This is a genomic window from Sodalis sp. (in: enterobacteria), assembly GCF_047607725.1.
GTDB lineage: Bacteria > Pseudomonadota > Gammaproteobacteria > Enterobacterales > Enterobacteriaceae > JBLKSS01.
Genome location: NZ_JBLKSS010000006.1, coordinates 1 through 52253, shown reverse-complemented (window position 1 = coordinate 52253; position 52253 = coordinate 1). Strand labels below are relative to the sequence as shown.

General features: G+C 57.6%; 47 protein-coding genes, 20 pseudogenes and 1 riboswitch. Of the genes and pseudogenes, 27 read left to right on the top strand and 40 right to left on the bottom strand.

The window, feature by feature from the left end:
• Positions 1 to 236: 236 nt before the first annotated feature.
• The 16 genes and pseudogenes from ACMX3H_RS00390 to ACMX3H_RS00315 form a co-directional block, all read right to left on the bottom strand.
• Positions 237 to 694 (bottom strand): annotated as a pseudogene (locus tag ACMX3H_RS00390) (phage tail protein); the annotation flags it as partial.
• The gene (locus tag ACMX3H_RS00385) at positions 691 to 1308 is read right to left on the bottom strand and encodes a phage tail protein I (RefSeq protein WP_415209364.1); all 618 of its coding nucleotides are present in this window, start codon (positions 1306 to 1308) and stop codon (positions 691 to 693) included. The gene ACMX3H_RS00385 and the pseudogene ACMX3H_RS00390, both read right to left, overlap by 4 nt.
• A complete protein-coding gene (locus tag ACMX3H_RS00380; protein WP_415209363.1) occupies positions 1301 to 2209 on the bottom strand; it encodes a baseplate J/gp47 family protein in 909 nt (302 codons plus the stop codon). Before ACMX3H_RS00380 ends, ACMX3H_RS00385 begins: the two co-directional genes overlap by 8 nt.
• A gap of 2 nt (positions 2210 to 2211) precedes the next feature.
• Positions 2212 to 2556 (bottom strand): GPW/gp25 family protein, encoded by a 345-nt coding sequence (locus ACMX3H_RS00375; protein WP_415209362.1) that lies wholly within the window; start codon positions 2554 to 2556, stop codon positions 2212 to 2214.
• Positions 2553 to 3191, bottom strand: a complete 639-nt coding sequence (locus ACMX3H_RS00370) for a phage baseplate assembly protein V (RefSeq protein ID WP_415209361.1) — start codon at positions 3189 to 3191, stop codon at positions 2553 to 2555. The genes ACMX3H_RS00375 and ACMX3H_RS00370 overlap by 4 nt, the downstream gene beginning before the upstream one ends.
• Positions 3192 to 3261: 70 nt before the next feature.
• Positions 3262 to 3718: pseudogene (locus tag ACMX3H_RS00365) on the bottom strand (phage virion morphogenesis protein).
• Entirely contained in the window at positions 3706 to 4173 is a 468-nt protein-coding gene (locus ACMX3H_RS00360; RefSeq protein ID WP_415209360.1) for a phage tail protein, read from the bottom strand. Before ACMX3H_RS00360 ends, ACMX3H_RS00365 begins: the two are co-directional and overlap by 13 nt.
• Positions 4160 to 4351, bottom strand: coding sequence for a hypothetical protein (locus tag ACMX3H_RS00355; protein WP_415209359.1), 192 nt, complete (start codon positions 4349 to 4351; stop codon positions 4160 to 4162). Before ACMX3H_RS00355 ends, ACMX3H_RS00360 begins: the two co-directional genes overlap by 14 nt.
• A gap of 11 nt (positions 4352 to 4362) precedes the next feature.
• Positions 4363 to 4788, bottom strand: a complete 426-nt coding sequence (locus ACMX3H_RS00350) for a lysis protein (protein WP_415209358.1) — start codon at positions 4786 to 4788, stop codon at positions 4363 to 4365.
• Positions 4789 to 4839: 51 nt separating this feature from the next.
• A complete protein-coding gene (locus ACMX3H_RS00345) occupies positions 4840 to 5370 on the bottom strand; it encodes a lysozyme (protein ID WP_415209357.1) in 531 nt (176 codons plus the stop codon).
• On the bottom strand, positions 5360 to 5542 hold the full coding sequence (locus ACMX3H_RS00340) for a phage holin family protein (protein WP_345996737.1): 183 nt from the start codon (positions 5540 to 5542) through the stop codon (positions 5360 to 5362). The genes ACMX3H_RS00345 and ACMX3H_RS00340 overlap by 11 nt, the downstream gene beginning before the upstream one ends.
• Before the next feature lie 5 nt (positions 5543 to 5547).
• Positions 5548 to 5751 (bottom strand): annotated as a pseudogene (locus ACMX3H_RS00335) (tail protein X).
• Positions 5751 to 6215, bottom strand: a complete 465-nt coding sequence (locus tag ACMX3H_RS00330) for a head completion/stabilization protein (protein WP_415209356.1) — start codon at positions 6213 to 6215, stop codon at positions 5751 to 5753. The pseudogene ACMX3H_RS00335 and the gene ACMX3H_RS00330 overlap by 1 nt, the downstream one beginning before the upstream one ends.
• A gap of 112 nt (positions 6216 to 6327) precedes the next feature.
• Positions 6328 to 6984, bottom strand: coding sequence for a phage terminase small subunit (gene gpM / locus ACMX3H_RS00325; protein ID WP_415209355.1), 657 nt, complete (start codon positions 6982 to 6984; stop codon positions 6328 to 6330).
• A gap of 6 nt (positions 6985 to 6990) precedes the next feature.
• A pseudogene (locus ACMX3H_RS00320) lies at positions 6991 to 8056 on the bottom strand (phage major capsid protein, P2 family).
• A gap of 32 nt (positions 8057 to 8088) precedes the next feature.
• Positions 8089 to 8859: pseudogene (locus ACMX3H_RS00315) on the bottom strand (GPO family capsid scaffolding protein); the annotation flags it as partial.
• 211 nt (positions 8860 to 9070) lie between these two features.
• Here ACMX3H_RS00315 and ACMX3H_RS00310 point away from each other — a divergent pair.
• A pseudogene (locus ACMX3H_RS00310) lies at positions 9071 to 9679 on the top strand (terminase gpP N-terminus-related DNA-binding protein); the annotation flags it as partial.
• Between the two features lie 355 nt (positions 9680 to 10034).
• Here ACMX3H_RS00310 and ACMX3H_RS00305 read toward each other — a convergent pair.
• The 8 genes and pseudogenes from ACMX3H_RS00305 to ACMX3H_RS00270 form a co-directional block, all read right to left on the bottom strand.
• Entirely contained in the window at positions 10035 to 10895 is an 861-nt protein-coding gene (locus ACMX3H_RS00305) for an ABC transporter permease (RefSeq protein WP_415209354.1), read from the bottom strand.
• Positions 10896 to 11972 (bottom strand): ABC transporter ATP-binding protein, encoded by a 1077-nt coding sequence (locus ACMX3H_RS00300; protein ID WP_415209353.1) that lies wholly within the window; start codon positions 11970 to 11972, stop codon positions 10896 to 10898. It lies immediately after the preceding gene.
• Positions 11973 to 12065: 93 nt separating this feature from the next.
• Positions 12066 to 13088, bottom strand: a complete 1023-nt coding sequence (locus ACMX3H_RS00295; protein WP_415209352.1) for an extracellular solute-binding protein — start codon at positions 13086 to 13088, stop codon at positions 12066 to 12068.
• Positions 13089 to 13189: 101 nt separating this feature from the next.
• On the bottom strand, positions 13190 to 13825 hold the full coding sequence (locus ACMX3H_RS00290; protein ID WP_415209351.1) for a thiamine pyrophosphate-dependent enzyme: 636 nt from the start codon (positions 13823 to 13825) through the stop codon (positions 13190 to 13192).
• Positions 13782 to 14426 (bottom strand): hypothetical protein, encoded by a 645-nt coding sequence (locus ACMX3H_RS00285; protein WP_415209367.1) that lies wholly within the window; start codon positions 14424 to 14426, stop codon positions 13782 to 13784. The genes ACMX3H_RS00290 and ACMX3H_RS00285 overlap by 44 nt, the downstream gene beginning before the upstream one ends.
• A 114-nt stretch (positions 14427 to 14540) precedes the next feature.
• Positions 14541 to 14876 (bottom strand): annotated as a pseudogene (locus tag ACMX3H_RS00280) (thiamine pyrophosphate-binding protein); the annotation flags it as partial.
• 15 nt (positions 14877 to 14891) lie between these two features.
• Positions 14892 to 15773, bottom strand: a complete 882-nt coding sequence (locus ACMX3H_RS00275; protein WP_415209350.1) for an aldehyde dehydrogenase family protein — start codon at positions 15771 to 15773, stop codon at positions 14892 to 14894.
• A pseudogene (locus ACMX3H_RS00270) lies at positions 15766 to 16353 on the bottom strand (aldehyde dehydrogenase family protein). The gene ACMX3H_RS00275 and the pseudogene ACMX3H_RS00270 overlap by 8 nt, the downstream one beginning before the upstream one ends.
• Before the next feature lie 291 nt (positions 16354 to 16644).
• On the opposite strand from ACMX3H_RS00270, the gene ACMX3H_RS00265 reads away from it, so the two are divergent.
• The 5 genes from ACMX3H_RS00265 to ACMX3H_RS00245 all read left to right on the top strand — a co-directional run bounded on the left by ACMX3H_RS00265 (position 16645) and on the right by ACMX3H_RS00245 (position 18891).
• Entirely contained in the window at positions 16645 to 17208 is a 564-nt protein-coding gene (locus ACMX3H_RS00265; protein WP_415209349.1) for a GntR family transcriptional regulator, read from the top strand.
• A complete protein-coding gene (locus ACMX3H_RS00260) occupies positions 17165 to 17314 on the top strand; it encodes a hypothetical protein (RefSeq protein ID WP_415209348.1) in 150 nt (49 codons plus the stop codon). The genes ACMX3H_RS00265 and ACMX3H_RS00260 overlap by 44 nt, the downstream gene beginning before the upstream one ends.
• Before the next feature lie 10 nt (positions 17315 to 17324).
• A complete protein-coding gene (locus tag ACMX3H_RS00255; RefSeq protein ID WP_415209347.1) occupies positions 17325 to 17552 on the top strand; it encodes a hypothetical protein in 228 nt (75 codons plus the stop codon).
• 36 nt (positions 17553 to 17588) lie between these two features.
• Positions 17589 to 18008 carry an FAD-dependent oxidoreductase gene (locus tag ACMX3H_RS00250; RefSeq protein WP_415209346.1) on the top strand — a complete coding sequence of 140 codons (420 nt, stop codon included), beginning with the start codon at positions 17589 to 17591 and terminating at the stop codon, positions 18006 to 18008.
• Between the two features lie 148 nt (positions 18009 to 18156).
• Positions 18157 to 18891 (top strand): (2Fe-2S)-binding protein, encoded by a 735-nt coding sequence (locus ACMX3H_RS00245; RefSeq protein WP_415209345.1) that lies wholly within the window; start codon positions 18157 to 18159, stop codon positions 18889 to 18891.
• A gap of 15 nt (positions 18892 to 18906) precedes the next feature.
• Here the strand turns inward: ACMX3H_RS00245 and ACMX3H_RS00240 are convergent.
• The 4 genes and pseudogenes from ACMX3H_RS00240 to ACMX3H_RS00225 all read right to left on the bottom strand — a co-directional run bounded on the left by ACMX3H_RS00240 (position 18907) and on the right by ACMX3H_RS00225 (position 21682).
• Positions 18907 to 19929 (bottom strand): annotated as a pseudogene (locus ACMX3H_RS00240) (LLM class flavin-dependent oxidoreductase).
• A 339-nt stretch (positions 19930 to 20268) separates the two neighbouring features.
• Positions 20269 to 20598 carry a hypothetical protein gene (locus tag ACMX3H_RS00235; RefSeq protein WP_415209344.1) on the bottom strand — a complete coding sequence of 110 codons (330 nt, stop codon included), beginning with the start codon at positions 20596 to 20598 and terminating at the stop codon, positions 20269 to 20271.
• Between the two features lie 234 nt (positions 20599 to 20832).
• On the bottom strand, positions 20833 to 21441 hold the full coding sequence (locus ACMX3H_RS00230; protein ID WP_415209343.1) for a hypothetical protein: 609 nt from the start codon (positions 21439 to 21441) through the stop codon (positions 20833 to 20835).
• 103 nt (positions 21442 to 21544) lie between these two features.
• Complete coding sequence (locus tag ACMX3H_RS00225; RefSeq protein WP_415209342.1) at positions 21545 to 21682, bottom strand: hypothetical protein; 138 nt, start codon at positions 21680 to 21682, stop codon at positions 21545 to 21547.
• Between the two features lie 331 nt (positions 21683 to 22013).
• Between ACMX3H_RS00225 and ACMX3H_RS00220 the strand changes: the two are divergent.
• The 3 pseudogenes from ACMX3H_RS00220 to ACMX3H_RS00210 form a co-directional block, all read left to right on the top strand.
• Positions 22014 to 23291, top strand: a pseudogene (locus tag ACMX3H_RS00220) (N-acyl-D-amino-acid deacylase family protein); the annotation flags it as partial.
• Positions 23292 to 23384: pseudogene (locus ACMX3H_RS00215) on the top strand (RidA family protein); the annotation flags it as partial.
• A gap of 347 nt (positions 23385 to 23731) precedes the next feature.
• Positions 23732 to 25194: pseudogene (locus tag ACMX3H_RS00210) on the top strand (sodium:solute symporter family protein).
• Between the two features lie 58 nt (positions 25195 to 25252).
• Here the strand turns inward: ACMX3H_RS00210 and ACMX3H_RS00205 are convergent.
• The gene (locus ACMX3H_RS00205) at positions 25253 to 26116 is read right to left on the bottom strand and encodes a MurR/RpiR family transcriptional regulator (RefSeq protein WP_415209341.1); all 864 of its coding nucleotides are present in this window, start codon (positions 26114 to 26116) and stop codon (positions 25253 to 25255) included.
• Positions 26117 to 26400: 284 nt separating this feature from the next.
• Here ACMX3H_RS00205 and ACMX3H_RS00200 point away from each other — a divergent pair.
• Positions 26401 to 27262: pseudogene (locus tag ACMX3H_RS00200) on the top strand (MFS transporter).
• Complete coding sequence (locus ACMX3H_RS00195; protein ID WP_415209340.1) at positions 27235 to 27849, top strand: MFS transporter; 615 nt, start codon at positions 27235 to 27237, stop codon at positions 27847 to 27849. Before ACMX3H_RS00200 ends, ACMX3H_RS00195 begins: the two are co-directional and overlap by 28 nt.
• Positions 27850 to 28203: 354 nt before the next feature.
• Here ACMX3H_RS00195 and ACMX3H_RS00190 read toward each other — a convergent pair whose 3' ends face one another.
• Both ACMX3H_RS00190 and ACMX3H_RS00185 read right to left on the bottom strand, forming a co-directional pair.
• Positions 28204 to 28467: a hypothetical protein gene (locus tag ACMX3H_RS00190; protein WP_415209339.1), complete on the bottom strand. Its 264-nt coding sequence runs from the start codon at positions 28465 to 28467 to the stop codon at positions 28204 to 28206.
• On the bottom strand, positions 28467 to 29096 hold the full coding sequence (locus ACMX3H_RS00185) for an AAA family ATPase (RefSeq protein WP_415209338.1): 630 nt from the start codon (positions 29094 to 29096) through the stop codon (positions 28467 to 28469). Before ACMX3H_RS00185 ends, ACMX3H_RS00190 begins: the two co-directional genes overlap by 1 nt.
• A gap of 450 nt (positions 29097 to 29546) precedes the next feature.
• On the opposite strand from ACMX3H_RS00185, the gene ACMX3H_RS00180 reads away from it, so the two are divergent.
• The 3 genes and pseudogenes from ACMX3H_RS00180 (at position 29547) to ACMX3H_RS00170 (ending at position 31314) form a co-directional block, all read left to right on the top strand.
• Positions 29547 to 29777 carry a hypothetical protein gene (locus ACMX3H_RS00180; protein ID WP_415209337.1) on the top strand — a complete coding sequence of 77 codons (231 nt, stop codon included), beginning with the start codon at positions 29547 to 29549 and terminating at the stop codon, positions 29775 to 29777.
• Positions 29746 to 30819: pseudogene (locus tag ACMX3H_RS00175) on the top strand (succinylglutamate desuccinylase/aspartoacylase family protein). The gene ACMX3H_RS00180 and the pseudogene ACMX3H_RS00175 overlap by 32 nt, the downstream one beginning before the upstream one ends.
• A 345-nt stretch (positions 30820 to 31164) precedes the next feature.
• Positions 31165 to 31314, top strand: a complete 150-nt coding sequence (locus ACMX3H_RS00170) for a hypothetical protein (protein ID WP_415209336.1) — start codon at positions 31165 to 31167, stop codon at positions 31312 to 31314.
• A gap of 303 nt (positions 31315 to 31617) precedes the next feature.
• On the opposite strand, the gene ACMX3H_RS00165 is transcribed toward ACMX3H_RS00170, so the two are convergent.
• Both ACMX3H_RS00165 and ACMX3H_RS00160 read right to left on the bottom strand, forming a co-directional pair.
• Positions 31618 to 32400, bottom strand: coding sequence for an SDR family oxidoreductase (locus ACMX3H_RS00165; protein ID WP_415209335.1), 783 nt, complete (start codon positions 32398 to 32400; stop codon positions 31618 to 31620).
• Between the two features lie 62 nt (positions 32401 to 32462).
• Positions 32463 to 32981: pseudogene (locus tag ACMX3H_RS00160) on the bottom strand (GntR family transcriptional regulator); the annotation flags it as partial.
• 65 nt (positions 32982 to 33046) lie between these two features.
• Here ACMX3H_RS00160 and ACMX3H_RS00155 point away from each other — a divergent pair.
• The gene (locus ACMX3H_RS00155; RefSeq protein WP_415209366.1) at positions 33047 to 33820 is read left to right on the top strand and encodes an ABC transporter substrate-binding protein; all 774 of its coding nucleotides are present in this window, start codon (positions 33047 to 33049) and stop codon (positions 33818 to 33820) included.
• 81 nt (positions 33821 to 33901) lie between these two features.
• Positions 33902 to 34513: pseudogene (locus ACMX3H_RS00150) on the top strand (amino acid ABC transporter permease); the annotation flags it as partial.
• 365 nt (positions 34514 to 34878) lie between these two features.
• Here ACMX3H_RS00150 and ACMX3H_RS00145 read toward each other — a convergent pair.
• The gene (locus ACMX3H_RS00145; RefSeq protein ID WP_415209334.1) at positions 34879 to 35139 is read right to left on the bottom strand and encodes a YcgL domain-containing protein; all 261 of its coding nucleotides are present in this window, start codon (positions 35137 to 35139) and stop codon (positions 34879 to 34881) included.
• A gap of 135 nt (positions 35140 to 35274) precedes the next feature.
• Here ACMX3H_RS00145 and minC point away from each other — a divergent pair, with 135 nt between their 5' ends.
• From minC to minE, 3 genes are read left to right on the top strand one after another with little or no spacing between them, the layout of a single operon-like run.
• Positions 35275 to 35952 carry a septum site-determining protein MinC gene (gene minC / locus ACMX3H_RS00140; RefSeq protein WP_415209333.1) on the top strand — a complete coding sequence of 226 codons (678 nt, stop codon included), beginning with the start codon at positions 35275 to 35277 and terminating at the stop codon, positions 35950 to 35952.
• A 21-nt stretch (positions 35953 to 35973) separates the two neighbouring features.
• On the top strand, positions 35974 to 36786 hold the full coding sequence (gene minD, locus ACMX3H_RS00135; protein ID WP_415209332.1) for a septum site-determining protein MinD: 813 nt from the start codon (positions 35974 to 35976) through the stop codon (positions 36784 to 36786).
• A gap of 3 nt (positions 36787 to 36789) precedes the next feature.
• Complete coding sequence (gene minE / locus ACMX3H_RS00130) at positions 36790 to 37059, top strand: cell division topological specificity factor MinE (protein WP_025245067.1); 270 nt, start codon at positions 36790 to 36792, stop codon at positions 37057 to 37059.
• Positions 37060 to 37144: 85 nt separating this feature from the next.
• On the opposite strand, the pseudogene rnd reads toward minE, so the two are convergent.
• The 4 genes and pseudogenes from rnd to ACMX3H_RS00110 all read right to left on the bottom strand — a co-directional run bounded on the left by rnd (position 37145) and on the right by ACMX3H_RS00110 (position 41601).
• Positions 37145 to 38284, bottom strand: a pseudogene (rnd, locus tag ACMX3H_RS00125) (ribonuclease D).
• 37 nt (positions 38285 to 38321) lie between these two features.
• Complete coding sequence (locus tag ACMX3H_RS00120; protein WP_415209331.1) at positions 38322 to 39023, bottom strand: Slp family lipoprotein; 702 nt, start codon at positions 39021 to 39023, stop codon at positions 38322 to 38324.
• A complete protein-coding gene (gene tsaB, locus ACMX3H_RS00115) occupies positions 38996 to 39697 on the bottom strand; it encodes a tRNA (adenosine(37)-N6)-threonylcarbamoyltransferase complex dimerization subunit type 1 TsaB (RefSeq protein WP_415209330.1) in 702 nt (233 codons plus the stop codon). The genes ACMX3H_RS00120 and tsaB overlap by 28 nt, the downstream gene beginning before the upstream one ends.
• Before the next feature lie 80 nt (positions 39698 to 39777).
• Positions 39778 to 41601, bottom strand: a complete 1824-nt coding sequence (locus tag ACMX3H_RS00110; protein WP_415209329.1) for an ATP-dependent DNA helicase — start codon at positions 41599 to 41601, stop codon at positions 39778 to 39780.
• Positions 41602 to 41668: 67 nt separating this feature from the next.
• Here ACMX3H_RS00110 and ACMX3H_RS00105 point away from each other — a divergent pair, with 67 nt between their 5' ends.
• Positions 41669 to 42019, top strand: a complete 351-nt coding sequence (locus tag ACMX3H_RS00105) for a RidA family protein (protein ID WP_415209328.1) — start codon at positions 41669 to 41671, stop codon at positions 42017 to 42019.
• A 90-nt stretch (positions 42020 to 42109) separates the two neighbouring features.
• Here ACMX3H_RS00105 and ACMX3H_RS00100 read toward each other — a convergent pair.
• Positions 42110 to 42286, bottom strand: a pseudogene (locus ACMX3H_RS00100) (YoaH family protein); the annotation flags it as partial.
• A 151-nt stretch (positions 42287 to 42437) separates the two neighbouring features.
• Between ACMX3H_RS00100 and pabB the strand changes: the two are divergent.
• From pabB to ACMX3H_RS00085, 3 genes are all read left to right on the top strand, one after another.
• On the top strand, positions 42438 to 43799 hold the full coding sequence (gene pabB / locus ACMX3H_RS00095) for an aminodeoxychorismate synthase component 1 (RefSeq protein ID WP_415209327.1): 1362 nt from the start codon (positions 42438 to 42440) through the stop codon (positions 43797 to 43799).
• A complete protein-coding gene (locus ACMX3H_RS00090) occupies positions 43792 to 44385 on the top strand; it encodes a CoA pyrophosphatase (RefSeq protein ID WP_415209326.1) in 594 nt (197 codons plus the stop codon). The genes pabB and ACMX3H_RS00090 overlap by 8 nt, the downstream gene beginning before the upstream one ends.
• 311 nt (positions 44386 to 44696) lie before the next feature.
• The gene (locus tag ACMX3H_RS00085; RefSeq protein WP_415209325.1) at positions 44697 to 46061 is read left to right on the top strand and encodes an L-serine ammonia-lyase; all 1365 of its coding nucleotides are present in this window, start codon (positions 44697 to 44699) and stop codon (positions 46059 to 46061) included.
• 272 nt (positions 46062 to 46333) lie between these two features.
• Here ACMX3H_RS00085 and ACMX3H_RS00080 read toward each other — a convergent pair whose 3' ends face one another.
• A complete protein-coding gene (locus ACMX3H_RS00080) occupies positions 46334 to 47881 on the bottom strand; it encodes a TerC family protein (RefSeq protein ID WP_415209324.1) in 1548 nt (515 codons plus the stop codon).
• A 603-nt stretch (positions 47882 to 48484) separates the two neighbouring features.
• On the opposite strand from ACMX3H_RS00080, the gene manX reads away from it, so the two are divergent.
• The 4 genes and pseudogenes from manX to ACMX3H_RS00060 all read left to right on the top strand — a co-directional run bounded on the left by manX (position 48485) and on the right by ACMX3H_RS00060 (position 51711).
• The gene (gene manX, locus ACMX3H_RS00075) at positions 48485 to 49426 is read left to right on the top strand and encodes a PTS mannose transporter subunit IIAB (RefSeq protein ID WP_415209365.1); all 942 of its coding nucleotides are present in this window, start codon (positions 48485 to 48487) and stop codon (positions 49424 to 49426) included.
• An 88-nt stretch (positions 49427 to 49514) separates the two neighbouring features.
• A pseudogene (locus ACMX3H_RS00070) lies at positions 49515 to 50305 on the top strand (PTS mannose/fructose/sorbose transporter subunit IIC).
• A gap of 12 nt (positions 50306 to 50317) precedes the next feature.
• The gene (locus tag ACMX3H_RS00065; protein ID WP_415209323.1) at positions 50318 to 51166 is read left to right on the top strand and encodes a PTS mannose transporter subunit IID; all 849 of its coding nucleotides are present in this window, start codon (positions 50318 to 50320) and stop codon (positions 51164 to 51166) included.
• Positions 51167 to 51229: 63 nt separating this feature from the next.
• Positions 51230 to 51711: pseudogene (locus ACMX3H_RS00060) on the top strand (DUF986 family protein).
• A gap of 177 nt (positions 51712 to 51888) precedes the next feature.
• A riboswitch (yybP-ykoY riboswitch) is annotated at positions 51889 to 52031 on the top strand.
• Positions 52032 to 52253 lie beyond the last annotated feature (222 nt).

The window sequence follows — 52253 nt, the reverse complement described above, 5'->3', positions numbered from 1 at the left end:
ATCGCCGGATTATCCATGATCTGACAGCCGTCCCTTATAGGATGCGGGTTCACTAGGCATCGTAGTGGAACATATTCTTACCGGGCCATACAACAAACCCACCAATAATTCAAGACGTCCTCCACGGGGCGCTTACCTTTTGCCACACTTTGCACAAAAGCCGTTGTCGCCAGTTGTGTGCTGTTGTTGTTTAGTTTGGCCGTCGGCGCTGTCGGGGTGCCGGTGAAAACCGGGCTGGCCTTGGGGGCATACTGCGGATGTGGATCGGTGAGATTGAGATGGTATTTCATCAACTCATTGGCATAGGCTTTCGCATAGGCTTTTACCTCGATAACGCCATCATCCACATAGTGCCGCGTCGCTAGTACGATGGATGGGTCAATCTTCAGTGCCAATGCCTCGGCGCTGTTGACGATCAGGATCATGCGGATGGTCTGGGTGCGCCCGCTGCCTTCCTGCATCTGGGGTTTGTAGCTTTCCGGGCAGTTGGCTACAGCTATCAGGGTGCCGTCTTTGTCAAACAGGCCAATTTCCCTGATCCACCATCCACCTTCATTTTCCGGGATAACCTGCTCGGCGATGATCTGGTTGCCGTTAAGCGGGTCAATGCTCAGCTGGTTGAGGGCAGCGCGGCGGCGTTTGCCAGCCGGGCCGCGCCCTGGTAGGTCAGGATGCCAAAAAATTTGATGCTCATGATGTGATGCTCACGGTCAGGGTATCAGCGGTTTGCGTGCCGGCCGCGCTTGGGAGCGAAGCGGTGACACTCAAGGTTTCAGGGGTATAGGCGTAAACGGTCAGGATATCGCCGTCATAGCTGCCGACGGCGACGGGCAGCGGGCCGTTAACGTCGAGATTGATGGACAGCCCGACAAGATGACGGCTGACCGGCTTGGCATCAGCAATCAGGCGCTCCAGCTCCTGGTACATTTCTTCGGTAATGCCGCCTTTCAGCACGCCGATAATCAGGCGAAATGTACCGGGCGTTTCGTTCAGCTGCCACCATTCGCGCACTTCTATCAGGTAGCCCAGCGGCTCTACCACGCGCCGTAAGGCGCTGATAGTCCCCTTGTGGCGATGAATAAAATGGCTGCTGGCAATCACCTGACGCTTGGCCGCCTCCGGCCAGCGCTCATCCCAGCGGTCAACGGAAAAGGCCCACGCCAGATACGGCAGCAAATTCACCGGGCAGGTTTGCGGGTTGAGCAACTGACGCAGCGGGACAGGCAGCTGTGCCAGCTGGGCGCACGCCGCGGCCGCGGCCACTTCGAGCGGCGTCGAGCCTGTTGGCAGTAAACGACCGTCATGCATCACTGCCTCCGAGGGTCAACGTATGGCGTTCGCAGTATGACGCCTGGGTGGCGTCGAGTACGATATCCGCCTCGGGGCGAGTTAATACCACGCGCGGCACACCTTCTAAATGCAGGGCAGCATAGAGGGCGGCCAGCCGGATATCCCGCCCCAACCGATGCTGGTCGCGGGCGTAGGCGTCAAGTCGTTGTTCTGCCGCCTGGCGGATGGGGCCGGCTTCCGGTCCCGGTAACAGGTGGAGGACCGCCTCTACCTCATAGGGTACGATGCGTGCGGATTGCACGGTCACCCTGTCGGCAACCGGGCGCACGGTGTCGGCATTCAGGGCGGCGGCGACTTTCGCTATCAGCTCTGGGCTGGCGGTGCCGTCGCCCTCACGGGAAAGCTCCGAGACGGTCACGCAGGCGGGCTGCGGACTGATAACCGAGATATCCGCGACGCGGCCATCGGCACTGCGACCGTGGAACTGGTAAGCGCCGCTCGGACCGGCGACGCTCAGACCCTCAAACGCCTGCTGGATACGCAGGCGAAAATCCCGATCGCTTTCTTTCACCGCCGGCGTTGGCGGAAGTCGGGTGTCATCCGCCGGTGTGATAATCAGGCGCTGAACATTGTAGTTGGCACCCAGCTGATCGAGGTCGGCGCCGGTGGCGTAGCCCAGCATGTTCGCCTGGGCGGCCTCATTGATGCGTTGACTCAGCAACAGCTCGCGGTAGGTGTTTTCCTGCAACAGCTTGACCAGCGGTTCGGATTCATAGCGCAGCGTACGCCGCAGCGCCTCGCGCTGCTCTGGTGGATAAAGGGCTATCAGGCGGTCCTTGCGTTGGGCAAACAGCGTCTCAAAGTCGAGGGACTCTATGACGTTGGGCGCGGGGAGCTGGCTTAAATCGATGGTCGCCACGATTATCCTCTTAAGGGCAGTGTCAGGGTGAGCGGTGCGGCGGTATCGGTACGCTGTCCCACCAGGTCAACCGTCATTTTTCCGCTGACCTCGCTGGACAGCTGGAGCTGGGTGAGCGTCAGGCGATCTTCCCAGCGCAGCAGCGCACCGTAGATAGCGGCCATGATTTGCAGCTTTAATGCCGGCGTCTGCGGCTGGTCAATCAGCGCAAAGAGCGTCGAGCCGTAGTCCCGGCGCATAACGCGGCTACCGGTGGGCGTTTGCAGGATATTAGCCACTGACTGGCGCAGATGGGCCATATCGGACAGTCCCTCGCCGGTGTGACGGTGCATCCCCATAAACATCATGCGCTCGGCCCCCCTGACAGGTCGTCCCCGCCTTTAACGCCGCTGTGCCGGTGGCTGTCCAGCGTCACGCCGTTGGAGGTCAGGCTATCGCCGCTGTGGGTGATGGTGCCCCGCATCGTGCCGCCCTCGGTGATACTGAGAGTGCGGGCGCGCAGATGCTGGGTGCAAACGACCTCCGGCGTATCGAGCGTGATACGCTCACTGGCGGTCACCAGGACGACGGGGGTCGTTACCACGACCGATTCGCTGGCTTGAATCTGGGCGGTTTTGATGCCGCGCGCCGTCAGTGCGCCGGTGTCCGGATCGTATTCCATCACCGCGCCATCCGGGAACGTCAGGTGTACCGCATCCGGCGCGGTGGCAGGTGCCGGGTGGATGTCGGAAAAGACGGCCGGCAGCACAAAGCCGCCGGACAGATCACCCCCCGGACTGAGGACGGTCACCTGCTCGCCAGGCGAGGGCGCAGACCAGACGCGCACCCGGCTGGCGCGGGGCGTCAGCCAGGGGAGCCAGTCGGTTTCCATCTGGCCGATAGAGACCCGGCAGCGGCCGGTGGTGGTGTCCACGCGGGAGACGACACCCGCACGGATCAGGTTGGCCAGCAGGCGTTTAATGTCAGCAAGTGCAGTTTTCATGCTGTCAGTGTGCCGCGTCGGGGGGCGCGCGGCACGAGGTAGGGTTTGTGTCAGGGGCGTTACAAGGCGGCTAGCGGGCGAGGTGGGCCAGCGCCAGGTCGGCTATCCAGTCACGGTCGGCGTTGGTAAAGCCCAGCAGCTGACGACGGGCATAGCGTACCGTCGGACCGTGTCGGCTGATGCGATCGCGCAAGCCATAGTGATGCACCCTCGTCAGGTGCTCGACAAGCAGGCGTGAAGCTGACCGACGCGCTCTCCGGGGTCGAGGCGGTTTTCATAAAACGGGCGGTATGCAGCCGGGTAAACATCTTGCGCCGCAGTCGGCCGTGCTTGTCGCGCACCCGGCGTTTACGGGGAATATAGGGCGAGCCGTCAGGATTTTTCTGTGCCTGGATCTGTTTTTTCTGTCGTTGGCGCAAGGTTTTCGCCACTTCTCGCATCAGTGTACGACGTGCCGGCGGCGAGAGCTGTTGCAGCAGGGCCGCCAGGGCATCCTCCAGCGGCTGAACGTCGTTTAGTTGCGCCATGCCGCCACCTTGCGCCCGGCCATCCATATTTCAACTTCACTGAGGTCTGAGGGCGGCGGCGCGGGTTCATCCACGTGACTAACGGTTAATGTTCCGCCGTCTTCGCGCACAATCACCCGCTCGGTCAACCGCAGATTGAGACTGATATCCCGCATCGGGTTATCGAGGAAATCCACTTCAAAGGTGAAGCCCCGATCGCGTTTGTCGGGGTTCGCCATGATATCGGGCTGATGGGTGCGCAGCCAGTGCAGGATAGCCACAACCAGCGGGTCGGCGCTGTCGGCATAATCGGTGATGACCAGATTCAGGGTGTACTGGTATTCAAACGAGAGAGACGGCGCCCGCGTGCTGATAATCGCCCCCTCATCAATAAAAATATGCAGGCAGTCGGGGTTTTGCGCCACATAGGGTACGGCGGCGGTTAGTGCTGCACGGAGCGAATCAGGTTTTAGCACAGGCCTTCCTCGTTAAGGGGCGCGGCTTTTCCGCCTCCGCCAGCAGAATGTGAAGCCCTGCGTGAGCTTTTGCGGCTGCCACCACGCCGCGCCATACCGTGGCGTCATTCAGGTAGGTATTGGCGTCATTCAGATAACGGCAGAGAGTGTTGAGTTGCTGTTTTTCGTGCTTCGTCATGACTGATATTCTCATTTTGTCCTGGCGTTGGCCGTCAAGCAAACCAGTCGTGCGTAGTCCTGCAAGCCGTTTATTTGCTCTTCCGCAATTTCAATTCGTCGTCTGAGAGTGAAATAATTTCGTTGAGCGGCGTCAGTAGGTCTGGCGCCGGCTGCATCATCCATGCGGGTGGCGGCACGAGCGGACACGTTGGGACAGGTGGCACTGACCTGCAACCGACGACGGCCGCCAGCCACATCACGCTCAAGCTGCGCAATACGTTTTTTATCATTTTCAAGCTCCCGCGTATGTTGCTTATCCAGCGCGGTAACGGTCTGTATCTGGTGATTCAGTTGTTCAATCTCCGCCTGCCTGGATGCGGCTTGCGCCTCAATGTGCTGCCGGGATTGTTCGACATCCAGATACCGGGCACGATAGTAAAGCGCCGCGCCGGCCATCAATACCAGCAAGGCAACTATCGTGAGAGGAAATGTTCAGCGCATCGCCCTTTATCCTTTCAGGCATAACTGGCGCTCAGCTTCGCGGCGCTTCGTGAGGCCGGGGTACTTGCCGCCGCTGTTGAACTCTGGCAGACGCTCACACATCTCACACCATTTTCCCTGCTGCGCCAGTTTATGAAGGGTCGTCTCATGGCGCTTGCCGTCCTTCCCTTTGTAAGTACGCAAGCCGTAGCAACCCGTGGTGAACACGGCAGAAGTCATCGCGCTAAAAGTATTGTCCGACATCTCACGCCCCCGGAAATAGGCGTTGATACAGCGCTCTGCATCCAGAATATTGCGCTGCCAGTCTGCGGCTATCTGCGGGTCTGTTTTGTAGGTGCCGGGCTTGACGCCGTGGGTATTGCCAATGCCGTCGGTGAGTCGACCKGCGGGGCAACGATACGGCGCCCGTCGACAGCCTTCGGCATGGCCGATAAGCGCAAGCCCTTCGGCGTTGGTACGCACTTGTCCTCCAGAGACGAGCAGTGCAATGATGGCGGTCACGGCGCAGACAGGGCCGGCCGCGTGTTTAATGCTCATCGCGCTGCGTCCTGAAACGGTATTCCTTATGCCGGTAAATCCAGTTCAGCAGGAAGGTCGCCAGGGTGCAGGCGATACCGGTAATCAATGCCCATTCACTGAGCGAGAACACGCCCAGCAGGCAGGTTATCAGGCCCCAGCCGTAGGCGGAGCCGGTGGTGTATTTTTCCATCCGTGTTAATCCCACAATTGCACCGTCTGTAGTGCTGCCTCGCCCACCCGGTCAGGCAATTCCACCGGGTAACCGTGAGGTAAAAGGGGGCCGACCTTCGCCAGCCCCGGATTATGCCGCAAGACCCACTCGGTGACGCCCTACGTGCGGCCGTAGTAGCGCTGACATAGCGCGTCCACGGTGTCGTGCTGCCCGGCGTGTATTTTCATCAGATAAGCTCAATGGTCATGTGCGGCCGGCCCTGGATATCATTAATCGCCCAACTAGCGTCGCGGCGTAAGTCATCAACAGTGCTGTCCAGCGTCTCGGCGCGGCGTTGACCGGCGCCGTTGGCGTCAATGCTGCGAAAGTGCTCAGTAAGGCTGGCCTGCATCAGGCAGAACACCGCGCGGCGATAGCGCTGAACGTACAGGCTTTCGCCGTCGAGCCGCTCAGTGGGCACCGCGTCCAGCGCCAGATAGCCGGCGCTTTCCTGCGCCTGACGCCAGACGGCCAACCGGGTATTCACCTCATGCATGGCGTTCAGCGCCGCCTCACGCACACGGCCCGGGGTCAGTGTACCGTCCTGGCGCATCGCCGCGCGGTACTGCGCCAGGTCAATGGTCGGCCAGAACGCCGTATTGGCGACAGGCGGCTCCTGGGCTTTATTGACCGGGGCAATGGCAATCTCCATACAACTCCTTAAAAAAAGGGGCGGTGGACGGTGCGCGTTGGCAGAGCCACTGGCTCGACTCGGCGCCCCGTGTCGCCCTCGCCGGGGGCGATTCTGTTGTTAATAGGGGGGGTTAGTTGCTGGGGGCGAGTCGCTTTTCCAGCTGTTTAATCTCGGTTTTCACGCCACAGCTCTCATCCTGGGCCAGCGCCTGCCTGAAACACGCCAGGGCCTGTCCGTCTTCCCCGTCCTGGCGGAGCGCGAGGCCCACTACTTTTAGCAAACGGGCCTTCACCTTGTCCGGCATATCCCGCCCGGCCAGCAACGACCGGGCACGCACGAGCTGTTCGGTATCCAGCGGCTGGCCGTCATTCAGGTTGCGCTGGGCGCTGGCGGTGACCTCTTCTGCAATAAGACAGGGCGGGGCGCGCTCGAAGCCGTCCGGGGCCAGCAGGCCGTGGCGCAGGGCATAGTCGCCGATATCTAATGCCGCGGTGATGTCGCCCACGTCCAGCAGCCAGACCAGCATCCGCATCAGTACGGCGTCCTGCGCCCCGGTGCCGCCTGCCAGTACGCCGGCGACCCACGGCTGATAGGTGGGCAACATCTCGCGCTTGAGCTGCGCCTTACGGCGGCGGGATTCGACGTGATGCAGCCGGTCCAAATCCTGCTTCAGCTTGAACAGCAGCAGCTCGTAATGGCCCAGATGGCTCATTTGCGCGCTTTCATCCTGTGAGGCCGCCAACTGGGCGGCCACAAAGGCGCGGTGATAACGGGCAGGATTACTCATCAGCCCTTATTCCCCTATTTTTTTGGCAGGCGGGGCTTCCGGCTCGAGGATCTGGATATTTTCAATCAGCGCAGTGCACTGATAATCCTCGACCACATACGCCTCGTTGACGGACTCAAAGTTTTCGATGCGATCCCGCTTCGGGTTATCCATCAGGTGGCGGCGGCGGGTGCCGTCCTGCCAGTAGATGGACAGGTTATCCAGGCGGGTGATCAAAATGGTGTTATCGGGGAAAAACGGTACCCGTATTGCCTGCAAGGCCGCCGAGGCGTTTCTGGCTGATAATCAGGTCAGCCGCCAGCATTTCACTGTTGGGCTGCACCTGATTAACCAGCGGGAAATATTTATCCGCCAACAGTGAACGCCCACAGATGGCGACCAGTTCGGTATCGTCCTGGAACCAGGGCGCGATATGCTCGTCCGTGGCGTTCATCACCAGCGCATCCAGGTTTTTATAATCCCCTTTGATACCGACGCGGATCTTCTCGGACACCACGCTACCGGAGGAGGAGACAATTTTATTCATCACCTGGGTCGCGGCGCCTTTGCGAATTTTTTCCAGAAAGCCAATATTCACATCCTGCAACAGCTTGTTGACCTGGAAATTCGAGGTTTTGGCACGCGAGGTGCCGTTCCAGCCGATCATGATGCGGTCCAGCGCCTGGCGTTTCACAATCTGGTTGCGGATACGGGTCTGGAAATCCGGGAACTTGGCCCATGCATCCAACTTGGCGTATTTCAGTACGGTATCAAAGTTGGTCTGGGTGCAGACATAGCCCACTTCATCCAGGCTGCTGGGGTCGAGGGGTTCACGCTCTTTGGTATCGGTGTCGGTGGTGCTGGCAATCGGGCGATCGACCCCCAGGCCAATCTTCTGGCCGCTCTGCTCATCGACCGGCACTATATTAATTTTTTTCAGGAAATCGCTGCTGTCCTGGATTTTGGACTCCAGCGTCTGGCTGACCGACGGGTCAACGGTAAAACGGGTGACCACATCCTCGGCGTCAAGATGATTCAGGTGCGCGACCTGCTGTAAAAACGCCTTGTATTGGCTGCGTGTATTCGGATTCATTCGGGTTTTCCTTTCATCTGCCGTTGCGTCTGTCAGCAGTCGGTTAAAGTCACGCCTTTGCCGCCGGGGGCCGGTTCGCGTCGCGTTGGGGAGCGGTCAGTGTTGCCAAGACGGGCGGTCAAGGCTTCCAGTGCGGTTTCTGTTGCCCCCTGACTGGCTTGCAGTGCCGCCATGGCCTCCGGCAGCGCCGAGAATTCGCCCAGCCGGGCGTCCAGTCCCTGCTGATGCTCCGCAACCAATGTCACGGCCTGATGTACGTCGTCGAAACGCTGATCATCAGAGGACTGCTTTTTGCCAAACAGGGCGGCAATGTGGGTAAACAGGCCCGGCTTGTCGACCGCCGGCACCTCAAAGGCCAGGTTGGTTTCCTCGCAGGCGCCGAAGAAGAGGCCTCTGTCCGCCAGGTGTTGCGCACTGAACATCATCATTTCACTGCCGAGCGAAGCCGGATTATCGGTAAAGGCGATGCCGGTCAGGTAAGCCTTGTCTGTGTCCGCAAACTTTTTGTAGTACTCAATACTGATGTAAATCTTCTGCCGACGCTGGTTCAGCGCCACCAGGTCGTCGGTGGCGTCAATCTGGGCCAGCAGCGCCAGCTTGCCCTTGAGCGGCCCGTCGGCAATTTCCTCGGCTTTCAGGGCCAGTACATCCCCTTGCGATTTAAACATGCTGTCGGAGAACAGACTGGTGACATGCTCCAGATTGGCGCGGGCCGGCCGGAAAGCCGGATCGAATGCGTCCGCCATTTCCTGAATATGCTGGCACTCAATGGTGCGTCCGTCGCTGGTCGCCCCTTCAACAGCGACGCGGAAAAACTGTCATTTCATGGATGACGTCCCAAGGATCTCGATAAGGTGGGCCGCTCGCGGCCGGGTATTTTCCCCATGTTGGCGTGGCGCGCGCACAGGAACAATGTGCCGGTCTTGTGTGGTGCCGGACACAGGGGGCGACGGGCGTGTTGCCCGGCCGGGCAAGATAGCCTTGCAGTCAGGTAATTCCGATTCTGGACAGGCGATGGCAGACGATATCAACCACAGCGAGCAAGATCCCCGCCGTCAGGCGATGCACCTCTACTGGCAGGGGATGAAGATGGCCAGCATTGCTGAACGGGTGGGGGAAAATCCGGCAACAGTGCGGAGCTGGAAGCTGCGTGACCAATGGGATAGCTATACGCCGCTTGAACAGATGCAGGCGATCACCGCCCCGCGGTATAACCAGCTCATCATGAAGCCGGATAAAGCAGGGCGTGACTTTAAGGAAATTGACCTGCTGGCCCGTCAGGCCGAGCGTCATGCGCGAATTGGCAAATATAACGCCGGCGGCAACGAAGCCGATCTGAACCCCAATGTGGAAAACCGTAACCGTGGCCCGCGCAAAAAACCACTGCGCAATGCGTTCACGCCTGAGCAGCATGCGCAGCTTAAGGCGCTTTTTCTGAACTCGCTCTATGAGTACCAGCGCAGGTGGTATCAGGCGGGCCTCTCCAATGAATTTCGCATTCGCAATTTACTCAAATCGCGCCAGATTGGGGCGACGTTCTATTTTGCCCGCGAAGCGCTGATTGACGCACTGGATACCGGGCGCAACCAGATGTTTGTCTCGGCGTCCAAAGCGCAGGCGCATCAGTTGTAAGCGCCCCGTGGAGGACGTCTTKAATTATTGGTGGGTTTGTTGTATGAGACAGTAAACCTACGTTACACGCTTATGCTCATTGCATTTTCACATTGTATTGATTTTAATAACTTTTATTTCCATCCCGGTTTGAGTGATATGAAATTAATGGTTCTGAAGTTTGTGATAGTGTCCATTAAAATTTAAGTGGACACTATCATCGCCGGATTATCCATGATCTGACAGCCGTCCCTTATAGGATGCGGGTTCACTAGGCATCGTAGTGGAACATATTCTTACCGGGCCATATAACAAACCCACCAATAATTCAAGACGTCCTCCACGGGTCGCTTACCATCAAACTGTGTCATCGCACCGTCTCCAGCTTGCGCAAAATCAGCCTGCCGAACAGGAAAGTCAGCCCGATAATCACCGCGGCGTTGACCAGGCTCATAATGACTGATAATGCCGAGCTAAACGGCAGGTCATTATTCAACAAGGCCTCGCGGTAAATGACCAGCCCCAGCATCTGCGTGTTGCTGTTGCCAATCATTAACGGCACCGAAAAGGCGGATAAATTCAGCGCAAATACAATTATCGTGCTGGCGTACAGGCCAGGCATGGTCAGCGGGAAGGTGATTTTCCAGAAGGATTGCCACGGGCCCGCGCCGACGTTGCGGGCCGCCTCTTCCAAAAACGGGTTAATTTTTTCAATCGAATCCACCAGCGATAACACCATATAAGGGATGCCAATATAAATCAGCAAAATCACCACCCCTTTGATATCCCACATATAGCGTACCGGCTGCTGATAAACATGTAAGGCGATCATCAGCGAATTAAGCAACCCGCCGCCGCGAAAGATAACAATCCAGCCATACACCAGCGTCACCAGGCCGATGAGCAAAGGGGCAATCGTGAAAGACAGTAATATATTACGCTGCAGGCCGCTGCTTCTCGCGATATACAGCGCCACAGGATAGCCGCACACGGCGGAAATAGCGGTAGCGAGAAACGCGATTTTCAGCGAGAACCACAGGGTATTTATCAAATACCACTGGCTGCTGAGAAATTTCACGTAATGGCTGAAACCGTAGGCCGAAACCGACATCGCCCCGTTGGCGGAACCATTGAAACTGGTGCGGATCACCCAAAGCATCAGCAAAACGGCGAAAATCGCCAGAATCACGAGGACCGGTGAGAGGGAGGGAAAGAGTTTTCGCAGCATCTAGTGCTCCCCGCCAAATGGAATGATGCGCAAATAGTCCGGATCGATGCCCAGCCAAACCGGGCAGCCATTGTGATGAACCTTATTAAAGTTACGCACTTCCGCGCGCAACACATTGCCTTGGGCAAGTCGCACGCTATAACGCACCACCGCGCCGTAATATTCGGAAAAAACGATCACGCCGCTGAGTATGTTGTCCTCATTGAGGGGCCGTTCGGTCAACACTCTAATCCGCTCCGGGTGCAACAGCACCATAATACGCGCGCCCTCCGTCAGCGGTACTGGCTGACGGCTGCGGATAGTCAATCCGGACTGCAACTGCAGCGTTGCCGCGCCCGCGGTTTGACCGACCAAAAATCCTTCGAGAAAATTGGTAATACCAACGAAATCGGCCACAAAGGGGCTGCAAGGCGCTTCATACAGCTCATGGGGTGCCGCAATTTGCTCGATGTTGCCTTTATTCATGATGACGACGCGATTCGACATAGACAAGGCCTCTTCCTGATCGTGCGTGACGTATAACGTCGTCATTTTCATCTTGCTTTGCAGCTCTTTGAGTTCGCGCCGCATCGCGACGCGCAGCGCGCGATCCAGATTACTCAGCGGCTCATCCATCAATAATAATTCCGGCTCCAGCGCCAGGGCGACGCGCTGCTGCTGCCCCCCAGAGAGATGCCTGGGCAGGCGCGATTCATAGCCCGCCAAACCGACAACCCCCAGGGAATCCTCGATTTTTTGCCGGATAAACGCCGGCCGTTTTTTCCGCAATCGCAGTCCGAACGCCACATTCTCCGCCACGGTCATATGCGGCCATAAAGCATAATTCTGAAAGACGAAACCGACGTTGCGTTTCTCCGGCGGTAGGTGCGTAACATCGCGGCCATGGACATTACTCGTTCCGCCGGACGGATCGACAAACCCGGCTATCATGCGTAATGTGGTGGTTTTGCCGCAGCCGCTGGGCCCCAGCAAAGACACAAATTCGCCTTGTCTTACGTCAAAAGAGACACCATTTACCGCCATGGCATGTCCATAACGCTTAACGATGCCCTTCACCTGAATTACGTTATCACTCATGCTGTTCACATTTAATTTCGCCATGTTATACCCGGCCCGTAAACGTCAGGACTCACCGGAAAAGCGCATTCGAGCTAACCCGCGGCGCAAAATTTATTGCGTCGACATTTCATTGATACTCTGCTGCCATTGCGCTTTGTGTTCAGTTATCTTCTGCTGGTCAGGTAAATAAAGGCGTTTAAAAGCGTCGTCTTTCACCAGCAGACTGGCATATTTAAAATCGGCCGGGATGGTGACATTTTTCACCGTCGGCGCATAAAGGTTGCTGGTCGCGAAGGCGAGCTGGACGTCCGGGTTGAGAATATAATTGACGAACGCCTGCGCCATTTTCACGTCTTTGGCATATTTGGTAATATTCACCGTCGTAATCAAGGGGAAGGTTCCTTCTCTGGGGCGGGTAAAGGCGATGTTGGTGACCCCTTTTTCATACAGTTCCTTCATGCGTCCGGTCGCCATCATGCCCAGCCAGGCGTCACCGGTTTGAAAGAGCGACACCATTTGGCTTTCCACATCCAAGGCGCCGATGAGGTTGCCGCTTTTCATGAGTTCAGCCATGCGTTTTAAACCGGGATTGATATTGTCGATGCTGCCGCCGTGCTGTTCCGCTTCCATCACGGCGAGACTTAGGGTGGGGATATTATCCAGGCCGTAAATCACCACATGGTCACGATATTGCTTATCCCAAAGCGTATTCCAGCTGGTCGGCGCCTGGGAAATTTTGTCCTTGTTATAAGCAAGCACGTAATCCCCGACGTTGGCATAAACGGTGTAGGGGGAATAAATTGCGTTATCATACAGGTTCGCCATATTGGGAATAGCGGCTTTATCCAACGGCAGCCACAGCCGCTCTTTCTCGCCGGCAATAGAGTTCAACAAAGTATTGGTGACGACGTCCACCTGGCCGAGGCGCGCTTTAATAAGGTGATCGGGGCTGGAGCCGACAACCCATTGAATGTCGCATTGATATTCTTTCTCGAATTTCTTCACAACCGATTCATAGGTGGCTTGGTAATTGCCGCCCCAAGTGGTGACGCGTAACTCACAGGCGCCCGCGCTGAAAACGCTAAAAGCGGTGATACAGCATAATGCGGCAAGCGATCTTACATGGAATTTCATTTTACTCTCCTCGGATGACGGTATGTCACGGAAAACAAAACCAACGATCTTTTTCCCTTAATCACTAAGGAAATCAGCCAGACTGACGGTAAAAAGGCGCTTTAGCGCTTATTCCTGGCGCGCAATTCGCTTAACGAATAGCGGGCGTGTATCACCTCCTGACTAATGCTCAACTCCAGCAGGGCGGGTTTGCCCGCCGCAAGACAGCGCTCGAACGCCGGCATAAAGTCGGCGGTAGCCGTTACCGCTTCCCCATGCGCGCCATAGGCCTGCGCCAGCGCGCAAAAATCCGGATTGACTAAATCCGTGCCGTGCGCGCGGCCGGCTAGGCGGTTTTCTTCATGGATGCGGATGGGGCCGTACAAATTGTTGTTAAACACAATGATGACAATATTGACGCCGTATTGAACGGCGGTGGCCAGTTCCTCGCTGCTCATCTGGAAACAGCCGTCGTCGACAAAACACACCACCGGTCGATCGGGATGCAGCAATTTGGCGGTAATGGCGGCCGGCCGCGAATAGCCCATTGTGCCGCTGATAGGCCCCAGTTGGGTGCCAAGCTGATAGTGGGGAAAATAACGCTGGCTCCAGGTGGCATAGGCGCCGACGCCGTTGGTGACGATGGCATTTTCCGGTAAACGCTCCCTTAAGCACCCCATCAAATGAGGCACATCAAGGGCGCCCGGGCAGGGCTTAGGGGTCACCTCTTGCAAATAGGTGGCGCGCAGCGTCTGCATCCAGGCAGCGGTGCTGCGGTTGAGCCATCGGCATATGGTCCGCCAGCGCCGGCGCGAAGCTATCCATTTCCGCCACCAGCGTCAACTCAGCGCGAAATACCCGGTTGAGATCGCCGTGGTCCGGCATCACATGCACGATTTTTTGCTGCGGACACGGGAGTGAGAACAGCGTAAATCCTTCCATGTAGCCCGCGCCGATGGTATTGATGTCGCTTAACGCGTCATTGCAGACCAACAATACGTCCGTCTCGCGAATATGCTGCAGCAGCGCCGGATTGGCCCCGATACCGATCTCACCGGCATAGCAGGGCAAGCGATGGTCGATAATGTCCCGCCTGCGGAAGGTAGTGACCACCGGCAGCGCATTTTGCGTGGCGAAGCGTTGAATAGCGTCACGGAAGCGGGCGTTCCAGCCGTTACCGCCGACGATGAGTAGCGGTTTTTGTGCCGCGGCGCGCAGCGTGAAAATGCCCTCAATGTCGGACGACGCGACGGCGCCGGCGCGCGAGGGGGTGAGCAGCGTTCCCGCCGCCACGTCGCAGCGTTCCTCAAGCACGTCTTCGGGGATCACCAGCACCACCGGCCCTTTGCGGCCGGACATCGCGGTTTGATAGGCGCGCTGGATGAACTCGGGGATGCGCGCCGCGCTGTCGATTTGCCCCACCCACTTGGTCATGGGGGCAAATAGGGCGCGGAAGTCATAGGACATAAATGCTTCCCGCTCCAGAATACTGCGCTTAACCTGCCCGATAATCAGGATGACCGGTGAGGCGTCCTGATAGGCGGTATGGATGCCGTTCACCGCGTTGGTCGCCCCCGGACTGCGGGTGACAAACGCCACCCCCGGGCGGCCCGTCAGTTTTCAGTACGCCTCCGCCATCTGCGCGTCGCCGTTTTCGTGGCGGCAACTGATGGTCTTTATCGCCGGATGCCGCACCGCCAGCGCGTCCAGCGCCGATAAGAAACTCTCACCGGGGACATGCCAAACCATCCCGGCTTGCTGGATATGCAATTCATCAGCGAGGATGTCGCTGCCTGTTCTCTGGTCCATTACGCGCGCCTCGCCTTAGCCGATGACGAAGGGGTTTTCGATTTCGTCGGCGGTGGATATCCACACCGCTTTGGTTTGCAGGTATTCGTAGATACCCGCCACGCCATTCTCCCGGCCGATACCGCTTTTCTTATAACCGCCAAACGGCGTGGTATAGGAAATGTCGCGGTAGGTGTTGATCCATACGCTGCCAGCTTCCAATTGTTCCGACGTTTTGAGCGCCAGGCGCATATTGGAGGTCCAAATACCGGCCGCCAAACCAAATTCGCTGTCGTTGGCGATAGCGATGGCTTCTTCCGGCTCGTCAAAGGGTATGGCGGCCAATACCGGGCCAAAAATTTCTTCCTGGGCAATGCGCATCCCATTGTTGACCCCGGTATACAACGTGGGCCCGATGAAATAGCCGTCCCGGCATTCCGCCGCCTCAGGCCGTTTTCCGCCCATCAGCAGCTCAGCCCCTTCCTGACGGGCGATATCGATATACTGCAAGATGCGGTCATACTGCATTTGATTGGCGATAGGGCCGATACAGGTGGCCGGATTACGCGGATCGCCGACACGGGCCTGGCGCGTAAACGCCATCAGCTTTTCCAAAAAAGGCGCCTGGATACTGCGATGCACCAGCAGCCGCGAGCCCGCGATACAGGTCTGTCCGGGGGCGCCGTAAATGCCGCCGACCACGCCGCGAACGGCGTTATCCAGATCCGCGTCGTCAAAAATGATGTTAGGCGACTTACCGCCCAGCTCCAGATTGACGCGTTTGATATCGCGCGCGGCCAGGGAGTAAAGATGTGCGCCGGTGCGGGTTGAACCGGTAAAGCACACATGGCGCGTCAGCGGATGCGTGACCAGCGGCTCGCCCACTTCCGCGCCAAAACCGGTGACCACATTAATCACGCCGGGGGGGGAATCCCGCCTGCGCCACTAATTCCATCAACTTCAGCGCGCTGGCCGACGTATGTTCCGTCGGTTTCATCACCAGCGTATTGCCCGCGGCGAGCGCAAGCGCGGCTTTCAGTGAAAACAGCAACAGCGGCGCATTCCAGGGCACGATGCCCACGCAAACCCCCAGGGGCTCGGGGCGCGACAGGCTCAGGGCCGGTTTATCGCAGGGATGCACCACCCCTTCGATTTTGTCGGCCAGCCCGGCGTAATAGCGATACCAGTGAGGAATATAACGGATTTGGTGGCGCATCTCCTCCAGCAGGCGGCCGTTGTCCCTGACTTCAAGCTCGGCCAACTAGTCGGCATGGCTTTCGATAAGTTCGGCAAAACGGTAGAGAATGCGGCCGCGTTCAGACTGATGCATCCGTCCCCAGGGGCCGTTTTTGAACGCCTGATGGGCGACTTCAACGGCCCGGCACGCGTCGTCTTTATTTCCTCTGGGGACCCGCGCCCACGGTTTGGCCGTGTACGGATCAACGGTATCGAAATAGCGTCCAGATGAAGGCGGGAGCCATTCTCCACCAATATACATAGACAAGGTGTGCAGCGCGTTCGCGGACATAGTTCTCCCCTTCAGAGAATAAATCGGGCATGTAAAGTCAATGGAAAAGGTATGGTGCAGACAGGTATAAGTGATATCACTATGATCAGTCAATGATATAACTATACGAAAAAAATATAGATAAAAGGCTGACGGTGGCGTGAAATGAACGTTATAATCAGATTAATTATGAAATTAAATATATTAACTAACTTATATTGTATCAACTATAGTCTTTACCCTTTGGCTTAACGAAACTGATATCACTTAAGAAGTAAAACAATGACTAATGAGCAGCCGATGTATGAGCAAATCAAAATTTCCATTGACCGTCGTATCGAGGCTGAAGAATGGCCAAGCGATTTTCAAATACCGTCGGAAGAGCAGCTGGCCGAGGAGTTTGGCGTATCCCGTTTGACCGTCAGGCGAGCGCTGCGCGAGCTGCAGGCGGAGGGTGTGCTGATCCGTATTCAGGGGCGCGGGACCTTTGTGGTGGGGCCGCGTATGCAGTGCGCGGTGTTTACCTTGTCCAATATTTCCGAAGAAATCGCCCAGAATGGCGGCGTGCATTATTGCCAGGTGATTTCCCATCTGGCGCGGCTGCCAGAGAGCCCGTTGAGCAGTATGTTGCCTCTGCCCCCCGGCCAGGACATTTACCATTCACGCCCGTTGCATCTCGAAGACGGCACGCCTATCCAATTGGAAGATCGTTTTGTCAACGCCGCCGAAGCACCGGGCTATCTGGAGCAGAATTTTACGACCCAGCCGTCCCTTATAGGATGCGGGTTCACTAGGCATCGTAGTGGAACATATTCTTACCGGGCCATACAACAAACCCACCAATAATTCAAGACGTCCTCCACGGGGCGCTTACGGAGGAACACCTGGTACCCATTGGCGTCAGCCCGAATCTGCCGCGGGTCGGCCTGGCGATGGACGGCGGGTTGCGTAGCCATATGCGCATGAACCAGCAAGGCGCCGACCGGGACACGCAGGAGCAAGAAGTGCTGGCCGCCGTGCAGCGGCTGTTGACGTCGCACCCAGAGATCGGGGCGATCGTTTGCGAATGCGCGAATTTCCCCCCCTATTCCGCCGCCATCGCGCAGCGTTTTCGCCTGCCGGTCTATGACATCGTGACATTGATCCGCTGGATGCATAACGCCCTGGCGCCGATACGGTATACCCCATGACCGCGCCGATGCGGCGCTAGCGCCGGGATCGCCATCATGACGTCTTGGGACACCATGGTGTTGGGCGCGGGCCCTGCCGGAATCGCCGCCGCGACCCGCCTGGTGGCGGGCTGCGCGCGCGTGCTGATTATTGATGAAAATCCGGCTCCCGGCGGCCAAATCTGGCGAGGCGTTGAAACGGCCTCCGCGCAGCGCCTTGCCTTGCTCGGGACGGATTACCTGTATGGCAAACAGCGCGTCGCGGCGCTGCGCGCCAGCCAGGCGACGCTTGCGCTCAATACCACGCTCTGGCGGGCCGATCCCGGAGGCACGGTGTGGCTCAAGACGCCGGCGGGGATTGAACGCCATCAGAGTCCCCATCTGGTGTTGGCGGTGGGCGCCATGGAGAGGCCGGTACCGGTCCGCTGTTTTACCTCTACGCCATGCAGTGTCTTAAGGTGGGCAAGCGGGATCTGACTCTGCTCGATACGGCGCAGCGGCGCAACTGGCTGCGGGAGGCCCTTGCCCTACCCCACACACTCAGCGGCGAGGGAAGCCGCTACCTCTACAAAGGCACTGGCCTGCTGGCTGAGCTACGCTTGAGCCGGGTGGCTTTTTTAGCGGCGTGCGCGATATCGCCATTGAACAGGACGCGTGGCGGGACGAACGGGTGCTACGCTGCGTTAGCGGCGGGAAAACGCGGACGTTCCGGGCGCAACATATCGGTTTACATGAGGGCGCTATTCCGGATCAGCATGTCGCGCGCGCCCTCGGCTGCGAATTTCTCTGGGATGCCGTTGCCAGCACATTTATCCCGCGGCGTAGCGCCCAACTGGAAAGCTCGACAGCCGGGGTATTCATCGCCGGCGATGCCGGCGGCATTGGCGGCTACGCCGTGGCCGAGGCGGAGGGGCGCTTGGCCGCCAGCGTCATCCTGCATCGGCTAGGAAAGCAGGATGCGGCGGCCATGGCACGGGAGTGCCGGCAGGCGGACCGCCTGCGGCGTCGTCATCTGGCGGCGCGTTCGCTGCTCGACCGCCTCTATGCGCCCGCACCCGAGGTACTGGCGCCGCCGGATCAGACGCTCATCTGCCGTTGTGAAGAAGTGTCCTGCGGCGCGGTGCGCGACGCTATGCGGCAAGGGGCGAGCGGTCCTAATCAGGTGAAAGCATTTTTGCGCGCCGGCATGGGCCCCTGCCAGGGACGGTTGTGCGCGCCCACCGTCGCCCAGCTTGTCGCCACGCAGCGCCACCTTTCGTCGGCGCAAGCGGGCTTTTACCACATCCGTACGCCCCTCACGCCGATTACCGTCGGCGAACTGGCGGCGCTGGAGCAGGAGAAAGCCCCACCGGACGCGTAGCGCGCCGGCGGGACATCAGCGCCAGCCCAACGCGGGAGCCACCTCGGTCAACAGCGTTTCCATGACGTGAACATTGTAATCCACCCCCAATTGGTTCGGCAGCGTCAGCAGCAGCGTGTCGGCTTCGGCAATGGCCTCGTCCTGCGAGTGCTGCGCGATAAGCGCCTCCGGCTCGGCGGCATAGGTGCGGCCGAAAATCACGCGGGTCTTCTCGTCCAGGAACCCTATCTGGTCACTCTCCTGCCCCCGGCGGCCAAAATAAGAGCGGTCCCGATCGTCGACCAGGGCGAAGATACTGTGGCTTACCGACACACGGGGCGCTCGATCATGCCCCGCCTGCGCCCAGGCGTTGCGGTAGGCGCGGATTTGCCCTGCCTGCTGAATATGAAACGGCTCGCCGGTCTCGTCATCTTTAAGCGTCGAGCTTTGCAGGTTCATCCCCCGCTCGGCGGCCCACACCGCGGTGGCGTTCGAGCCGGCGCCCCATCAAATACGCTCGCGCAACCCCGCGGAAAACGGCTCCAGACGCAGCAAGCCCGGGGGATTGGGGAACATCGGCGTCGGGTTCGGCGTGGCGAAGTCTTCGCCCTGCAATAAATTGAGGAACACCTTCGTCTGGCGGCGGGCCATATCGGCATCGCTTTCACCCGCGGCGGGGCGGTAACCAAAGTGGCGCCGGCCGTCGATGACCTGCTCAGGCGAACCGCGGCTCATGCCGAGCTGCAACCGGCCACCGGTAATCAAGTCCGCCGCGCCGGCCTCCTTCGCCATATAAAAAGGATTTTCATAGCGCATATCGATAACGCCGGTACCGATTTCAATGCGGCGGGTCCTGGCGCCAATGGCGGCCAGTAAAGGGAACGGAGAACTGAGCTGGCGAGCGAAATGATGGACCCGGAAATAGGCGTCATCCACCCCAAGCTCTTCCGCGGCCACGGCCAAATCAAGGGATTGCAACAGCGCGTCGGCCGCCGTGCGGGTACCGGACTGGGGAGAAGGCGCCCAGTGACCAAACGACAAAAAGCCGATTTTTTTCATATCTCCGTATCCTGCTATAAGAGGGTTGACGAGCAAAGGATGACGCCGCCGGTGCTGGCTACCCCCGCCGTCGCCAACGGGCAGTGGCGATGACGGACGGCAAGCGCTGCCGCCCTGCACGGCGCCCGATCATCATAAATCCCTCCCCGCCCGCGCGCAAATGCGCTAACCGGCCGCCCCCGCAGACGCCGCCAGCGGATAAGGCAGATAGCCGACAAAACCCGTCATTTTCCATTCCCCTTGCATGCGCGCGCAAAAAAACACCGACTGCCATTGCAATTTTTCGCACCCGCCGTGGGTAAGTTTGATTTCGCCGTCGAAGATTTTACGAAAAATGGCCTACTCGCCCGCCAGCGCGATCGCGGTATGCACCACCGCGCGGTATAACGCGTCACGACGTGATTCGGCGTAATCAGTCACGGCAGACCGATAGGCGTCCGTCCTCCAGGCTTTTTGATACGCCGCAACCGAGGGAAAGGCCAGCGTCCAGCGTCCGGGATCACTCGCCCCACCGGCGTGCAGACCGGTAAAGGTGCCCGACGTAAAGCAATCGGCATAGCTATGCCAGTCCTGGCGCAGAAAACACTCGATATCTTGGCGGACAACCCTCTCCCACAGCGCATGTCGATCGGCATCGCTGGAGGCATAAGGATTACGATCGTAATTCATGGTTTCCCCTGTAAAAATTTTCCTCGTGGGTATCAGTCCACACAAGGCGGACGACACCACCGCCCTTCTCCCTTCGCCGCCCGGGCCGTCGCGGTCAGTAAAACCCGGCGGCGAAAGCCGCAAGCTGCCGCAGGCAACAAAACCCAGCGGCGGAGGCCGTAAGCCGCTTCGTTCAGTCAAAGCCGGCGGCAACCGGGCGCCGCGGCGATAACGGCCGCCGGCCGCGGTCCCGCCTTAAGCGCGAATAGCCAGTCCGGTATCGCAGTCAAACCAGTGCAATTGCTCAGTCGACAGCGTCAGCGGGCGGCCGCGCTCCACCGTGACCGCGGGCGGTATCCTGGCGAGCAGGCGATGCGTCGATTCCGACGCCAACAGTCCGTGTTCACTCAGGTTTTCCGCCTGAAGCACCTGCGGCGTCGGGACGTCGAAGAACACAAAGGTATCGGAGCCCTGGGCTTCAATGACCGAAATGGGGTAATTGAACAGTTGCGCCTGAACGCTGCAGGGTTGAAACGCTTCTGGCCGAATCCCCAGCACGACCGTCTGCCCCAGATAGCCTGTCAGCGCCGCATCAGGCGTCACCGGAATATGAATTTCGGTATTGGGTACCGTGGCATAGACGCCGTTATCGCCGCGCCGCAGCGTCACTTTGACGAAATTCATCACCGGCGAGCCGATAAAACCCGCCACGAACATATTGACCGGCCGGTCATACAACCGCTGTGGCGTGTCAATTTGCTGTAAATTGCTTTCCCGGGCGTTGTTAACCGGTTTCAACACCGCGACCCGATCCCCCATGGTCATGGCCTCAACCTGATCATGGGTCACATAGGGCGTGGTCACCGCCAGACGCTGGTTCAGTAATTTCAGCTCACCACGCTAACACACACGCCAGGCGCGTCGCGCGCGGTGTTGCTCCCGATCGCTGGGTATTGAGGCTTATCGCTCAGAAAACGCTGCGCCCGCGGATGTCGCGGCGCGGAGAAAAACGCCTGCGGCGTCGCTTTTTCCGTAAGCGCCCCCGTGGAGGACGTCTTGAATTATTGGTGGGTTTGTTGTATGGCCCGGTAAGAATATGTTCCACTACGATGCCTAGTGAACCCGCATCCTATAAGGGACGGCTGTCAGATCATGGATAATCCGGCGATGATAGTGTCCACTTAAATTTTAATGGACACTATCACAAACTTCAGAACCACTAATTTCATATCACTCAAACCGGGATGGAAATAAAAGTTATTAAAATCAATACAATGTGAAAATTCAATGAGCATAAGCGTGTAACGTAGGTTTACTGTCTCATACAACAAACCCACCAATAATTCAAGACATCCTCCACGGGGCGCTTACGTTTTCATCGGGTGTAAATGATTATATTCAATCCACGTTCCGGTCAATGTGGTGAAAAGAAAATCATGGAGTATTACTACCTGTTTAAACATGTCACGGTAATCGACGGCAGCGGCGGCCCTGAATACCGCGCCGATTTGGCGGTGGCGGGCGATCGCATCGCCGCCATCGCCCCCACCCTTCACGCCGACGCCCGGACGGTTATCGACGGCCAGGATCGCGCACTGGCGCCAGGGTTTATCGACGTTCATACCCACGATGATATCAATGTCATCCGCATGCCGGCGTATCTGCCCAAGATAAGCCAGGGCATCACCACGGTTATCGTCGGCAACTGCGGCATCAGCGCCGCCGGCGCCACGCTCAAAGGCGAGGTACCGGATCCTATGAATCTGCTGGGCGAGGCAGATCAATTTATTTACCCCACGGTGGATCACTATGCGCGAGCGGTAAGCGACGCGCGCCCGGCGGTAAATGTCGGGACGTTGGTGGGCCATACCGCGCTGCGCCAGGGCGCGCTCGGGTTGAGTACCGGCCTGGCCTACGCCACCGCCTTCGCCTCCACCACCGAAGAAGTAATGGCGCTGGCCGAAGAGCTAACCGACGCCGACGGCCTCTATACCACCCACCTTCGCTCCGAATTCGCGCCGATTCTGGACGCCATGGATGAAGCATTTCGCATTGGCCGCCACGGCCGGGTGCCGGTGCTTATTTCCCACCATAAATGCGCCGGCGCGCAAAACTGGGGACGGACGCGGGAAACGCTGAAATTATTTGATAAAGTTCGTCTTGAGCAGGACGTATCCTGCGATTGCTATCCCTACTCCGCCAGTTCGTCGACGCTCGATAAAAAGCAAATCACCGACGAATTCGATATCGTCATTACCTGGTCGACGCCGCATCCTGAAGTGGCCGGCCGTAAGCTGGCGGAGGTTGCCGCTGATTGGTCGATGACGCTACAGGAAGCCGGCGCGATTTATTACAATATGGATGAGCAGGATGTGCGCCGCGTGCTGAGCTATCCGGTCACCCTCATAGGATCCGACGGCCTGCCCAACGATCCGATGCCACATCCGCGGCTATGGGTCGCGTTTCCGCGCGTATTGGGTCACTACAGCCGGGATGAAAAGCTATTCCCGTTAACCACTGCCATTCACAAAATGACCGGCCTGTCGGCGGCGCGTTTCAATCTCTCCGGCCGCGGGCTGGTGCGGGAGGGCTATTTTGCCGATTTGGTGTTATTCGATCCCCAAACGGTGGCGGCACGTGCGACCTTCGCCGAGCCGCAGCAGCCCGCGGCGGGGATTGATACGGTCATGGTGAACGGTATCATCAGCTACGGTGAAGCCGGCGGCTGGCTCTATGTATCCGGTCAGACACCGATGCGCCATGGCGAAGTGGTAGAGGGGGGGATCGTTGAGCAGTCGACCCTGGCCGCGTTAAAGGCTAAGGGAAGCGTTTTTAGCCGGCGCCGCCGCCGGCGGGCGCGACAGGGCGATGCCGCCTCTTTCAGGCGGTTAGCCCACAACGATAAGGTGAAGCGCGTGCCTTCGCCACGATAATCATCAAGACCGGTATGGGCGCTTCTATTTGAATAACCAGACCCTGCCGTAAACCATTACCACGCCACAGCTGCTATTTCCTTACCGGGGCGTTGCGTAATGTAAAAGTGACTTATTTCACCGCAGGCGATAATAATTATCGGTTATCCGGCAAATGCTCTGCGCGTTATAGCGCAATGTCGTGCCATGCACATTGATGTAATACTGCCAGGATGTGAGTCATGAATAATATTTCTTTTCTGTTGTGGTTCGCCATTTATGCCCTTGCCATGATAACCCTTGGCTGGTATGTCTCGCGCAATCAAAAAAACGGTGATGATTTTCTTTTGGGCGGCCGTTCGATGCCGATGATCCTGATGCTGGGATCAACGGTCGGCACGATGGTGGGCACCGCCTCAAGCGTGGGCGCGGTGGGTTTCGGCTACCTGAACGGTTGGGCCGGCATGCTGTACGGCATTGGCGGCGCGATAGGCATTTTGCTGGTGGCCCTGCTGTTTGCGCCGGTGCGCAAAATGCGCTTTATGACCATGAGTGAAGATATTTGTTATTACACCGGCGGCAGCCGTCTGGTAAAAAACCTGGTAGCGATATTAATTTTTATCGCCTCCATTGGCTGGCTTGGCGCGCATATCCTGGGCGGCGGATTATATCTTGCCTGGGCCAGTGGCATTGATATTAATACCGAAAAATTATTATTGCGCTGGAATTTATTATTTATGTTGGTATTGGCGGGTATTCCGCGGTGGTGTGGATTGATACCATTCAGTCCATTGTATTATTCCTCGGTTTTATATTAATGGCGGTACTGGCGGTCAATTATGTCGGCGGCTGGAGCCATATCCAACAAGCGGTGGATCCGGCGGCGCAAAGTCTGTTCGCGGTGGACAAACTGGGCCTGATACCCGCGTTTTCGCTGGCGCTGGTAATAGGCGTCGGCGTCATGGCGACCCCCTCCTACCGCCAGCGAATTTACTCGGCGAAAACCGTCGGCGCGGTGCGCCAATTATTCACCATTACCGGCGTGCTGTATCTGTTTTTTTCGTTCCTGCCGGCAATTATCGGCATGGCGGCCTGGACCATGAATCCGCATCTTGAAAACGGCGGCTTCGCGTTCTTGTTCGCCACGCAAGTCCTTCTCCATGCGCTGGCCATGGTCGTGCTTATTGCGGGCATGTCGGCCAACATGTCTTCCGGCAGCTCGGACGCCATCACCAGCGTCTCGATTATCCTGCGCGATTTGTATACGCTGATTACCGGCCATATGCCGGCGGAAGATAAAGCCATCCGGTTATCGCGCATCATGCTGGTGCTGGTCGTTGGCCTGGCGCTGTTATTTGTGCTCACCTCCAACGATATCATCAGCTATATCACCAAAATGATCTCGATGATAATGTCCGGCATGTTTGTCTGCTCGATGCTGGGCCGGTTCTGGACCCGCTTTAATTGGCAGGGCGCCGTTGTGGCGCTGGTCGGCGGGGCGGGAGCGGCCAGCGCGGTGCTGATGGATAGCCAATGGCTGGCATTTTGGGGCAATCCCTGTTTTCCCTCGGTGCTGTTCGCCGTAGTGATAACGCTGGTCACCCCTGCCAGTAAACTGAGCCGGGAGGAAGCGCTGGAACAGATTACCCGCGAACGGGAAAATCGCCCAACGCCGGTCATTTTAGGTAAAAAACTCCCCGAATAAGATCGTCGCGCCCGGCGTTAGCCTCGCCGACGTCGGCGCAGAATGTCCCTCACGAGGCTCAGTCCCCCAGCGGTTGACGGTTTTCGCCGCCGCGGTGGCTATCGAGGGAGATTTTGATACGACGGAGATGATCTTTTGCCTGCCGTTTGTTGGCCATCGCCATTTCGGTGGCCAGCACATCCACCATCGCCAATATCGCATAGCGTGACATGGTGGGTTTGAAGATATAATCATTTTCCTGCACCACCAGCGCCAGCAAGGCATCCGCTTGCTGAGCCAACGGCGTTCCCGCCGGGGTAATCGCGATAACCTTGGCGCCATACTGGCGGGCAATGGCCGCGCTCTCGACGATCCCAGGGGTATAGCCGCCCAGGGATAGCGCCACCACCACATCTTTCGTGTTGACGACCGAGCACATCATCCTGATAAGCAGGCCGTCATTCTGGCTGACCACCGGTATCCCGAGCCGAAACAGCCGGTGCTGGACCTCCTGGGCGCACACCGTCGATCCGCCGCCCACGCCGATGGCCACCACCTGACGCGCGCTGCTGAGCCACTTTACCGCCCGTTCCAGCGCCTGCATATCCAGCGCGCGCTGGTTAATATTGAGCAGATTAATGATGGTCTCATAAATGCCCTGTACCCCTTCCAGATCCGGCACATCGAGTATGAAACGCTGCCCTACCGCCAGCGACTGGGCGAGTTTCATTTTCAGCTCGCGCACATTATCGCAGCCGACGGTGCGGGAAAACCGCGTAATAGACGCCTGGCTGGTCTGGGTAACCCGCGCCATTTCGGCAATTGGCAAGGTGGTCGCCGCCTGAGCGTCATCGAGAATAAACTGGGCGATGCGCTTCTCGGTCGCGGTGAACGATACAAAGCGATCGGTAATACAGGAAATAATATCAATTGAGGAACTCATGGCAGGCCCTTGATGATGGCGCGGCGATAAAAATAAAAAGCAATGTTATCGGCACAAAAGGGGCCGTGGGGTATTTTGTTGCGCCCGGCCCGCCGGCGTCAAGGGTCTTTTCCCTTTCGCCTCGCCGCCCATTACCGTCTCATTAGCGCCACGGGGGCCAATTACCGCCGGCGGAAAAGATAAACAGAGAGGGGGTGTCCATGATTCTTCGGTTAATGAGTTTATGAATTCTCGGCGCGGCGCGACTTACTATAGTCAGAGCAGTAACGACAAGATCTTCTGTGATGCCCGGAGGTGAAGCGCCCAGCCATGTTATCCGTGTCGAGTTAATCGCTAACCGTCATTCATCGGCCACGAGGAGACCCCACCGCAAAACACATCATTTTCTCACTCACCGCACCAGCGTGACTGCCTTCATCCTCACAGGAAAAGAATATGAATCGTATTCCTCCAGAGGCCACCGCCGCTTTCGGCGTTGCCCGCAGCGCACCACGGCCGGGCCGCTGGCCGATCGCTGCGGCCGAAAAATCATCTTGTGCCTGGCCGGTGCGATCTTTGCCGCCGGCGCGGTGATTTCCGCCTTCAGCGGCAATGTAGGCGTGTTGTTGGCCGCGCGCATCCTGTTGGGCACGTATCCGCGGGATGTTAGTGGCATCGTTTCAGCTATTAATCACCTTGGGCATTCTGCTGGCCTACGGCATCAATGCACTGGCGGAAAGCGGCGGATCCTGGCGTTTACCGCTGGGGATCGCCGCAGTGTTTGGCGCAATTTTGGCGTGCGGTGCCCTCTTTATCACCGAATCGCCACGCTGGCTTATCTCTCTTCATCGCCGCGACGAAGCGCGCCGTATTTTGATTACGCTGCGCGGCACCGATAAGGTGGAGAAAGAGCTGCGTGCCACTGAGCGGCTAAATGAAAAAGAAAGACATGAGGTCAACTGGCGGGAATTGTGGCGAGGTCCCGTGCGTCATATGGTCATTATCGGCGCGCTGGTCGCTTTTCTGTGCAACGCCCGCGGCATCAATCTGGTTATCTATTTCGCGCCGCAAATTCTGCAGTCCAGCGGTTTCGATACCGCCACCTCTGGCTGGGCACCCTGGGCCTCGGCGCGACCAATGTGGTGTTTACCCTGGTGGGTATGTTAACGGTGGATAGGATCGGCCGCCGGCCGCTGCTCATCGGCGACGCCATCGGTCTGACGCTTTGCATGACCCTGATGGCGTCCACCCTCACCTTCTCTCCCTTTATCGGCAGCGGCTGGCTGGCGCTGGGTGCGCTGACCAGCTATATCGTCATGTACGCCTTCACTCCGGGCGTGCTCTGCTTCCTGATTATTTCCGAGATAGCGCCACTGCGCGCACGCGCCAAGGTGGCCAGCCTGTCGATCTTTATTAATTTTTCCGCCAATCTGATGGTGGCCCTGCTTTCTCTGCCAATGCTCGCCCGGCTCGGCACCGCCTCGACGTTTTGGATCTTTGCCGCCATCTGCGCCGGCTTTGTGTGGTTCAGTTTTCATGTGCCGGAAACCCGCGGCAAAAGTCTGGAAGACGTGGAGCATGATTTCCGGCAACGTCACCGTGAAAGACAGCGCCAAGCCAGCGCTAACAGCGCGGGAAGCGGGCTGTCTCTTGCTCGCAGGGCGCAGGCGACGAAGCGGAGCGGAAGAACCGTCGATGGCGCTGACCCGCCGATGGCGAACGCGTGCGGCAGGGACATAGAGAGGCGTCGGTAACAAATACGGCACGTTTGGCTGAAGTTTAGCCTCGTAGTGAGACAGTACTGTCTCTCACCTTCTTTCTTCTTTGATTATTTATTCTCCGGTTGGGCATGTTATGCCCAATTTTTTTCCGCAGCGGGGTTCCTCCGCGTAGGCCGGGCTTTAAGAACATTCCTGTATAAGCGAAGCGGCGTCGGCGCTATGGTTTCGCCTATTAATGAGGATGAAGGGTAGGGACAGCGTCAGGATGCGGGCAAAGGAGTCGCCCGAACGCCTTGTGGGATGAAGGTCCGGACGGAACCGGAGCCCATACCCGCACGGCATCAACGTCCCTGTGGTAATCAGGCCCGCGGGGCGGGCGCAGACGGGCTATTTCGTCGCGTCCTGCTGTGCGTAGATAAGCAGCGCGTGGCGGATCATATTCAGCTTGGAGCTGTTGGTCTGCTGACAAAGTTTTTCCAACGTCTCATACTCATATTGATTGAATGGTACCCGAATCGCTTTATAGTCGCGCGGGGCTTCTTTATCCGCCTGGCGTTCCGCCGTTTTCACGCCATCCGCCGCTGCGGCAAACTCCTCAATGCGCCGCTCCACGTCCTGTGGAGGGGTTACGATCTCTCTGCGTTTAACCATTAGATAAGCTCCTTGACCAGGCACTGTAATTCAGCTTTCGCTTTCGAGTTGTTCATTTCCACGACGCCTTTGCCTTCAGACATACCGTCACGGTAGATTTTGCGATCGCGTATAACCGCCGCTAGCAGCTTAAGTTGCGGGTAATCGCGCAGATAGGCGCGGGCTTCGGCGGTTTCATTAATGATTGGATTGATGGGCGCCATGGTCAGCATCGCCACCGCCCGCAGCGCGGGATTGATGTCCTGCGCCTCGGTGATGATGTCATTCATGCGCGGCAGCGTGTCCAAATCCGGCTGCGAAGGGCGAAACGGCACCAGAATAATATCCGCCGCTGTCATACCGGTACGCACCTCGCGGCTGTCGCGACTGGCGGTATCCACCACCACATAGTCATAGCGCGCCTTAAGATCCAGCAGCGTTTCGCGGATATTATCGAATTTTTGGATGCTGTGGATCCTATTCAGATCGCCGGCATTATTTCTGTCGCTAATCCAATTCGACGACGTTCCCTGCCGATCGGCATCTACCAGCACCACGTCCTTTCCCTGTCTGACCAGCTCGCTGGCAATATTGACGCACGTGGTGGATTTACCGCAGCCCCCTTTTTGGCTGCCGATAAGAATGATCATAGAACCCGCCTTACAATTCCGGTGCTTAAGCGGTACCAATAAAACACTAAATTTTTTGTATAATCAACTGCCTTACAGCATGACCGGCTTTTTTAGCTAAAAAAAAGGCCCACGCGGTGGCGGCGTACGTTTATGCTCTGTCTTCAAGACTTCACCGCCGTCACCCTCACCGCGACGGGCTGTGCCCCGAAATGCGCAGCGCGGCGCAGCTAACGCCCCCTAGGGGGCCGGGCGCGTTTAGTTCGCGCCCTCCATCCGCCCCTGTGCCGTTCCCCTGCCGCGAGTCATTGCAAAATGCGACAACCGGCGGGAGAAGTGTAAGCAATGCGAAAAGATCCTCTCCCTTAAGAGTTTTTATATATCCCCTTCTCTGCCGTTGCTCTATTTTTTCGTCAACGCCGTCCCGTCAGGGGCGAACCGTCATCTCATCAATCCGTCATAGGCGATACTATGAAAAAAATGAACGTCATGCTGTTTTCGGACGTGTTGCTGGCTTTGGCCACCGCCCCTTCCTTCGCTCAGGGTGAGCAGCCCAACGGCGGTGCTGGCAATGGCCAACAACAGCGCAAACTACCCCAACAACAAGGCGGCGGGCAGCAGCAGGGGGGACAGCCCGGCGGCGCGCCGCAGAGCGGCGGTAAAAACCACAATGCCCCTGCAACGAATAAAGCGCAGGCGTAACACGGGCAGCCGCAAGGTAAGCGCCTCTCCCGGCACCGAGCGCTACATCACCAGTTATCATTTTACCGGCACGACCGAGCGGCGGATCTACCTGGCAGGCGGCGCTACACGGCGACGAGTTGCCGGGCATGGCGACAGCCTGGTACCCTAAACTAGACGGCAATTTGCCGCGCTGGAGACCGCCGGCGCGCTGCGCGCCTCGATTACGCTGGTGCCGGTCGCCAACCCTATTGCCCTCGGACAGTTCATCCATGGCAGCCCTCAGGGTCGGTTCGATATGCATTCCGGGCAGGATTTTAACCGTCATTTTCCTGTTTTCGGCGCTGCTATCGCTCGCGAGCTAGAACATCAGCTCGGCTGCGACGAAACCCATAATAAAAGGCTGATCCGGCAGGCGCTGCTGCGCCGGTTGTCGGCCGCCACGCCCGCCAACGAGCTCGAATCCCAGCGTCTCATTCTACTGCGTTTGGCAAGCGACGCCGATATCATGATCGATTTACATTGCGATTGGGAAGCGGTGCCGCATTTGTATACGGTACCCGACGCCTATCCGTTTGATAAAGCCTGCTGTGAAATCTGGTCGAAGCTGCGCCGCCACTTTGCCGGCCGCTTCCCTATTCCGCAGGGGCTGTTACCGGTCACGCTGGAGCTGCGTGGCGTGCGTGATGTCGATTCAGCGATCGCGCAGACGGATGCGCGGGCGATTATCCAGTTTCTGACGCACGTCGGTGATATCGAGGGTCAGGCTGCCCCACCGCCGGCGTTGGCTTATCCTGCCACGCCGCTGGCCGGCTGCGAATATTTGAGCGCGCCGATGGCGGGGGTCATCTTGCACCAACGTCAGCTTGGCGAGTGGGTACAGCGCGGCGAGGTGATTGCCGAGATACTCGATCCCCTGTCCGATCGATTGATGCCGCTGACGGCAGGTATCGACGGCGTGCTCTATGCCCGCCATTGGCTGCGTTTCGCTACCTACGGTATGCTGGTGGCCCGGATTGTGGGCGCGAAGCCGATACGCTCGGGCGACCTGTTGGTCCCTTGAGCCGCCAAGCAATGCTCCCGTCCGGCGCGTTGATGGCTCTCTGAATCGGCAGACGATAGACTCCGCCTGCGCGTTATGGGTCTTCCGCGTCGGAGGCAGTGCACCGACCAAGCGCTCGGCACTGAAGCGGCCGACGACAGATGAAATCCTTCGGTGCAAAATGAAATCAGCACGGCGGTATAAATGAATTACGCCCCGCTCGCCTGTGTTACCGGCGCAGGTTTCATCGCGCACCGGCTCCGCCGGACAGCTGAAATTTCGTACCGCGCCGTGAATTTCACTTGCGACGGGTCTCCCCCTTGCCCGCATAATCGAGGTCGAACAAATTCATTTACAGGAGGGGCTATGATGACGCTACAACCTGTCGTGATTCTGCTTGCGCTGGTGATCATCAGCGTGATTTCTTTTCTACTGCACCGGCGACAGCGGAAAAATAGCCAACCCACCTTTAGCCACCCGCGCGGAAAACGGCGCAGCCGTTCAGCGCCCATATGAACGCGTTAAAACAGATTTATTGACGACGGCTGCAGCAGGGGCGTTAGACCGCCGCAGTTTTTGCCGCACGGCCTTGAGCACCACCCGTAATAATCAGAAGGTTGGATAATAATACGTTAGAGAGGCAGTCCCTTGCACCTCATTGCCGCCGCCGATCCCGACGGCGGTTTTCTTTATCTCATCCCGCAACGGTGGCGCGATGATACCCTCAATCGTTCGGCTTACGGGCACGCGACACGCCCTGTTGGCTGGTCAATGCCGCGATGAAGCCTCGCCGGCAACCCGGCGGTAGATCTTTAGCGGTTAGAATATCGACGGTATCAAACCGCCATCCACCCGCAAAACCGAGCCGGTGATATAGGATGTCTGACGGCTGGCCAGAAACGCCGCGGCGGCGCCATATTCTTCTGGCTTGCCATAGCGGCCGGCGGGAATGGAGGCTTTACTCTGCGCCTGCCCCGCTTCCGGCGTACTGTTTTCCCGCTGTGCTTTGGCGGCATCCAACTGGCCGACGCGATCGGTGGCGATACGTCCCGGAATGATAATGTTGGCGGTAATGCCCTGGGCCGCGACTTCCGACGCCAGCGTTTTAGACCATCCCAGCAGCGCCATGCGCAGGGTATTGGATATCGCCAAATTCGCCAAAGGCGCCACCGCGCCCGAGGAGGTGCTGGTGATAATACGTCCCCAGCCCACCGCCCGCATATCCGGCAGCACCTTATCGGTCAATTGAATCAATGCGCTGACCATCGCGGTGAATTGCGCCTGCCAGACTTCCGCCGCGACGCCTTCCGCCCGGGAAGGCGGCGGTCCGCCGGAATTGTTGACCAGAATGCCGATAGGCCCCAGGGCCTGACGAATGCCGCTGAGTGCGGTATCGAACGTGTCCGGCAGGCTTAAGTCCAGCGCAAACGCCTGCGCGCGGCCGCCTTGTCCGGTAATCAGCGCCACCGTCTCTTCCAGCTTGCCCGGCGTACGGCTGGTTACCGCCACCGTTACGCCTTCCGCCGCCAGCGCGATGGCGCGGCCCAGACCGCTGCCCGCGCCGCAAACCAGCGCGACTTTATCCTCAATAGCTAAATGCATACAGTTTTCCTGGTAGTTAATAAACAATACAGCCTCCCTGCCGGCCCTTCCCCTTCCCTGCATTACCTCTTGGCGACTTTGCCCGCCACCGTGTCATAGGCGGATTGCAAATGCTGCCGCATCATTTCGGCTGCGGCGGCCATGCGGTCATCGCGCACGGCGTCCAGGATAGCGACATGTTCTTCGTACCATTTCCGGACCCGCTGCCGATTTTGATAACTGCCAAACTCCAGCAGGCGCCGCAACCGGTTTTGCTGCTGGATCGCCTGTAAGACAAAGACATTGCCGCTCCATTCCGCCAGTAATTCATGAAACGAGGCGTCGGTATTAAAGATCTGGCGGCTTTCCACCTGGGTGATGTCCGGGTGGGCAATTAAATATAAATGTTGCGACCGCAGGCGTTTGATCGCCCGCCTGTCGGCTTTGAAACCGGGCGCCAGGAGACTGGCCGGCTCGATGAGCAACCGAAAACCGTAGCCGTTGCGCAAGGCCACGTCGCTGTTGAGTGTTTGCAAAAAACGCCAGCCGTGACCCGGATTACGCGCAATGAGTCCATCTTCCGATAAACGCAGCAGCGTGCGCGCCTATTATTGTATTAATTGACTCATAAAGAGCAATTCAACGCACCCGTATGATGGAGACAAAAATGGCCAATACCCTGTTTGTTCGCCGCACGACCCGTCAGCTTTTGGCGGCTTTTTGCCTGACGTTGCCCCTGCTGAGCCAAGCCGCCGAGCCGAAGCTCGTGTCCCCCGGAAAGCTGACTTACGGCACCGCCGCCACTTTTATGCCGTTCGAGTTTACTAAAGATGGCCAGTTGACCGGGTTCGATATCGATTTAATCAACGCGCTGGGCAAAAAAGTCTCGCTGACGCCCGCCCCCATGTCGATGGAATTCAAAGGCTTGATCCCCGCACTGCAGGGCAACCGGCTGGATATAATCAACTCCGTGATGTACGTCAACCCGACGCGCGCCGAGCAGGTGGATTTTGTGCCTTACCTGATGATCGGTAGCCGGGTGGTGGTAAGCAAAGAGAATCCCGCCAAGATCACCGGCCGCGATTTGTCGCTGTGCGGTAAAAACGTCGCCGTCACGCTCGGCGGCATCGAAGAGAGCCAGGCGCGCGAAGACAATAAGAAATGCCTTGCGGCCAGTAAGCCAGCGATTAACGTGCTGACCTACCCCGCCGCCACCGATTCCGCCGTTGCAGTCGCACAAGGCCGTGCCGATGCCGAGTTTCTTTCCACGCCGGGTTCGGTGGCACTGATGACCGAGAAACCGGGCATGTTTATCGCCGTCGGCCCCGAGTTTGAAGCCGACACCCATATCGCTTTCGCGATTCGCAAAGGCGATACCGCCACCCGCCAACTGCTGGAAAACGGCCTGCAGGCACTAGTCCAGGATGGCACCTATAAGTAGCTGATTGAAAAGTGGAAATTCCCTGATTCGGTTTCTATTTTCCACTAAGCCTGACCGCTCACCGAACGGGAGAAAATAACTATGTCAATTGATCTTGTCTGGCAGTACATCAGCTCTCCGGTGTTTTTCCAGGGGGCGATGATGACGTTGCTGCTGACGCTGTGTTCGCTGCTGTTCGGCATCGTAATCAGTCTGGTACTGGCGCTGCTGAAAGAATCCCGCTTCCGTGGCGCCCGCGGGCTGGCGTTTGTCTACCTGTGGGTGTTCCGCGGTACGCCGGTGCTGTTTCAAATCATTTTTGTCTACAACGTCCTGCCCACTTTCGGCCTGCGCTTTTCCGCCTTTACTTGCGCGGTGCTGGCGCTGTCTTTGAACGAAGGCGCCTATATGGCGGAGATTCTGCGCTCCGGCCTGCAGGCGGTCAAAAGCGGTCAGCGCACCGCCGGCATGGCGCGCGGGCAGATCATGCGCAAAATTGTGCTGCCGCAGGCGGCGCGAATTGTCCTGCCGCCAATGGGTAACCAAATGATCAGCATGCTGAAATCGAGCGCGCTGGTGTCCGTTATCGCGGTGTAGGAGCTGCTGTTGATAGCCAACCAGACCACCAGCGCCAGTTTCCGCTATTTCGAGGCGCTGTGCGCCGCGGGGGTGTATTACCTGGTGCTCACCAGCCTGTTTATGGTGTTCCAATCCTAGCTGGAGCGCAGTCTCGACCCGAAAAAAAGGTAAGCGCCCCGTGGAGGACGTCTTGAATTATTGGTGGGTTTGTTGTATGGCCGGTAAGAATATGTTCCACTACGATGCCTAGTGAACCCGCATCCTATAAGGGACGGCTGTCAGATCATGGATAATCCGGCGATGATAGTGTCAACTTAAATTTTAATGGACACTATCACAAACTTCAGAACCACTAATTTCATATCACTCAAACCGGGATGGAAATAAAAATTATTAAAATCAATACAATGTGAAAATACAATGAGCATAAGCGTGTAACGTAGGTTTACTATCTCATACAACAAACCCACCAATAATTCAAGACATCCTCCACGGGGCGCTTACTGATGATGCTGGGTCAATAAATTTTCCACCGGTGGTGGGACTTGCAGATAGAAGCCCTGCTCTTTAAGTAATTCTTTTACTTTTCCTATATCCGCGGAAGCGAGTTTTTTGCTACCGTCTAAGGGTAAAATCATTGAGAATAGCGGTTTGCCGAAGTGCGCCATTAAGTCGGCCGGGACGCGGGTAAAATCCTCTCTTCTTTCGACAAAAAGATAGGTTTGATCCTGTTTTGAACTTCGATAGATCACACAAAACATATTTTTTACTCTATTTCCGTGGTCTGGTGTCTTGCCTGTTATATAGCGATAACTATAACATGCATGCAGTACTACGGAATATCGCCGCCCGTGACGAATCGGGAAATTACACGTGCTAAGACTGAGTCAGGATAGATGTCGCAAACGCCAATTGAATTGAAAGGCAGTAATTTTACTTTATCGGTAATTCATGTGCATGATGCGCAGCCAGAGGAAATCCGTCGGGCGATAGAGGAAAAAGTCGAACAAGCACCTGGATTTTTGAAAGATGCGCCGGTTGTTATCAACGTCGCCGGCCTCAGTCGCGACACGCCCTGGGAGGCGCTATCACAGGCGGTGCTGGCGACCGGCCTGCATGTGGTCGGCGTCAGCGGCTGTCGCGACACGAAACTGAAACAGGCGATCATTCGCAGTGGGTTGCCGCTGCTGACCGAAGGCAAAGCGCCAAAGCGCAGCGTCGCCGAGGCGCCCGCGCCGGCGGCGGTCAAAACGTGGCTTATCAACACGCCGGTGCGCTCCGGGCAGCAAATTTACGCCCGCAACAGCGATCTGATTGTCACCAGCAGTGTTAGCGCCGGCGCCGAGCTTATTGCCGATGGCAATATCCATATTTACGGCATGATGCGGGGCCGCGCGCTGGCCGATGCATCGGGCGACGGAGAGTGCCAGATTTTCTGTACCCATCTCTCCCCGGAACTCGTATCCATCGCCGGCCAGTATTGGCTGAGCGATCAAATTCCGGCCGAATTTTCAGGCAAAGCCGCGCGGTTATGTCTGCAGGACGGTACGCTTACCATTCATCCTTTAATTTAGCCCTTGACAAGGAATCCATTTATGGCACGCATTATAGTTGTTACTTCGGGTAAAGGGGGCGTAGGCAAGACCACATCGAGCGCGGCCATCGCTACCGGTTTAGCCCGCAAAGGAAAGAAAACCGTCGTGATCGATTTCGATATCGGACTGCGAAACCTCGATTTGATCATGGGCTGTGAACGCCGGGTGGTCTATGACTTCGTCAATGTCATCCAGGGTGATGCCACGCTGAACCAAGCGCTGATAAAAGATAAGCGGACCGAGAATTTATATATATTGCCCGCGTCCCAGACGCGGGATAAAGATGCCCTGACCCGCGACGGCGTGGAAAAGGTATTGAATGATCTCAGCACGATGGAATTCGATTTTGTCGTTTGCGATTCACCGGCCGGTATTGAAACCGGTGCCCTGATGGCGCTGTATTTTGCCGATGAAGCGATTATCACTACCAACCCGGAAGTGTCGTCGGTGCGCGACTCCGACCGTATTCTGGGCATTCTATCATCTAAATCGCACCGTGCCGAAAGCGGTCAAGACCCCATTAAAGAGCACCTGCTGCTGACCCGTTACAATCCCGGACGCGTCAGCCGCGGCGACATGCTCAGTATGGAAGATGTGATTGAAATTCTACGCATTCCTCTGGTAGGTGTGATCCCCGAGGATCAATCGGTGTTGCGGGCTTCCAACCAGGGAGAGCCGGTAATTCTCGATGAGGAGTCTGATGCTGGCCAGGCCTATTCAGATATGGTTGATCGCCTGTTAGGAGAAGAACATCCCTTCCGCTTCATCGAAGAAGAGAAGAAGGGATTCCTGAAACGCCTGTTTGGGGGATAAACCATGGCATTACTTGACTTTTTTCTCTCCCGTAAAAAAACGACAGCCAATATAGCCAAGGAACGGCTGCAGATCATCGTTGCCGAGCGGCGCAGAGGCGATAACGAGCCGCATTATCTGCCGCAGCTGAAACGCGACCTGCTTGAGGTCATCAGTAAATATGTGCAAATCGACCCCGAAATGCTCTCGGTTCAATTGGAGAAAAAGGATGGAGATATCTCCATCCTGGAGCTGAACGTGACACTGCCGGAAACGGAAGAAAGCACCAAATGAACGCCAGCGTCTCTTCCGCCTCCTGCCGTCAGGCAGGAGGCTCGCGGCCTCATGCGCCGGTCACGCCATTTATTCCGCCCGCCGCCTAGGCGCGCGTTTCGCTCTCACCCTGGGACAATAACGCCAGTAATTCCGCACCGAACAGCGCACCGCGCCAGCCGCTTATCAATTCCGGCTGCCGCGCAGTGGGGGTTACACCCCAAACCACGCTGAGTTAGCTGGTTGATCTGACGCTGGGACGCCAGCAGTTCGCTGCTCAGCCCCGTCTTGTTAGCCGTCAGTTGTATCTGCTCTTTCAGCGCTTTAAACGTCTGGCGATAACCGGGACGATCGATAAGATTGAGTACCGGCGGTGGCAACGCCGCGTCCGGCAGTGCCTGAGCCTCCTGCACCCGAGCCAGCAGCGCCCAGCCGTGTAAGCAGATTTCGGGTCCGCTGAGGCCAAGCTGCTCCAGCTCGCCAAGGGATCCCTGCATATAGCGCGCCACCTGCCACAGATTTTCTTCACGAACAACGAAATTGACCGCCATATCGCGCTCACGGGCCTTATTTAGGCGCCAGCTGGCCAGCCGCTGTAGGCACGCAAGCTGACGCGTGCGCAGCTCCAGGCGTTAGCGATATCTCGATAGGCCAGTTCAAGATCGGTGACTTCCTGGCGCCGTTGACAGAGGGCCGCGCACTCCTGGCTGGCCTGCAACCACCATCCCGCCTGTTGCGTTTGCGCTATCAGCTTATGCGCCATCGGCAAGAGCCAGTAAACATCGGTGGCGGCATAATCACACTGCCTGTCACTGAGCGGCCGCGCGAGCCAGTCGGTGCGGGATTCCGTTTTATCTAACGTGACCTGCAACGTTTCCGCCACCAGCGCGGCGAACCCGCAGGAGAGTGCGCGGTCGGTAAACGCAGCCAGCACTTGGGTATCGATCATCGGCACCAGCATCTGGCCAAAGCTATGCCAGAACACTTCCAGGTCTTCGCTGCAGGCGTGCAGCAATTTGGTGACCTGCTGATCCGCCAGAAGCGCAATGAAGGGCTGCCAATCGGTAATCGCCAGCGGATCGATAAGCGTCAGAGAGTCGCCGTCATATAACTGGATCAGGCCCAGTTGGGGATAGTAGGTGCGGGTACGCACAAATTCGGTATCTACCGCTACCTACGGGTGCTGACGGGCCTGCTGACATCTGTCGTGTAAAGCCTGATCCGTGGTAATTAATTGATAATCCAATACTGCTCTCTCTTCTTCCGCGTGTGTTAAGAAAAAGTTAGTCCGCCAAAACGGTGTCTACCCGCGTGTCGCCGTAGTAAGCGCCCCATGCCGGACCGTAACCGGGCCCCCAGGGCGATCCATAGCGATAGTCCCAACCCCAGTGTCCGAGCGGCGGCCCCATGGGCGCCGAGACCTGACGCACGACGCGCCAGCGTTTATAGCCGTTCACCTGCATAACCATGTAGGTGTAATCCGCTTTATCGATATGGCCTTTTTCCGTGCCGGTGATCGGCCCGACGACCGTGATCCATTGCCCTTTCAGATCGGACTGTTCGACGAAACCGCTGATTTGAGCAATGATGCGGCCAATGGATGGCTGGTGTATTAGCGGCACCACGCCATCATCGAGCGGTACGGTGGCGATTTCCAGCCGGGTGCGCCCGGTTTCATTAGTCACCTTGACCACTTTACCGCCGAAGCGCCCTTCTTGACCGATATACAGCTGCGGCGCATTCATCACCTGCACCAAATCATCCTGCGGCGTTGGGGTCGTGCCACGGATCGCCTCCGGTACCGTAACACACCCCGTAAGCGTTAACATCGCGGCTAGGAAACCGACCGACATCAGCCGGCGCAATGATACGGGTGAAGCCTGATGGCTGAACATAGTACTTGATCTCGCTAATAAACTTACTACTTTGACCCGCCCCGGCAGGATAAGTTTACCGCTCAGGCGCGGCCGGGTAATTTTTTCCATGCCACTTCATTGCGCAAGTAGGACGGTTCCGCCAGCGCGACCGGCCGAGCGCCGCCGTGGCGATAGTGATGAAGCGCTATCGGCAACATCTCCCGCGCGCTGGGCAGCAGCGTTTCACCTGAGACGAGCTGTAACCCGTCACGCTGCAGTAGCGTCGGATACGTTTGCCAGCCGGTGCCGGCGGTGGCCCAGCGCCCGGTCAGATCCGCGCTCAGCGCCGCCAGCACAGCGGGCGCCGCCACCGCTTCGCCCTCCTCGCCCAGCCAAACGCCCGCCTCACGCCGATACGCCGCCCAGTACACTTCCCCCATACGCGCGTCTATAGCGGTCAGCACCTGGCAAGCGCCGGTTTGACGCCAGGCGCCTTCGGCCAGCGCCGCCAGGGTGGAGACGCCGATAAGCGGCAGATCGGCGCCCAGCGCCAGCCCCTGCGCAATGCCGATGCCGATGCGCACGCCGGTAAAGCTGCCGGGGCCGCGGCCGAACGCCAGCATATCGAGACTATCAAGCGTAATACCGGCCTCCGCCAACAGGCTGTCCACCATGGGCAGGATGCGCTGCGTGTGTTCGCGGGGTGCAACGGCAAAGCGCTCCAGCAACAGCTCGTTGTCGAGCATCAGCGCGGCGGAACAGGCTTCGGTCGCGGTATCAAGGGCTAAAATGCGGGTAGACATGCCAAACCTCAGGTGGGAAGAATAAGAATTGTAACGGGCGTTTATCATAACACACCCACTGCCACAAGGGGATACGGCGCTCAGCCGCCGGTCAGAAAGGCGATTGTGCGCTCCAGCGATCGCGTGCGGCGCGCCGGCGGCAGACTTTGCAGAAAAATTTTGCCGTACGGGCGGATCACCAGCCGCTGATCGCAAATAATGAGCACGCCACTGTCATCGCTGTCGCGTATGAGCCGGCCGACCCCCTGTTTCAGGGCGATGACCGCCTCGGGGATCTGCACGTCGGCGAACGGATCGCCGCCGCGCAGTTGGCAATCCTCAATGCGCGCCTTCAGCAGCGGATCGTCCGGCGCGGTAAACGGCAGCTTATCGATGATAACGCAAGACAGCACATCACCGCGCACGTCCACCCCTTCCCAAAAACTGTGGGTGGCCACCAGCACCGCGTTACCGGCGTCGACAAACTGGCGCAGGATTTCGCGCTTGCTGGTTTCCCCCTGCACCAAAACCGGCAGCGTCAGCGAGGCACGAAATTCCACCGCCAGATCGCGCATCATTTGGTGCGACGTACAGAGAAAAAAACAGCGACCACGGTTGGCGACAATGACCGGTAGCAGCATCCGCGCCAGCTTCTGCGCCGCGCCGCGTTCCCGTGGTTCCGGTAAAAAGCGCGGTACGCACAGCAGCGCCTGGGCGGCATAATCAAACGGACTGGCAAGCAAGAGTGACGTCGCGTTTTCCAACCCCATGCACTGGGTGAAATGATCCAGCTTGTCATTCACCGACAGTGTCGCGGAGGTGAAGATCCAGGTGCCGGCCTTCTCCGCCATGACTTCGTGAAAGCGGTTGGAGACCGACAGCGGCGTCAGCGCCAGCACAAAATGACGCGCGTTACATTCGTACCAATAACTGAATCCCGGCTCGCTGGTGTTCTTCAAGCGTTTCAGCCGGGCGCGGTACAGCGTCGCACGTTCAAAAGCGGCATCCAGCAGCGCCGAGCGGCCGAGCGCCAGTTTCGCCACGTCATGACATAACTCCAGCGCATCATCCAGCAGCACCAGCGCGCGCTGTACCATCGGCTGCGCCAGCGCGTCGCGTAGATTACCGCGAAACCCCGGTTCACCCAACGCCAGGCGAAAATCCTGGGCGCGAAACGAGAGCTGGTCGGCGCTCTTTTGCAACTGCACCATGTCGCGGACATCGGTGCGGTAGGCCAAGGTCATATCGCGCGCCAAATCCAGCATGTGGCGGCTGGTGAGCTGCTGGCCGAAATATTGGCTCGCGATGTCCGGCAGTTGATGCGCTTCGTCGAAAATCATCACGTCGCCGCGTGGGATCAGTTCGCCGAAAACGCTTTCTTTCACCACCATATCCGCTAGGAAAAGATGATGGTTGACTACCACCACGTCGGCATCCATAGCCCGGCGGCGCGCTTTGACCACAAAGCACTCTTTATATTCAGGACAATCGCTGCCAAGGCAGTTATCGTTCGTGCTGGTCACCAGCGGCCAGATAGGGCTGTCTTCGGCGATACCGCCGCAGTTGGCGATGTCCCCATCCTCGGTTTGCGATGCCCAGGCGCGCACCTGGCTCAGCGCGTCGAGCGTCTCCGGCGGCAGTGCGCCCCCTGCCGCCGCGTGCTGCGCCATGCGTTCCAGGCACAGATAGTTGGCGTGCCCTTTCAACAAGGCCAGTTGTCCGCGGTAGGACAGGGCCTGCGCGATACGCGGCAGATCCCGGGCGTAGAGTTGATCCTGTAACGCCTTAGAGCCGGTGGAAATGATCACCTTTTTATCGGCGCGCAGGGCCGGCACCAGATAGGCGTAGGTCTTGCCGGTGCCGGTGCCAGCCTCCACCACCAGCGGTTGTTGCGCGCCGATGGCGTCGCGAATAGCGTCCGCCATCAGGCGCTGGGCTTCCCGCGCCGGTATGGTATGCTGTTGTTTTCACTAACCACTGAAAGGAAATGCAATGACCCTCCAGCGTATTGATGCCGGCGCCCGTATGTCCGACGCGGTGATTCATCATCAGACTCTCTACTACACCAGCGTGGTGGCGGATGCCGCGCTTGACGAAGACATTACCGGCCAGACCGTCAGCGGGCTCGCCGCTATCGACGCCATGCTGGCTTGCTGCAACACCGACAAACGCCGCCTGCTGGATGCGACTATTTTCCTGCCTAACGCTGCGGATTTCGGCGCGATGAATGCGGTATGGGATAACAGGGTCGATGCCGGCAGCGCGCCGGTACGCTGTACGGTTCAGGCGGGCCTGATGAATCCACGCTATAAAATTGAAATCAAAATCATCGCTGCGCTATAAGGGCGGGCCACCCTGCGCTTAATCGTCATCGGGGTTGCTATCGTAAGGATCCGCCTCTGGGCGCGCCGTCGGGGCTTCATGGGCCTCGGTTTCCTCCTCATCCTCCCAGCGCAGGGTGACTCTTTCGCCGGTGTGGTCGGCGCGCAGTTCGCGCGCCACCAACACAATGGCCTCACCGTTGCTCATCCCCTTGGCCATTAACGCCTGAATACGCTCGACGGCCTGTTGCTGCTGCTCATGGGTTAACGCGGGCATGTCGTTTAACATAGGTTTCTCTCGGTGACGGCAACAGTGTCGATTATCTCATGACGCGGTCGGTTACGCCATGACGAGGATGTATGCTAGGATCACGCCATGATATCACCACAAACGCGGACAGGTTGCCGTTGCCGCGTCATTCGGGAACAGGCGCTTATCCATGCAGCCACAATTGATAGCATTACCCTACCGGCCCGATGTCGTGCTGGACTACTTTACCCCGCTGGCCGGCCAGCCCTGGGCGATGATGCTGCATTCCGGCAACAGCAGTCATCCTGACAGCCGTTACGATATTTTGGTGGCCGCGCCCGCGGTAACGCTGGTGACTCGTGACGGTGTCACCGAGATCCGCCGGGGGGATGACCGCGAAATCCGCCACGATGACCCCTTTGCTCTGGTCCAGCAGCAGTTGGCGGCGGCGGGCATGGCGGCCCTGCCAAACGCGTCATTGCCGTTCCTGGGAGGGGCGCTCGGCTATTTTGGCTACGATCTCGCACGTAGCATCGAAACCCTGCCTGAGCTGGCGCAACAGGACGTGCCACTGCCTGAAATGGCGGTGGGCATTTATCGCTGGGCGGTGATAGCCGACCACCATCGCCATACGGTGACCCTGGTGAGCTACGACGACCCCGAGCCCTTGCTTACCAAGTTGACCGCCGCGCCGCCGCCGACATCGACGCCGTTTCATCTGCTCGGCCCCTGGCGCGCCAATATGACCCGCGCTGAATATGGCGAAAAATTCCGCCAGGTCCAGCAGCACTTGCTGGCGGGAGACTGCTATCAAGTCTGTTTATCACAGCGCTTTAGCGCCCCTTGCAACGGGGATGAATGGCCGGCGTTCCGCCATTTGCTGGCCCATAACCGTGCGCCGTTTTCGGCCTTCATCCGCCTGGGGAACCAAGCGGTGATGAGCTTGTCGCCGGAACGTTTCCTGCGCCTGCGCGCCGGTGAAATCCAGACTCGCCCCATTAAAGGGACGCTGCCACGGCTGGCGGATGCCGACGCCGATCGCCAGCAGGCAGCGCGGCTGGCCGCTTCCGTCAAAGATCAGGCGGAAAATTTGATGATAGTGGACCTATTGCGTAACGATATCGGCCGCGTGGCGCAACCCGGCAGCGTGCGGGTGCCCTCGCTGTTTGCTATAGAGACCTTTACGGCGGTGCATCACATGGTCAGCACCATCACCGCCACCCTGACGGCCGATCGCACTCCCTGCGACCTGCTGCGCGCCTGCTTCCCCGGCGGCTCCATTACCGGCGCGCCAAAGGTGCGGGCAATGGAAATCATCGAAAGGCTCGAACCGCAGCGTCGCAGCGCCTGGTGCGGAAGCATCGGCTATGTCAGCTGCTGCGGCACGATGGATACCAATATCACCATCCGCACCCTCCTGGTGGCGGACCAGCATATTCACTGCACCGTCGGCGGCGGTCTTATCGCCGACAGCGACGAAGAAGCGGAATATCAGGAAACCCTGGCGAAGGCCGCCTCGCTACTGCCGCTGCTGGAACAGTTGCATGCCTGACACCGTCATTGAGCGTCCGCTGCGGCTAGCGGAGTTTATTACCCGTTTTCAACTGCTGCTGCCGGAGACACGCTACGTTACCTACCATCGCCGGCGGGCGGCGGTACTGATTCCGATTATTTGCCATTCCACGCCAACATTACTGCTCACCCGCCGCGCCGCGTCCCTGCGCAAACACGCCGGTCAGGTCGCGTTTCCCGGGGGCAGCGCGGATGCGGCCGACGCTTCCGCGATCGCCACCGCGCTGCGCGAGGCGCAAGAAGAGGTCGCCATCGATCCCCGTCAGGTCCGGGTGCTGGGACAATTGTCGCCGGTGGACAGCAGCAGCGGTTTTCAGGTCACCCCGATCGTGGGTCTGCTGGCGCCAGGCGCCCGTTTTGTCGCCAGCGAGGCCGAAGTGGCGGAAATTTTTGAAATACCGCTGACCGAGGCATTGTCGCTGGCGAGCTATACCCCGCTGGATATTGAACGGCGAGCGCAAACCCGGCGGGTGTACTTCTCCTGGTACCGGCAACACATGGTTTGGGGCATGACCGCTCAAATCCTCTATCGTCTCGGTCAACATATCCGTCCGCCCACCGAATAATGGGAGCCAGCTCCCCTTAACGGCACAGAGTTCTTTTAATTTCCATTTATCTGGCTAAAATCCCCGACAAGCGACATTAAACAGAAAATAATACTAATACATTATTGTTAATTGGCATTTAATTTCACTACTGCACTTAAAAATATCGCTTGATGGTCGGCGCAGCAGGGGCAAGTGACGCGTGTCATCGTCAACGCCGTTGACATTAGTTTATTTCATGCGAAAACGCGCCTGCGTATCCCGATCAACTATTACAATCAGATCAATGCCACCTGCTCGTTGCCTTATAAAAATTTTACAGGAGAGCAAACGTGATCAGCGTTTTCGATATGTTCAAAATTGGTATCGGTCCGTCCAGTTCCCATACGGTGGGCCCGATGAAAGCCGGTAAACAATTTGTGGACGATTTGGTCGAAAAACATTTGCTGACCTCCGTCACGCGTATCGCCGTCGAGGTTTACGGCTCCCTTGCCCTGACCGGGAAAGGACACCACACCGATCAGGCGATCATCCTTGGCCTGACCGGCAACAGCCCGGATACGGTGGCCATAGACGCCACGCCTGCGTTTTTGTGCGACGTCGCCCAGCGCCAGCGGCTGATGTTGGCCGGTACTCCCCATGAAGTGGACTTTGCGCGCGAAGGGGGCATGGTGTTTCATCACACTAACCTGGCACGGCACGAAAACGGGCTACGCATCCACGCGTTCGCAGGCGATCGCTGCGTTTACAGCCAAACCTACTATTCTATCGGCGGCGGCTTTATCGTCGAGGAAGCCCAGTTCGGCCAAGCGGTGGTGAACGAGGTCAGCGTTCCCTTCAGTTTCAACAGCGCCCAGCAATTGCTGGAACACTGCCGCGATACCGCCCTGTCGGTATCCGGTTTGGTGTTGTGCAACGAACTCGCGCTGCACGAGCGCGCGGAGATAGACCGCTATTTTGCCGCTGTCTGGCAGACCATGCGCGCCAGTATCGATCGCGGCATGAACACCGAGGGCGTGCTGCAGGGGCCGCTACGGGTGCCGCGCCGCGCCGCCGCGCTCAGGAGGATGTTGATCGCCGGCGATAAGCATTCAACCGATCCCATGCAGGTGGTGGACTGGGTCAATATGTTCGCCCTGGCGGTCAATGAAGAGAATGCCGCCGGCGGCCGTGTCGTCACTGCGCCCACTAATGGCGCCTGCGGGATCGTGCCCGCCGTCCTGGCCTATTATGACCATTTCATCGAGCCGGTCTCGGCCGATATCTGGCTGCGGTATTTCCTCGCCAGCGGCGCAATCGGTATTTTGTACAAGATGAATGCCTCCATTTCAGGCGCCGAAGTCGGCTGTCAGGGCGAGGTGGGCGTCGCCTGCTCCATGGCGGCGGCCGGCCTGACGGAACTGATGGGCGGCAGTCCGGAACAGGTGTGCGTCGCGGCGGAAATCGGTATGGAACACAATTTGGGACTGACCTGCGATCCGGTGAGCGGCCAGGTGCAGGTGCCCTGCATCGAGCGTAACGCGATCGCTGCAGTGAAAGCGATCAACGCCTCGCGCATGGCGCTACGTCGCACCAGCGCGCCGCGAGTGTCCCTCGATAAGGTTATTGAAACCATGTATGAAACCGGCAAGGACATGAATACCAAATACCGCGAAACCTCGCGCGGCGGCCTGGCTATCAAGGTGCAATGCGACTAAGCGGAGATGCGCCGCAGCCGTGACGTGCTACAGCCGGGGTGGGGCTGAACTGTCGGGGGCGACCACCCGGAGGTAGTGCCGGCGTGGCGCAATGGGGGTCACCGAGGAACGCCGCGGCTCAGATTCCACTTGCGCTCGGGGCCACAAAAAATCCGCCTGCGCTACCGTCCATTACCTTTCATTCCGCCCCACCCGCTGCAAAATCAAAGTGCGGCGCCGGCGGACGGCGCATTCTCAGCGCCGCGTCGGCGCCGTTTAGCGGCTTATTCCTCCTAATCCTCACCGTGCCGCGGCGCCAGGCGTTCAATCCACACCTGTTCGATGCGATACTCCACCATCTGGCGAATGGTAAAATGCCACTCGTCAAGCGTCAGCACATCCCCCTCCACCGGCATTTGATCGCACTGCGATAACAACAAGCCGGCCAACGAGGCGACGTTATCCCGCCCGCGCGCCAGCGCCTGAGTGTCCAGCGCCTGTTGTAACGCATGCAGGTCGGTGCTGCCTTTCGCCAGCCAGCCGTCCTCGTGGACCTCTATTTCCGGCGTCTCATCCTCGTCGGGAAACTCGCCGGCAATGGCTTCCAGCACGTCCAGGGGCGTCACCAGCCCCTGAACCACGCCGAACTCGTTGGACACCATCACCATACTGCCTTTCGCCCGGCGCAACTCCTCCAGCAGCTTCAACACATCCAGGGTTTCCGGCACGACAATCGCCGGGTTAGCGGCGGCGTAGGCTTTTACCTGTTCGCCGTTATCCACCGCCGCCATCAAATCCTTCGCGCGCACGATACCGATAAGCTGATCCAGCTCGCCGTTACAGACCGGGAACATATTGTGCGGCGTCTCCATCAATGTCGCGCGCAGCTCCTCAACCGGCCGCTGGCAGTCCAGCCAGGTTATCTCATTGCGCGGCGTCATCACGCTGCGCAGGGTGCGTGAAGCCAGCGACAGCACGCCGGTGATCATATGGCGCTCTTCGTCGGCGAAATGCGCCTGCTTAAACGCCTGTGCCGAATCATCTTCGCCGGTTTCACGCTGCGCCCTACCCCCCATCAACCGCATAATCGCTTCCGCAGTACGCTCGCGCATCGGCTTGGCGAACTGGTTTTTGATAAAATTGCGGCGCGCTATCTGGTTGAACATCTCAATGAAGATCGAGAAACCGATGGCGGCATACAGGTAGCCTTTCGGAATATGAAAACCAAAGCCTTCGGCAATCAAACTGAGACCTATCATCAGCAAGAAGCTGAGACACAGCACCACCACGGTTTGATGACGGTTAACGAAACGGGTCAGCGAACGAGACGCCAGCAGCATAATCGCCATAGCAATCACCACGGCGGTCATCATGACGGGCAGATTGTTGACCATCCCCACCGCCGTGATGACCGCATCCAGGGAAAATACCGCGTCGAGAATAACGATTTGCACTACCACCGCCCAGAAGCTGGCGTACCCGTGGCCGGCGCTGCTGTCGTGCTCTTTATTTTCCAAACGTTCGTGCAACTCCGTGGTTACCTTAAACAAAAGGAAAATCCCCCCCAGCAGCAAAATGAGGTCGCGGCCGGAAAAGGAAAAGTCCTCAACAGTAAACAACGGGCGCGTCAGCGTGACAATCCACGAAATCAGCGACAGCAGCCCAAGGCGCATAATCAGCGCCAACGACAGGCCTACCACCCGTGCGCGATCGCGCTTTTTGGGCGGGAGTTTGTCCGCCAGGATCGCAATAAAGACCACGTTATCGATGCCGAGAACAATCTCCAATACGATCAGGGTCAATAATCCCACCCAAATTGAGGGGTCCATTAAGAATTCCATCACAGGCTCCGTAAGGTATTCAGGCTGTCGTGATTACAGGGTTAAACCGCATCTTTGCCGGCAAACGCGCAGGGGCAAGCCGTCAAGAGGCACACTTTCTTGGGGAGCGGGATCAAACATGACGAAAAAAGGATCCAGCGCGATGCGCCAGTGAGAGGACAACGATGACCGCGCAAGCGGACAAAAAATGATGAAACGGCTTCGGTGACAGTCCATCGGAGGGCTGTTTGCTCCTTTTATAATTTAAACGCTTTACTGTATCAGGGAATCACCACCCGGCACAAAACTTTTTCACTTCAAGCTGTTTGTTCATTCTCAGCTACACTCTTTTGTGCGCTTGTACCGATTCCGGTAGCCAAATAACTGAGCGTCGTCACAATTTTTATTTTTTTACACACTATTTTACACACTAAAATAAATCGCGATTTACTTATGATCGTCCGAACCAATAACTGAAGCAAATCAATCTGTAGGGCGGACATCGGTCAGGGCAGGCATCGTTCCTGACTTTGCAGTTATACCACCAAAGAGTTAGGGCCCTCGACACAGCTTTCGTGCGGGGCGCATAACCCATTTTGTCAATAAAGGAGGTATCCAGTAAGTATTGCTATTGTTATTGGCACTCACGGGTCAGCGGCCGAGCAATTACTGAAAACGGCCGAAATGATTTTAGGCGCACAAGACAATGTCGCCTGGATCGATTTCGTCCCCGGCGAAAACGCTGAAACGACGAAATTGATTGAAAAATATACCGCCCGTCTGGCGGATCTTGACACCACAGCAGGCGTGTTATTTCTGGTCGATACCTGGGGAGGCAGCCCGTTTAATGCCGCCAGCCGGATTGTCATCGATAAAGAAAATTATGAAGTCGTGACCGGCGTAAACATCCCCATGCTGGCCGAAACCTTTATGGCCCGCGACGATAATCCCACCTTTCAAGAACTGGTCGGCATCGCGGTGGAAACCGGGCGCATTGGCGTAAAAGCGCTGAAAGCCCCGGAAGCGGAACAGGCCCCGAGCGTCGCCGCGCCGGTGGCGGCTGGCCAAGGTGGCCACATGAGCATTGGTCTGGCGCGTATCGACGACCGTCTGATCCATGGCCAGGTAGCCACCCGCTGGACGAAAGAAACCAACATTAAACGCATCATCGTGGTCAGCGACGAAGTGGCCGCGGATACGGTACGCAAAACGCTGCTCACCCAGGTGGCGCCTCCGGGGGTCACGGCCCATGTGGTTGACGTGGCGAAAGCTATCCGCGTTTACGACAACCCGAAATATGCCAATGACCGCGTCATGCTGTTATTTACCAACCCGACCGACGTCGTACGCCTGGTTGAGGGCGGCGTCGCGATTACCTCGGTCAATATCGGTGGTATGGCCTTCCGCCAGGGCAAAACCCAGGTGAACAATGCCGTGTCGGTGGACGAAAAAGACATCGAGGCGTTCAAGACACTCAACGAACGTGGCATTGAGCTGGAAGTGCGTAAAGTGTCCAGCAATACCCGGTTGAAGATGATGGATTTAATTAAAAAATTCGGCAATTAAGCCCTACGCCGAATAATGACCCTTAAGAGAGTAAGTTTGCCTGGAAACGGATTCATCGCTCTATTACGAAAGTGAGAGGAGAAGTACAATGGAGATCACCACGCTTCAAATTGTACTGATATTCGCCGTCGCCTGTATTGCAGGCATGGGATCGATTCTCGACGAATTTCAGTTCCACCGTCCGCTGGTGGCCTGTACCTTGATTGGTCTGGCCCTGGGCGACATGAAAACCGGTATCATCATCGGCGGGACATTGGAAATGATCGCGCAGGGCTGGATGAATATCGGCGCCGCGGTGGCGCCCGATGCCGCGCTGGCGTCCATCATCTCCACCATTCTGGTCATCGCCGGTAATCAAAACGTCGGCTCCGGTATCGCGCTGGCGATTCCACTGGCCGCCGCCGGACAGGTATTGACCATCATCGCGCGCACCATCACCGTCGCCTTCCAGCATGCCGCCGAACGCGGCAACCTGACGGCGCTGAGCTGGATCCACGTTTCGGCGCTGCTACTGCAGGCGATGCGCATCGCCATTCCAGCGGTCATCGTGGGCGGGTCTCGGTCGGGACAGACGCCGTACACAACATGCTCAGCTCGATTCCGGAAGTCGTCACCAACGGCCTGAATATCGCCGGCGGCATGATTGTGGTGGTCGGTTATGCGATGGTCATCAACATGATGCGTGCGGGCTATTTGATGCCGTTCTTTTACCTCGGTTTCGTCACCGCGGCCTTCACCAGCTTTAACCTGGTGGCGCTGGGGGTGATCGGCGTGGTCATTGCCATACTCTACATCCAGCTCAGCCCGCGCTACAACCGGGTCGCAGGACAGGCCGCACCGGCGCAGGGTGCTAACGATCTCGATAATGAACTGGATTAATAGGTGAGAGAAATGGTCGATACTACAGCTACAGGTCAAAAGAAACTGACGCCCTGCGATGTACGCGGCGTATTTATCCGCTCCAACCTTTTCCAGGGATCCTGGAACTTTGAACGTATGCAGGCGCTCGGTTTTTGTTTTTCGATGGTGCCGGTGATTCCTCGCCTGTACCCGGAAAATAACGATGACCGCAAGCAGGCGATTAAACGGCATCTGGAGTTCTTCAACACGCATCCCTATGTGGCCGCGCCGGTATTGGGCGTCACCATGGCCATGCAAGAACAGCGCTCCAACGGCGCACCGATTGATGACGCCGCCATTAACGGTATCAAAGTCGGTTTGATGGGGCCGCTGGCCGGGGTCGGCGACCCGATTTTCTGGGGTACCGTACTGCCGGTATTCGCCGCCCTCGGCGTCGGTATCGCCATGAGCGGTAGTTTGCTCGGTCCGCTGCTGTTTTTCATTCTGTTTAACCTGGTGCGCCTGGCCACCCGCTATTACGGCGTGGCCTACGGCTACCGTAAAGGGGTCAATATCGTTAACGATATGGGTGGCGGCTTCCTGCAAAAATTGACCGAAGGGGCGTCCATCCTCGGGCTATTTGTTATGGGGGTGTTGGTCAATAAATGGACCCACGTCAATATCCCCTTTGTGGTGTCCCGTATCACCAATACCGAGGGACAAACCACCGTCACCACCGTCCAGACGATTCTGGATCAACTGATGCCGGGGCTGGTGCCACTGCTGCTTACCTTTGGTTGTATGTGGCTCCTGCGCAGCAAAGTGAACGCGCTGTGGATTATTATGGGCTTCTTCGTCATCGGTATCTTCGGCTACTGGGTTGGGCTGTTGGGTCTGTAAGCGTACCGTTATCAAACCGGAAGAAGTTGCCCCGGTTTTTTTTTGCTTTTTTTGGGGGGAAGTATGACCGTTACCGATATCGGCCTGGTGATAATGATTGTTATCGCACTGCTGTTTGCCGTCTTTGATGAGTTCATTGTGGATTACGCGCTGCGCGGCAAGACCCGTCTACGGTTGCCTTTGCGTCGCCAGGGTCGCCTGGACGGCCTGATTTTTATCGTCCTGCTGCTGATACTGCTGTACAAAAACATCACTACCGGCGGCACGGTCGTCACCTCCACTTTGATTTTAATTCTAGGCTTGATGGTGGTCTATCTGGCCTTATTTCGCCGTCCTCATATGCTGTTTAAGACAGAAGGTTTTTTTTTTATGGCAATGTATTTATCCGTTATTCCCGTATCAAAAATATGAATTTATCGGAAGATGGTTATTTGGTTATTGACCTGGAAAAACGGCGTTTGCTGATCCAGGTCAATAAATTAGACGATCCTCAGGAGATTTACAAATTTCTCATTGAATTACAATTAGTTATATTAATTATATAGCCTTGACTAAATAGATTAGTCATCGCAATAAAAAATACCTTATTCTTTATTTCCTGGTATGTCGCCGGCGAAACCCCGTCATTATCCTCACGCTGCGCGCAATTAATCAACAGCAAACCTGAGGGTTTTTACCCCTGTTATTTTTATAGTTGTCATTATGGGAATTATTATGTTAAGATTGCGGCGTCATTAGGGAGTAGTCTATTTTTGCCTTCTAGCGAAAATGCCCGTGTCAACATACTCGTTTCTCTGGTAAACGTGGTGCGGGCGGCCTTCATCGGCTGGCGAGACTATAGACATGCGGACCTGTCGGTAAGGTTGGGGGGACAGGAAAGCGTGGATATGGGCGCCCAGCCGAGGCTTAGCAATGAATCTTTCCGCCATGCTGGTTCCGGGCACGTCCGATCACTGATTCTGATTTCATCCGATCACTGATTCCGGTCGCCCGATCAGCGATTCCGATTCTGTCCGATCGCTCATCTTCTGTTCCGCCATACTCTGGAGACTTTTAGCTTCCGGGGGTATGGCATGGCACGTAAAAA

Coding starts and splice junctions, on each gene's coding strand:
- ACMX3H_RS00110 (WP_415209329.1), bottom strand. CDS start 41,601: ATGGCGGACGCTATTCGCGACGCCATCGGCGCGCAACAACCGCTGGTG.
- minC (WP_415209333.1), top strand. CDS start 35,275: ATGTCGCAAACGCCAATTGAATTGAAAGGCAGTAATTTTACTTTATCG.
- minE (WP_025245067.1), top strand. CDS start 36,790: ATGGCATTACTTGACTTTTTTCTCTCCCGTAAAAAAACGACAGCCAAT.
- ACMX3H_RS00165 (WP_415209335.1), bottom strand. CDS start 32,400: ATGCATTTAGCTATTGAGGATAAAGTCGCGCTGGTTTGCGGCGCGGGC.
- ACMX3H_RS00265 (WP_415209349.1), top strand. CDS start 16,645: ATGACTAATGAGCAGCCGATGTATGAGCAAATCAAAATTTCCATTGAC.
- ACMX3H_RS00300 (WP_415209353.1), bottom strand. CDS start 11,972: ATGAGTGATAACGTAATTCAGGTGAAGGGCATCGTTAAGCGTTATGGA.
- ACMX3H_RS00235 (WP_415209344.1), bottom strand. CDS start 20,598: ATGAATTACGATCGTAATCCTTATGCCTCCAGCGATGCCGATCGACAT.
- ACMX3H_RS00105 (WP_415209328.1), top strand. CDS start 41,669: ATGACCCTCCAGCGTATTGATGCCGGCGCCCGTATGTCCGACGCGGTG.
- ACMX3H_RS00295 (WP_415209352.1), bottom strand. CDS start 13,088: ATGAAATTCCATGTAAGATCGCTTGCCGCATTATGCTGTATCACCGCT.
- ACMX3H_RS00080 (WP_415209324.1), bottom strand. CDS start 47,881: ATGGAATTCTTAATGGACCCCTCAATTTGGGTGGGATTATTGACCCTG.
- ACMX3H_RS00170 (WP_415209336.1), top strand. CDS start 31,165: ATGATGACGCTACAACCTGTCGTGATTCTGCTTGCGCTGGTGATCATC.
- gpM (WP_415209355.1), bottom strand. CDS start 6,984: ATGAGTAATCCTGCCCGTTATCACCGCGCCTTTGTGGCCGCCCAGTTG.
- ACMX3H_RS00290 (WP_415209351.1), bottom strand. CDS start 13,825: ATGCAGACGCTGCGCGCCACCTATTTGCAAGAGGTGACCCCTAAGCCC.
- ACMX3H_RS00145 (WP_415209334.1), bottom strand. CDS start 35,139: ATGTTTTGTGTGATCTATCGAAGTTCAAAACAGGATCAAACCTATCTT.
- tsaB (WP_415209330.1), bottom strand. CDS start 39,697: ATGTCTACCCGCATTTTAGCCCTTGATACCGCGACCGAAGCCTGTTCC.
- ACMX3H_RS00355 (WP_415209359.1), bottom strand. CDS start 4,351: ATGACGAAGCACGAAAAACAGCAACTCAACACTCTCTGCCGTTATCTG.
- ACMX3H_RS00370 (WP_415209361.1), bottom strand. CDS start 3,191: ATGAAAACTGCACTTGCTGACATTAAACGCCTGCTGGCCAACCTGATC.
- ACMX3H_RS00375 (WP_415209362.1), bottom strand. CDS start 2,556: ATGATGTTTATGGGGATGCACCGTCACACCGGCGAGGGACTGTCCGAT.
- ACMX3H_RS00090 (WP_415209326.1), top strand. CDS start 43,792: ATGCCTGACACCGTCATTGAGCGTCCGCTGCGGCTAGCGGAGTTTATT.
- ACMX3H_RS00250 (WP_415209346.1), top strand. CDS start 17,589: ATGACGTCTTGGGACACCATGGTGTTGGGCGCGGGCCCTGCCGGAATC.
- ACMX3H_RS00185 (WP_415209338.1), bottom strand. CDS start 29,096: ATGATCATTCTTATCGGCAGCCAAAAAGGGGGCTGCGGTAAATCCACC.
- ACMX3H_RS00065 (WP_415209323.1), top strand. CDS start 50,318: ATGGTCGATACTACAGCTACAGGTCAAAAGAAACTGACGCCCTGCGAT.
- ACMX3H_RS00350 (WP_415209358.1), bottom strand. CDS start 4,788: ATGGCCGGCGCGGCGCTTTACTATCGTGCCCGGTATCTGGATGTCGAA.
- ACMX3H_RS00285 (WP_415209367.1), bottom strand. CDS start 14,426: ATGTCCGGCCGCAAAGGGCCGGTGGTGCTGGTGATCCCCGAAGACGTG.
- minD (WP_415209332.1), top strand. CDS start 35,974: ATGGCACGCATTATAGTTGTTACTTCGGGTAAAGGGGGCGTAGGCAAG.
- ACMX3H_RS00305 (WP_415209354.1), bottom strand. CDS start 10,895: ATGCTGCGAAAACTCTTTCCCTCCCTCTCACCGGTCCTCGTGATTCTG.
- ACMX3H_RS00190 (WP_415209339.1), bottom strand. CDS start 28,467: ATGGTTAAACGCAGAGAGATCGTAACCCCTCCACAGGACGTGGAGCGG.
- pabB (WP_415209327.1), top strand. CDS start 42,438: ATGCAGCCACAATTGATAGCATTACCCTACCGGCCCGATGTCGTGCTG.
- ACMX3H_RS00205 (WP_415209341.1), bottom strand. CDS start 26,116: ATGAGTTCCTCAATTGATATTATTTCCTGTATTACCGATCGCTTTGTA.
- ACMX3H_RS00180 (WP_415209337.1), top strand. CDS start 29,547: ATGAAAAAAATGAACGTCATGCTGTTTTCGGACGTGTTGCTGGCTTTG.
- ACMX3H_RS00340 (WP_345996737.1), bottom strand. CDS start 5,542: ATGGAAAAATACACCACCGGCTCCGCCTACGGCTGGGGCCTGATAACC.
- ACMX3H_RS00120 (WP_415209331.1), bottom strand. CDS start 39,023: ATGGAAAAAATTACCCGGCCGCGCCTGAGCGGTAAACTTATCCTGCCG.
- ACMX3H_RS00330 (WP_415209356.1), bottom strand. CDS start 6,215: ATGGAGATTGCCATTGCCCCGGTCAATAAAGCCCAGGAGCCGCCTGTC.
- ACMX3H_RS00155 (WP_415209366.1), top strand. CDS start 33,047: ATGGCCAATACCCTGTTTGTTCGCCGCACGACCCGTCAGCTTTTGGCG.
- ACMX3H_RS00255 (WP_415209347.1), top strand. CDS start 17,325: ATGAACCAGCAAGGCGCCGACCGGGACACGCAGGAGCAAGAAGTGCTG.
- ACMX3H_RS00385 (WP_415209364.1), bottom strand. CDS start 1,308: ATGCATGACGGTCGTTTACTGCCAACAGGCTCGACGCCGCTCGAAGTG.